This window comes from Shewanella sp. 10N.286.51.B7 (assembly GCF_002873615.1).
Lineage (GTDB): Bacteria > Pseudomonadota > Gammaproteobacteria > Enterobacterales > Shewanellaceae > Shewanella > Shewanella electrodiphila.
Window position 1 is genome coordinate 1 of the sequence record NZ_MCUF01000033.1, and the last position, 46383, is coordinate 46383.

The following is a 46383-nucleotide window of genomic DNA, read 5'->3' on the forward strand; positions in this document are numbered from 1 at the left end:
TCTAATACTAATTAGTATTACAGGTTGTTCAAGCTTTTTAAAGAGTCAAACCAAAGAAACATATAGTTACAATAGTTTAATTTCTAGTTCTCAAGCACAAGCTATCTCAAATAAATATTTCGTTAATACAAGTGAACCAAACAATAAAGATAACCACCAAGAAGAGTGGTTAAATAAAAAAATATTAGATGATTTTGAACAATTAGATGAAACAGAAAAAATGGTATTTAGAAATGACATGATAGATGAACTCATTATTCTTTCTGACTATAGTTTTAATGAGTACAAAACTATTGTTTATACTTCTAAAAAAGCTTTTGACTTTTCTGTTGATACGTACTCTCTGTTATTAACAGGAACGGCAAGTCTAGCTACAGGTGGCAGTACCGCAAATATTCTTTCTGGAGTTGCAACATTAGTGACAGGGGTAAGAAGCAGTTTTAATGAAACTGTCCTTTCAGAAAATACTGTTGATTTAATCGTAACCACAATGGAGGGAAATAGATTAACAGGAAAAGTATTGATTCTGAAAAGTAAGGATTTAGATATCAATAAGTATTCATTAAGAACAGCGCTTAGAGACATACTCGAAATGCATCAACAAGGTAATATTGTGGTCGCTTTAACTTCTTTAAAAAACTATAGTAGTAAACGTCACATAAAAGCTGAAGATGATATACAGAAATTTTACGAAGACAAAGTTAGTACCCCAAATCCCCAATTTGAATAATTTGTATCAATACTGAAAAAGTAGTTACCGGTAATTATCAATTTATAAATATTCTTGATATTAATTTCATTTACTAAAAAGCCCAACAAGGAAATAGATTCTCGTTGGGCAAAATAATCAGGGAAGATGTGAAACTTGTGCTACTTAAAATGCATGATGAGTGCATAGGGGAATTAAATAGCACGGATGAAACAATGTCTTACAAGGTTTGCTATCTCTCTTCATCAACCTCTCGTTGCAATGAGTAAGAGATAGCGTCGAAAGGTTAGCTTTCGATGGTATTGTTTACGTTAGCGCCGTTAATTTTAATCTTACGCGCTTTCAATGCTTCAGGAATTTCACGCACTAATTCAATATTTAATAGGCCATTTTCTAAGCCTGCTCCCACGACATTTACGTGATCAGCTAATTGGAAAGTACGTTCAAATCCGCGTTCAGCAATACCTTGGTGTAAGTATTTACGCTCATCGTTTACGGCTGCAACTTTGCTGCCTTTGACTAATAACTTGTCGCCTTCGCTGGTGATATCAAGTTCGTCCATGGTGAAACCTGCAACTGCCATAGTAATGCTGTAACGATTCTCACCCAGTAATTCGATGTTGTATGGAGGGTAACCAGTGTTACCATTTTGCACTGCAGCGTGCTCAGCCATTTTAGCTAAACGATCGAAACCGATTGCACTGCGGTAAAGTGGAGTTAAATCTGGAGTTAAGTTAAATTTGCGCATGTTCATACCCTTGTCTAAAGCAATATGTGAAAATAAATATGCCATTATTGGCGTTTGTCATTACCCTTACGGCGTAATGGAAGTTAGTACCTCTATTGAGCGTGCCTAACTTATAACTAGATATGAGAACGATATTTTTGTTTTCAAGTAAATATCGGAAATTATTTTTATTTATTTTGAATTTATTTTTTATAACACAACAAATACAGTGGCTTATGCTAAAAATAAATTTTATAAAAATGGCAACAAAAAAGGCAACCTTGCGATTGCCTTTCAGTTTTCTACACTAATTTATTCAAACTAAGCTTTAAAAATTAATAGATACTACAGCCTAAACTACTCTTAGATTGCTTGAATTTAAGCTCTCCATTTGGCGCATAGTCAGCAATATTTATCTGCTCATGCTGTTTAATGTAGTCATACAGTTCAATCGCATCAACATAGCCCGCTTCTAGAATATTAATCTTGGGATAGTTATCACCACCTGCTGCGCTAAAGCTTGGTATTGAGAAAGTATAGTTTTCATTAATGTCAAAAGGCTGATTATTAATTGTGTGTATTTCAACCTGCTGATCGCGGCACATCACCGTCATATCAATGCCATAAAACTGCGCGTAAGCGCCACTGGTCCGAGTATTAGTCGCCACTTTAGATAAATACTTAACTAACTTCTCACCAGACATTTCAGCAAAACCAATCGTATTTGAAAATGGCTGAACGGTTAATACATCACGGTATGCCACATCTCCGGCTTGAATTGATGCTCTAACGCCACCTGAGTTCATAATGCCAAAATCAGCACGCACTTTTTCACTGTGTACTTTCGCAATTAAGCGCCCTAAATTGGTTTGCTGCGCGCGAACCACTTTACGATCGCCTTGCAGTAAGCCATCCACTTTACCAATTATGACATCAAGCTCTGCGCTGCCTTTATCTTGATAAGGCTTAAGCGCCGCTTCAACATCTGCATTACGCTCGATAGGCTCAGCAACTGGCCACGCTAGTTTTTTACCAAATGCCATACGCTTTAAGTTAATTGGGATTAATTGATAATCGACTAAATACAACTTGTCATTCACGTACTCAAAGTCTGCACGACCTACATATCGCCCCCACTCATGAGCTTGCATAATGTAAGTTCCATTTTGCTTGTCAGGACGACACGAATCGCCAGGCATAAAACGCGTATCATACTCACTTTTACGCCCACTCATACACACGGGGTTTTGCGAATGGCCGCCAATAATAGCATCAAGATCACCCTCGTTTAGAGCTCTTGCCATAGTGACATCACCAGGGGCATTACTGCCAAATTCACCATTTTGATAATGGCCCATATGTGTTGCCGCAAACACTAAATCAATACTGTCGTCAGCATTAATTTGCGGTAACAGCTTTTGCATTTCTTCAATAGGGTTAGTAAAGATTAAAGATTCGGTATGAAGCGGATTCGTTAACTTTGGCGTATCGTCGGTGGTTAACCCCACAACAGCAATATTGATGTTACCGAGGTTAAACACTTTATAAGGCTCAAAATAACGCTCATTGGTGTCTTTACGATAAATATTCGCGGCAAGCATTGGGAAGTTTGCTAGTTCAGCTTGCTCATCCAAAACAGACAATGGGTTATCAAATTCGTGGTTACCGACTGCCATCGCATCATAACCAATCATATTCATACCAATAAAGTCTGGTACTGCTTTTTGTAAATCTGACTCTGGTACGCCTGTATTGATGTCACCGCCAGAAAGTACCAATGTATGGCCCCCTTCTGCAGTCACCTGTTTACGGATATTATCAATCACAGTAAAGCGAGCAGCCATACCAGCTTCACCCGCTTTATTTTGCCAAAAACGGCCGTGGTTATCATTGGTATGTAATACGGTAAACTTTGTGCAATTGTTATCTTCACAGGTTGGGCGTTGCTCGCAGCCACTTAAACTGAACAAACTGACACAAGCGACAACTAAACTAAGGCTCTGTGTTAATCGTTTTGTGTGCGGAATTTTTCTTATCATTATTCTATCCGTTTTTAACAGGGCGTAGACAAATTCAATCAATACGCAATAAAACTGTGTCACAAAAATGAGTGGCCATCTTAACAAAATACCAGCATTATATGTCATTTTTTTGAATTCAAAACCTTATAGAACAAGAGTTTATTCAATAATTTTGCAGCAATTGTCCTCATTAAAAAACAAGAGTTTTTTAATGATAGTGATAATGTATAAACAAAAAAGGCTTAGGGTGTAAGTTTATTAAACTTTCACCCTAAGCCTTTTATTTTATGATGGTTATTTAACCGAGCATATATCGTCTAAGCTCGAGTTATTATGCTATTTACAAAACAATTAGCGCATCAATTTAGACGAAATCCATGCACCAATTTCAGTTAACTGCTCAGGAATAACACTATGAGGCATTGGATAGGTTTTCCAAGTCGATGTATAGCCCGCTTTAGTGAGTGCATCAAAAGCCATTTTTCCGGCAAATAGTGGCACGACTTCATCTTGCTCACCATGATGTTGCAATAATTCTGTTTGTGCATTTGCTGAGTGTAAATCATCAGGTAAGCTTTCGCCGGCAGGTAAATAACACGATAACGCCATAATGCCAGCAAGTTTGTGCTCAAAACGTAAGCCACTAAATAAGCTCATGACACCGCCTTGACTAAACCCTGCCAGAATAATGTTTTCAGCGACAATACCTGCTTCTATTTGCTCATTAATCAACGCTTTTACGGCTGTTTCTGATGCGAGTACGCCATTAATGTCAGCACGATCATGTAAATCCATACTTTTAATGTCATACCAAGAACGCATGATATAGCCACCATTAATGGTCACCGCTTGTTCTGGCGCGTGAGGAAATACAAAACGAATACTGTGATTTTGTGGCAAGCCTAATAATGGCACTACAGGGGCAAAGCCTGCTCCAGAGTCACCAAGGCCATGAAGCCAGATAACACATGCGGTTACAGCTGTGGTCGGTTCAATAGTAATACGTTCAAGTGCTGTGCTTGCAGACGGCATAATCTAATCCTTTATTATTTATTGCCGCTATCTTAACTGAAAGAGTTTAACTCGTTAACCTATCAATAGAATTCTGTCCTTTCAGATAATAAAAAAGGTAGCCTAAGCTACCTTTTTTGATTAACAGTGTTACTCAAATTGAATTATTGAGCACAACTCTTAACTTCTGAACCATTACGGTAGAAGTTTAATTGCCCTTCTACAGGCGCGTAATCTTCAGCTGAGATTTCTGGATTCGCTACGAAATACTCACGGAATACAGCAGCATCAGTTAACTGAGTATCAATGTAGTTTTCATGTGTATTGATGACTGGGTAATCATCGCCACCAGCAGCGCTAAAGTGGATCACTGAGAAAGTGTAGTTTTCAGCAACATCAAACGAACGGCCACCTAAGCTAGCAATATCAACAGTGCCTGCATCACAATTAACATCCATTGCAACATCATTTAGTTGTGGGTAACCACCACCAGTTTTAACTGCAATATTAGCAAGATAGTCTTCAACTTCAGCCCCTGTCATTGTGACGTAAGCAACGAAGTTTCCGAAAGGTTGAACAGTTAACACGTCACGGTAAGAGATATCACCTTCAGCAATAGATGCACGCACACCACCTGAGTTCATCACACCGAAATCAGCCGTCACGTTGAAGTTATTAGTAACAAACTCAGAATATGCAGTTGTTAATAAATTACCTAGGTTAGTTTGCTCAACACGAACAACCTCACGGTCACCTTCTAACTTGCCATCTGTGTACGAGATAACCACATCAAGTAGCTCTTGGCCACGTTCTTGGTAAGGCTTAAGCATGTCATACACGGTTTGATTCTTTTCAATTTCTTCAGTAATGAAAACTAAATCACCGTTGTCATCTTTTTCTTTTAAATTGATAGGAATTAGCGAGTAGTTCGCAAGTGTCAACTCACCATCCATGTATTCAAAGTCAGCACGGCCAACATACTTGCCCCATTCGTGGGCTTGCATGATATAAGTGCCGTTTTGTTGATCTGGTTTACATTCTTCACCTGGGGCAAAGTCTGCGTAATCATCGCCTTCCATGCACACTGGATTTTGTGAATGACCACCAATAATCGCGTGTAATTGACCTTCTTCAACTGAGCGAGCCAACATAACATCGCCAGGTGCTTCAGTGCCGTGGTTGCCATCAGCATAGTGACCCATATGCGTGACAGCAAATACCATATCCACTTCTTCGTTAGCTTCGATTTCAGCTAATACTTTTGGTAGCTCAACTTGAGGATCTGTAAACTCTAAGTTTTCAACGTTTTCAGGGTTAACGATTTTAGGAGTATCTACTGTAGTGAAACCAATGATCGCCACTTTAAGACCGTTAATTTCGAATACACGGTATGGCTCAAAGTAACGTTCTTCAGCATTTTTGTCGTAGATATTTGCAGCAAGCATTGGGAAGTTAGCCAATGTAGATTGCATATCTAGCGTGCTTAAAGGGTTATCAAACTCATGGTTACCGACAGCCATTGCGTCATAGCCAAGTAAGTTCATGCCAACAAAGTCAGGAATCGCTTCTTGCATATCAGATTCTGGTACACCCGTGTTGATATCACCGCCTGATAAAAGAATTGTTTCGTCGCCACGACCTTCAACTTCTGCGCGGATTTGGTCAATAACCGTTTTACGTGCAGCCATGCCATACTCACCGTCGCTGTTTTCCCAAAAGCGACCGTGGTTATCATTGGTATGAATAACGGTAAAGCTAGTACAAGCATCACCCGCAGCTTCACATGCTGTTTGGTCTTTATCATCGTCACTGCTACAACCTGATAAGGCTGCAAGTACAGCTGTTGCAACGAGTCCTTTGTATAACGTGTTTTTCATGATCTAACCCCTAATCAATATATTTTTATATTTACGAGCTACCCAGCTCTGCGCCGAATCGTAGCAAACACTGGACTGTTTTTATGTCACTTTAATTACAGTTTGTGATATTTAACCCAATAACAACAATAAGTTACACTACTGATTACAAACCATTTATAAACAATGTTTTTTACGCTACTTATTCGTTATATCGAAAATGGAATCAATAAAAAGATAAGGGTGATAATCTGTTAATTTAAAATGACTTTGTGCAAAACAGTGCTTTGCCTGATTATCTTTTTAGTAAAACACCCCTTTAAATTACTGCTCAACAAGGCCGGGATCACAGTTTGACTTTCAGCCGATTTGATATAGACCCAGTTTTACACGCCATAAAATATCGAAAAAATAGAAAATTAATGACAATTTAATCCGCTTATTTTCGATAAATTAGTAATCTACACTTAATTTTTATTCTGAAGTCATAGGTGTGGGAATGGGATTGTTACAAAACGGACAATGGGTCGACCAATGGTATGCCACCAAAGAAAATGGCGGTAAATTTCAACGAGAAGATGCGCAGCTTCGCAACTGGATCACGCCTGATGGCTGCGCCGGATTATCTGGAAGTGCTGGCTTTAAAGCAGAGTCTGGCCGCTATCATTTATATGTATCATTAGCCTGCCCCTGGGCTCATCGAACCTTGATATTTAGGCAGCTAAAACAATTAACCGCGCATATTGGTGTCACTGTGGTTGAGCCACATATGCTTGCAAACGGTTGGGAATTTAAAGGCCCTAATCAATCAACAGATGCTCATGCTATTGATGGTGCTCAAGTTGATGAACTGTTTAATAAAGACTTTATGTATCAGGTATATCTGCAAGCAAAGCCCGATTATAGCGGCCGAGTGACGGTGCCTGTTTTATGGGATAAGCAGCAAAATACCATTGTGAGTAATGAGTCTTCAGAAATCATTAGAATGTTTAACTCAGCGTTTAATAAAGTAACTGGTAATACAGAAGACTACTATCCGTTAGAACTTCAATCAGAAATAGATTCTTTAAACGAGCTTATTTACCCCTACATCAATAACGGGGTTTACCGCTCAGGCTTTGCTACCACTCAAAAAGCCTATGAAGAAGCTGTAATGCCATTATTTGACACACTTGGTACCTTAGAAGCTATATTGGCTAACAAAAGGTATTTACTGGGTAATCAAATCACTGAAGCTGATTGGCGATTATTTACAACGCTTATCCGTTTTGACTGCGTGTATGTGGGACATTTTAAAACCAACTTACGTACGATTGAATCTTATCCAAACCTGTCGGGATATTTACGAGACTTATATCAACAACCAGGGATTGCCGACACCGTAAATTTTGAGCACATAAAACAGCATTATTACTTTAGCCATCAGCACATTAATCCAACTCAAGTAGTACCAGAAGGGCCGATTATCGATTACATGCGTCCACACAATCGCTCAGAACTTTAGAAACTCGATTTTAGGGGGGATTCTTTTACTCATCAGCATGAGTTATCGGTTATGGCTTGTGGCTTGTGGCTTGTGGCTTGTGGCTTGTGGCTTGTGGCTTGTGGCTTGTGGCTTGTGAGCAATAAATGATTGAGCATGGATATCGCACCAGCAGAGACTTTACTCTGGTGCGATACCCAGAATTTCAATCACTTCATAAAACTGTTGATTATTATCCAACTGCAAACTCCAGCGAACCGCACCAGCATCTGCAATCAGTAATAATCTATCTGCAATACACTTCATATCATCCACCATTGCAGTTAAGACAATACTATTCACGTTAAGGCGGCATTGCACTTCAAATGGTGTCACGACTAACTTGCCTTGTGAAAATTCAATAATCATCAATACATTTCCGATTTAGCCAAACTGAAAACAAAAATCCCAAGTGAGGTTCACTTGGGATTAAACAAAGCTTATAGCACTAAACTATTCACACTTAACAATTGATGTTAATCAATATTAGTGCTGATGACCGCCTTCACCATGTGAATGGCCGTGTGCGATTTCTTCATCAGTTGCTTCACGAACATCAACCACTTCAATATCAAAAGTCAGTTCACGCCCTGATAAAGGATGGTTAGTATCGATAGTTGCCATGAACTTACCAACTTTAACCACTGTCACTTGGCGTTGACCTTGTTCGGTATTAACAATAGCTGGCATACCCGCTTTCCAGACTTTAGCACCTTGCAAATGTTTTACTGAAACGCGCTGCTCAGCCACTTCCATACGTTCGCCATAAGTGTCTGCTGCAGGAGGCGTTACACTGAATTTAGCCCCAGCTTCTTTACCTGTTATTGCATCTTCAATACCTGGCATCATGTTGTCATGACCATGTAAGTAAGCAATTGGCGATCCGCCTTCGTTAGTTTCAATCACTTCGCCTTTCTCATCGCGAAGTGTGTAGTTGAAACGTACAACCATATTATCTTGAGCTGTCATCGAATGTCCTTAATTTACTTCGATTTCTATCATTGCCGCAGCTTAACAAATCGATTACCAAGCTGCCAGCAAAAAGCAGAACCTAATTACGTTCTGCTAATACTGAGTGATGAGCAAAAGGAAATGACACTCTCTTATCCCTACTATGATGTCATCACTCACTTTAAAGCTTATTGACTCAACGTCATACCGAGTGCTTCAAAGGTTTTTTCATCAGGGAAACCGTCGGCGATCAAGTTTTTACTGCGCTGAAATGCTTGTACACCTGCAATGGAGTTACGCCCTAACACGCCGTCAGGTTTACCGACATCAAAGCCTAATTCATTAAGCTTTGCTTGCATGACTTTAATGTCACTGCGATTAAACATGCCATGCTCAGGCGCACTGATTGCAAGCGGCGCAGCGCCATTAATTCGGTCAGCTAAATGGCCGACAGCAATGGCGTAAAACTCTGAACGATTCCAGCGCATAATGACATCAAAATTGTCGTAACCTAAAAATGCAGGCCCAGTGTGACCAGATGGCACATACAAAGATGCTGTCATATCAGGTGTTGATAACGCTTTACCGCTAGTTTGAGTAATATTAAGCTCAGCCCACTGAGTTAACGGTTGAGGGTGTTTACGGCCTAAATATTGATAGTCGTAGTTTTCAGGTAAGCTAACTTCACGTCCCCAACGTTCATTGGCTTTCCAGCCAAGTTGTTGTAAAAAATTAGCCGCTGAAGTTAGCGCATCAGCAGTGCTATTCCATAAATCGACTTTGCCATCGCCGTCGCCATCAACCGCATACTTAGCGTAATTGGTTGGCATAAACTGGGTGTGCCCCATTGCGCCAGCCCATGACCCCACCATAGTGGCATCATCAAAGTTATACTTTTCTTTCAGCTTTAATGCTTGCATTAACTCATTGGTGAAATAGTCACTGCGTCTTGGGTCACACGCCAATGTCGCTAAAGAGTTGAGCACCGACATTTTGCCTTTATAGCCACCAAAGTTGGTTTCTAATCCCCAGAACGAAATAATATATTGGCCAGGTACGCCGTACCTTTTAGTTAACTCGTTAAGCAACTCGCGATTTTCAGCAAGTAAGCGTCGGCCTTCTTTAACGCGCCAATCTGTCACGCGTTTATTAAAATAATTACCAAAAGTTTGACTAAATTCAGGTTGCTGATTATCAAGTTCTATAACCCGAGGAATAAATTTAAGGTTTGCGACGCTGGTATTAATGGTTTGTTCAGACAAACCTTCACTGCGTGCTTTGACTTTAAGGTTGTCAACACATTGAGCAAAATTGTCAGGCGCTGCGGTAGATTGAAGACTAACAAAGCAACTCGAAAGTAAAATCACTGACTTAAAAACAGGAGAAAATTTAAAACGCACCATAAATGAATACTTCTACAAATAATGACTGTTCACATCGTGACTGATAGCGATTCAGGAAACAAGAGCCTTTAAGTCTTAAATATTGAAATTTTGTGTTTATCTGGTTAATTTCAGTTCATCTTGAAATTGATATTGTCACATTCGCGTAATAGTGTTTTGTATTGTTTAGAGTTACCGTATAATCGACCCGTTAATTGAATTCATCAAAGAGACTAATCATGATTGAACAAACCCCTGCTGTTGCAAGCTTTATTGAGAACGTTAAAGAACATCAAGTCCTATGGGGCTTAGCGGATGAAACGGGCGAAGGTTGGGTTGTATGTGACTCTTCTGAATTCGAAGAAACTGATGTTATGCCTTTATGGTCAACAGAATCTGCAGCATCAAGCCATTGCACTGAAGAGTGGGCTGAGTACAAAGCAGTTAAAATTAGCCTAAATGAATTTTTAGAATACTGGGTTGGCGATTTAAACGAAGACGGCGTATTAGTCGGATTAGACTGGATTGCTGATCAAGAATGTATTGAAGTTGACCCAATCGTACTAGCAAAAGAATTAGTTGACGTAGAAGCCGAATAATCGCTGCTCATCAAGTTACGACAATATAACTGCTACAGCATATAGTTGCTACTACATAAAGCTGCTAGAACATTCGTGAAATATAACGAATTTCAGCAGCTTTTTTATTGAACCTCTTCTACCAATAGGTCTGCTGTGAACCATTTACCGCCTTTAGTTGAAATCCCTTTTGATTTACGCCATCAATGTTGGTTTTGTGCTGAACCGTCTAATGACGTTTTTAGTTTTTACGCTAAACCGAGTACACCGCACCCTTCCCTGACGGTTCCCGCTTGCAGTGAATGTGCCCGCTTAGCGAAAAAGAATCCGCTAACATCGATTTGGGATTGCCGCGACGGCGTAAAAGATGAGCTAATGAAGATTTACCATAAAGATTTAGCCATCGGGATTAACTGGACTGAAGAAGAACTAGAAGAGTCAGGCTTTGATTGTCGTATTCTTTCAGGCTTTAAAGAAAGTGCATGGATGATGTACAACATAGCTAAAGGCCGTATTAACGCAAAAGGTTGGCCATTAGTACTCAATGCAGTGGATATCGAACAAGGCTACAGCGGTCAATTTGAATTTGATGGCTTAACCTTTAACTCCCTCACTAAAGCAATAAACCATTATTGCGATACGTTAATGCTTAACAAACATCTATTAAGCGAATTATTAACCATTGTTGGCAAAGACAAGTTTGCCTATGCCATTAGGTTATGCCGAATGAATATTGGCATCACCAAAGAACATCAAAAACTCCTGCTACAGCAAGTGAAAGAAGAGTTTGAACAGTAACTTTGGCAATATTCAACACGTGCAAAGGTATTAAGCTGCAGCTGTTGTTTAACGCTGCATTAAGATGTACGTGGCGCTTGTCTAGACTTTGAGAGAAGCGAAAACGACAAGCGTTACGATTCACTCTTAAATGTTAAGTTACTTTTCCATCCCGAAAACCAGATAATTCACAAGCCTTTTCTAACTCATCAGGTGATGCATTTGAGCCGCTAAACTGAAGTACAATCTTCTTACCCGCTAACTGCTTTCTTAACTTCCATGCTGCCATAATTGTTGAACTCCCCGCGCCTTCCACTAAATTCTTGGTATGGTGAGCAGCTAAGGCTATACCTTGCAAAATTTCTTGCTCTGATAAGAGAACAAAGTCATCTAATTTATCACGATAAATATTAAAAGTAGTTTCGTAGGCTGTACCTGTGGCAAAACCACCTGCAAAAGTTTGATTTGAGCTTGCGACAATTTCCTTGCTAGACCATGATTGATAAGCTGCCGAAGATAATTCTGCTTGGACAGCATAGATACTGATTCGAGGAGATATTGATTTTAGTACAGTAACCGCTGATGCCACTTCGCTACCACCACCTAACGGTAAAATCACAGCATCAATATCTGGAATATCTTCGATTATTTCGAGAAACTCTGTACCAACACCATTTACTACAAGTGGCTCGTTTGCTGGATGAACGTAGTAATAACCTCTAGTTTGGTTAATTTCAGTTACAACTTTAGCCGCTTCGTCAAAATTTTCACCTGACTCAATCACGTCAGCACCTGCATTTTTAATTAATTTAATTTTCACAGGATTAGATCCGACAGGCACTACGACAATTGCAGGAATGCCAAACATCTTCGCTGAAGTGGCAACAGATAAACCATGATTACCTGTAGAGAAAGTAACAACCCCGTTCACGTTAGCTTTTTTGAGGTGTGACATAATGTTTATGCCTCCTCTGATTTTAAAACTGCCGGTTATATTTTGATTCTCATGCTTCACATACACCTCACAACCAAGCAGCTTGGATAAACCATCATACTTAATCAGAGGTGACCGATTTATATAAGCTGAAACAACCTTTTTAGCTTTATATATCTCATGAAGCGAGATGGGATATTTTTTTAAACTTTCCACTGTACCTCCTTGTGACTTAACGCTGTTTAAAGCAGTAAATTGCCGTTGGCTACAATAATTAAGGCACTAATGAAAAGCCAATTATAATTTGTCAGTCTTGTAATTAAACATGCAATATATGGCCATATTATTCGCAGTAAATTTAGCTTCAACGATTACTCGATGTAAGGCCATAAGATCAGTATCTTTGTTTATTTCCATATTGCCAATATTTCCGATATCCCCAATAACCTGATTGAAGTACAACACCCACTTAATCGAACAAAAACAGTTGGTTAAATTATGAATCTAGAGGAAACCTATCCAACTGATGACTAAACAGGGGGAAGAGCATAGTCCTGTTAATTTTCTTGTTTTATGTTTAACTCACGTTGTGCTTTTTTACTTAATGTTGAACAAGCCTTACGATAAGACCAACCAACTAACTCTGTTAAATACGCTGGATCAAATTCGCTAACGTTGACAATTGTAATCCAATGAAACCGATGCATGTAGCGAGCAGGTTTTACACCTGGTTGATCCGTTAGTTCCAAAAACCTTTCAGGGGATACACGGATACTAAAACGCCAACGTTCTGGTTCGCTTGTTTTAAAGTAAGCAAAGTTTCGAGCCCGCACTTTATATGTAAGTACGTTCGAAGGCTCACCTCTTTCTGCTACTGTTGCATCAGTAAGGCTCAAACATAGACTATTTATATCAGATACTTCCACGGTTTCTCCGAAACATACAACGCCCATTAAAGGGGCTAATGACAGTTTGATTACAATAAGTGAGGCACGAACGGAAAGCCAACTGTTATTAGTCCGTTTGAATGCCCTGTTATACGGGAATTACCAACTTACCGACGATACTCGCAAAGCCACCCACTTTCACATTGATTACACCAGAGTTATCAGATTTAACAGATGCTGTAATTATAGAAGTACAACCCATAGATCTACCTTGCTCAAAAACATAGTCACATCCCAAAGCTAGATACTCTGTGAGATAACATGCTAAAGCACCACTAGAGCTGCCCGTAGCTGATTCTTCTGAGATACCAAATAATGGAGCAAAATTACGACAGCTTGCTGTAAGTTTACTTTCAGCGTCACAAAGCTCAAAAACATGAAAACCAACAACTTTATGATTTTCACAAAAGTTAGCGATTAGTTCATCATCTGGTTCTATTACATCTAAATATCCGTTAGGAACAGGAATAATCACATCAGGTAGCCCCGTTGAAATAACTTCAATAGGTAACTTCGTGCTTTCTAAAATATTGCTTTCAATGCCAATAACTTTTGAAATTTCTTGGTATGAGAAGGTATCTAACTTTTGCGGCAATTGCATCTCCATCACTACTTTACCATTTGGCTCGATGATCACTGGTAACATTCCAACTTTCGTGCGTTGAACATAAGAGCCTGCTGCAAGAATACCCTTTTGGTACAGAATATAAAAAGTTGCTAATGTAGCGTGACCGCAAAAGTCAACTTCGCCTGTTGTAGTATAGAAAGAGACTTCACAATCAGCTTCGTCGTCACTGGAAACAAAAGCCGTTTCTGAATATCCTACTGCTTGTGCAATTTTGAGTTTTTTAGCATCCGATAGTTGGTCGGCATTCAAGACAACACCTGCTGGGTTTCCGCCTTTTTCATTTATTGTAAATGAGTTTACCAACGCAACTTCGATATTAACCAACACTCAGCCTCCCGCATAACGCTCTCAATTGTAGTTGCCTAAAATGTGAAGCAGAGCGAAACAAACTAACTGTTATTTGTCCCGTTTTAAACAGCTTACTATAAGTACAACTCACTTAACCCTCTAATTACTTTAACATTATCTGTAGCTGACTCTATATGTTTTGAAGTGAACCAGAATGGTTGAATGCCAGTGGCTATTGCAGGTTTAATATCTTTATCAAAGTTATCACCAACCATAGCCACATTCTCTGAATGGACTTTTAATTTATCCAAAATAGAATTGAGAAATTCAGGGCTTCCTTTAGATAACCCCAAGTTAGCTCTGCAAAAATAACCTGATATGAATTGGCTCAAACCCACACGTTCAAAAGCCTGTTGAATTTCTAACTCAGTTGAATCGGCAGCACCTGTAGCAATATAGATTTGGGCATTTTTAGATAGCACTTCTAAAGCTTCTTTAGCTCCAGTGACAGGCTCAACAATTTCCCAGTTACACATTTTTCCTGTAACACCAGGGAAATCAACCATCAAAGTGTCGCCCCAATCAAAAAGATATACGTTTATCACCAAACCTCCATGTATTTAACGCCTAATAATGGGTAAATTGTAGTTGGTCTAAATACTCGACGAAGGAGCAAAAACCAACCGTAATTTGTTCTTATTTATTAGCTTGTTATGTGCGACTCACCCCTGAACTTGCCAATTCTCAGGCAAATTAACCCAATTACATTTTTTAGAGCTATTCAATGTATGAGTTGGCTCTAAAATTTCAGATTCGGCGAAACACCCACCAGCAACACCAATTAAATGAGGCAATGTTGATATAGTCCAATAAAGCGTTGTGCCACATTTAGTGCAAAAGTGACGATTTTGTTCGTGATTTAGCTCTTTATGCCGTAATTTATAAATTTTAGTATCACCTGATTTTTTTAATACTGCATCAGCTTTAAAATAAGTAGAGATACCAAAAGCGCTTCCAGTACGTTGTTTACAGTTTGTACAATTACAAACAGAGTTCATTTCAGGCTCACCTGAGAGGGATATAGAAATTTGCTTACAACAGCAAGTAGCTTCGAGTGTCACAAAACCTTCCTTTGCATATAGCAACTGTATAGTGAGCATGCACATTTATCACATCAGACCTGTGAAAGTGCGCAACACTAAATAATTTAATTACATTACTCAAAAAAACATCCATATTCCAGCTGTCAAAATGCGCATGGGCATTTATCTTACGCAATAATCCAGACATTAACGATTGATTTTATGATTTTATGAATTTATGAATTTATGATTTTATGATTTTATGATTTTATGATTTTATGATTTTATGATTTTATGAATTAGAAATGTATGACAAAAAATTAAGTGCGCAAATAAAGTTTACAAATTTACTTGAAAAAAGGCCCCCCAATAACACTGTGTAAGCATACAGTTTAGTAATAAAGACAAGGATGTTTATTCATGGCGACTAAAAGTCCATTTATAACTGACATGCGGCAACAGATGAGAATGAAAGGTTATAACATCAGAACGGAAAGGCCTATTTTTGCAGTTAGACTTAATAAATCACTCTACATAAGCGTTAATCGTGTTTCATGCTTTTGGATTCCCATCGAGTGACTCTGTTTCTGCCTTGGTATTTTGATTGATATAACGCCATGTCTGCACGTTCAATTAAGGTTAGGTTGCATTCAACATCAACGCTAAATGAGGCTACACCGAAGCTACAAGTGACTGTAATTGATTCAAATTGACTACTTTCAATGCCTTGTCGCATTTGTTCTGCAATTTGTTCTGCTTCTTTCTCGCTTGAGTCGGGTAATAAGATACAGAACTCTTCGCCCCCGAACCTCGCCACCGTATCCGCTTCACTGGCGTTATTCATCAACACTTTTGCGACGCCTTGTAACACTTTGTCGCCAGAGGTATGACCGTAGGTATCGTTGATGGTCTTAAAGGAGTCTATATCCGCCAGTAGCACAGAGTATTGTATGGGCGTCTTTGACGGCTCGAAGCTTTCGTTAAAGCGCTGGTATAATATACGACGATTATAGCAGTTGGTTAACGGGTCTCTCGACGCTAAGTAATCGAGTTCTCTGTTTATTGCACGGGTATTCTTGTATCGATAGAGGATATAAAAAACCAGGATGACAAAAACCGATAGTGTCGTGATGAGTAAAAATATGGAAAAACGTTTCTTTTTTATCTCTAATTCAGTAATTTTTTGCGACTGAAGCATGAGCGCAATTTGAGTTTGTTGTTGGTCTAATTTAAGAGCACTTAACTCTGCATCTTCACGCAAAGCATCTAATTCAGTTTCTAGCTTGTAAGATGCCAAAATGACTTGGTTTTTTGTGAAATCAAATGCCTCTCGTTCTTTTTGGATAATTTGTGATAATTGATATTTTTCCTCTGAGTACAGCAGAGATTTTGTTAAGTTTCCTTTGATTTTTTCTGCTTCTTTTAACCAATGGTAGGTCATCAATATATTTTCTTTATCATCAACCTCAGAAGACAGTAGCAATGCTTGTTCCAAAAATGAAATCGCTTTCTCGACATCTTTTTCGAGCACAGCTTTGCCTAAGTAATTAAGGGATTGGACTTGAAATTCAGCTTGTTTGTATTCAATTGCTAATGCGAGAGATTGCTTAAAATAACCTGTCGCTATGGCGGCCTTTTCTTGTTTTAGGTAATTGGTTCCTAGCAAAAAATGGATGCGGGTTGTTTTTGAATAACTGTTCATTGATTGATAGAGCTGCAATGCTGTCGTTAGCATATTAATCGATTTTGCTAAGTCATTTTGATAATAATGAATAACCCCTAATTCACGAAATGCCGCTGCGCGCGTTTCAGGTTCCACTTTATCTATTGGCAAAGCAATAGTTTGAGAGTAAAAAGATTTTGCATTATTTAACTGATCTAACTTGGTATAGATTAGGCCGATTTGATTGTCTACTTCAGCTAAGTGGCGTAAATCATTTTCTTGCTCATAAATATGCTTTGCTTGTTGAATATAATCTAAAGATTTCTCGTAATGGCCTATGTTGCGATAAATAATACCTGAAGCCAGTGCGACTTGTGCATAACGCGATGTTGATGGACTGATCGAAGACAGGATGTTTAAACTTCGGCGGGCATGATCAAGTGCTCTGATATAGTTTCTCTGCTTATTTTCAGCCATTGCAATATTTTTTAAGGCAATGGCTACCGCTAGAGCATCCTCTCTACCCTGCTGAATAACTAGTGACTTTTGATAATTAGCAATAGATTCGGGGATATCTTTTAGGTGCTTATAACACTGCGCAATTTCATGATATATGGCTGCTAATTGTTTTTTTGAGTCATCGTCGTTGCCAGTAATCAACGGGATAACTTTTTCGAACTGCACAACGGCATTATTAAACTTTTTCTGTTTATAGTTAAGCTTTCCCGCTGTGGTATAGATATCGACTAACACGCTTGTGTTTTTAGAGCTGAAATCATCTGTAAGCAACTGATTAATAATAACTTCAGCAGCATGGTAATCTTTTTGGGATATAAGTGATTTTGCCTTGCTTAGCGCATTGTTAATTTGCTCACTCAGGGGGATTGTGGCTTCTGATGACAATTCTGTTTCGTTGCTTTTCGCTTGAATGTTAGATGCAATCATAGTGAGTGCCAGCGCCACAATAAGAATACTTAAGAACATCCGGTTGGTATTGATATTGGTATTGATATCAAACATATAAGAGTATCTAAAATAAAGTGAACGTAGCACTGATTGTAGTCCTTTTCACTTAAATATAATATTCACTTCATCGTTTTTTTGTAGCGTTTAGATTTTCATGAAAAATAAGAAAATATCATAACCCCCGTTTATCATATGTTGCCTGATTGAATATCATTTTCTAAGCGTGCAGTGACAAGCTTATCTCTATAAATATATGGTTAATCTACTAAAGATTTATCGTGGCAATATGTGTTCTCGCCCTCAACTAGGTGCATCTGTCACTATGATGGATATCTTTGTCGGTGTCCTATTCATGAAACATCTTTTAGGGAACAATTAAGAAAGCGCTGCTAATCAGTAAACTACCGAAACAAGTAAATCACACTTTTCGGCATACCTTTACAACGCAATAATGACAAAAGGCAGCGGATATTCAACTAGTGCAGGAATTGCTAGGCATTGAGATTTAAAAAACACTAAGCTTTAAACTCATGATATTGGCCGTCATTTCAGACATACCTTAAGCCCTGTAGACAGGTAATTATTCAGACAGCTAGTGTTTTTAAAAGATAGTGTTTTAGACAGATAATAATTTGACTCAGTTAAACGCTGTAAAAAAGACACTAACATTAACTTACTTAATGTAAGCGTCTTAATCAGCGAGTATAGATTCGTGTCACTTAATTAGTCTACGACTCCAATACAGTCTTTAATCGTTTCTGCACCACACCCACTAATAAATCAGGTTGAAACTTTGAGATAAACTCATCACAACCGACCTTTTCGACCATAGCATGGTTAAAACTACCGCTAAGTGATGTGTTTAGCGTGATAAATAAGGATGACATCCGCTTATCGGCGCGTATCTCAGAGGTGAGTTTATAGCCATCCATCTCTGGCATTTCAGCATCCGTTATCATCATTAATAACTCAGTTGATACGTCTTTACCTTCATCTGCCCAGCGCTGTAGTAATTGTAGCGCTTGTAATCCATCCGAGGCTTCAATAATCTCAATGCCCAGCTGACTTAGGGTATCTCTAACCTGCTTTCTTGCGGTTGAAGAGTCATCCACAATCAGTATTTTCTTGCCTGGCATTTGGGATGCAAGTTGTTCATCTAACACACCTTCTGAAAGGGTAATGTCATAGTCAATAATTTCGGCAAGTACCTTTTCCACATCAATAATAGATACTAAACGTTCGACATCATTATCCTGCAACTTGGTAATTGCTGTTAGGTAATTATTAGGGCCTGCTGACTTTGGTGGCGGCATAATGTCGCTCCATGTCATATTAACAATGTGCTCTACTTTACCGACTAAAAAACCCTGCACGCTGCGGTTATATTCTGTGATAATTAAATTACAATCATCAGACACTGGCATTGGGCTAAACCCAATCGCCCCTCTAAGATTGATCACCGGAATCGACAGTCCGCGAATATTGGCCACACCACTTATATTGGATTTGCTACCGGGAATCGCACTTAACGCGGGTAACTTAACCACTTCTTTTACTTTGAAAACATTAATCGCAAATAATTGAGTTGCATTTATTTTGAACAGTAGTAATTCCAACCGGTTTTCGCCCACTAATTGGGTGCGTTGATCTACAGTATCAAGAACTTTCTTCATTATGGTGTCTCAGTTAACTCAACATCGATTTGGTTAAATTATAATTGATTTAGATAAAAAAACTGTAAAGTTCATCGTAATAAAACAGTCTCGTTCCAAAATTATTTCTATTTAGTGTAAATTTACAACAATCATAATTTTATTAAGATCTTATCGGCACGAAACGCCGTATCATTAGCTATAAATCAACAAGCCGCAGTCAAGGCTTTGAATCATCAGAAAAACATCCCTATAAAGGAAATAAGATGCGCAAAAAAACAGTAAAAATAATCGCTTCTACTTTATTACTTTTATCTACCAGCGCCTGCACTATGCTTGACACCAAAGTGGCTGTTATTGATGACTTTAATCTAGATAATTATCTTGGTACTTGGCATGAAATTGCCAGGTTAGACCATTCGTTTGAAAGAGGCTTAAGCCAAGTTACCGCAACCTACTCTTTAGAAGGCGACAAAGTTGTGGTCATTAATAAAGGGTTTTCTGAACAAAAATCTCGTTGGAAAGAAGCTGAAGGTAAAGCTTACTTTATGGAATCGAATGATATCGCCCGTTTAAAAGTGTCCTTTTTTGGCCCTTTCTATGGCGCTTATCAAGTGCATGACATTACGACTGATGAGCAAGGAAATTACCAAGCCTCACTCGTTATTGGGCCCAATAATGAATATGCCTGGATTTTAGCCCGTAGCACCAGTATTTCTGCCGAAGTAAAGCAACGCTTTGTTGAAAAAATGAATACTTTAGGTATTAAAGAACAAGAATTAATTTGGGTTAAGCAAAACGAGCAATAAATAGTGATCATCACGTGGGACAAGGTCGTATACATACCTGATTTAACAATAAACCTTGTCTCTCACATTGAGTCAATCATCATATAGGTGCAGTTATGATTTTACCCTTGTTTCCACTGTCAATTTGTCTACTGCCACAAGGCTTTACGCAACTAAGAATTTTTGAGCCTCGCTACAAGCGTTTGGTCGCCGAATCTTTAAAGTCTGGTGAAGGATTTGGCTTATGTATGCTCAACAGTAGCAACGAACTGATGCCCATTGGCACTTGGGTACACATCATTGACTTTGAAACATTAGATGATGGCTTGCTAGGGATCAGCATTGAAGGTCGACAACGTTTTAAAGTCAATCAGTTTGACGTTGAAACTGATGGACTTAAGCGCGGTGATGTTACTTTACTCCCTGATTGGCCAAGCAGTGATTTAATCCCTAATCAGCAATTCCTGAGTGAGTCACTGCTGCAAATTCTTGAGCAATACCCGACTCACTTGTCTCATTATAACAAAGACGACTTTGAAAACATTTCTTGGGTTTGTCAGCGTTGGTTAGAGATTATGCCGATTACGGCTGAAGAAAAGTATCAATGCATCAATAGCCATAACCATGAAATGACCCAAGAGTTGATTACAAGCATCATTAAGTAATGATGCTTGGTTTATTCATCATGCCATGAGTACGACATTGACTCATTACTTCACTCCCTTTTTTCACCTTCCAAAACCCGATTAAGCTCATAACAAAACAAGTTCAACAAAGTTTAATAAATTTATGATCTTTTCTATTCTGGTTTGCGTATCAATATTCAAGTCGCATGTTCACCGTTTTAATCATCTCAAAAGAAAAGTGAACATCTGTATTTTTCGAAGTTTATTTATAAGACTTCATTTGTAGACGCGAGTGAAAATAAATGGAAAATTTTCAATCACAAACGCCACAAAATCGTTATGATAAAGGTATGTTATCTAAAAATAATAGTGCCATGACCACAAACGATTCTAGTGACAACGAAGCGCAGTACCTTGCAGAGCTTATGATGCAAGTCGCTAATGATCGCAGCAAAGCTGCATTTGCAAAATTGTTTGCACACTTTTCTCCTAAGATCCGTGCATTCGGTATGCAGAGGTTAAGTCAACAAGGTCTAGCAATGGACTTGGTTCAAGAAACCATGACTCGTGTGTGGACCAAAGCACATCTATACAATGCAGACAAAGCAGCCGTAAGCACCTGGGTGTTTACTGTAATGAGAAATCAGTGCTTTGATATGCTGCGTAAAGTGCAAAATAACCGTGAAGATGCTTATGGTGATGACATTTGGCCTTTATTCGAATCAGATGAAAGCGATGAAACAGATAACGACTTTAAACTTTCAGCGACATTACTCAAACACGTTGATGACTTGCCACCACTTCAAAAACAAGTGGTACAAGGGATCTATATGCAAGAGCTGACTCAACAAGAGCTTGCAGACAAACTTAAAGTGCCCATTGGTACGGTAAAATCAAGATTAAGACTCGGTTTAGAAAAGTTAAAAGGCTTCATGGAGAAACATTATGATTAAGTATCACCCCAATCAGGACTTGTTAACACTCCATGCAAAAGGCGAGCTTCCTTTATCTCTTTCAATTGCTGTTTCAGCCCACTGTGAACTTTGTGCTGAATGTACTGAAAAAGTCACTGCACTAACATTAGCGGCGTCTGATGAAAATTTTGCGATGTCACAAGTATCAACTGATAACACTCAAATGAACGCGGCATTAGATGCAGATCTTGAAGCATTGCTAGCTGATATGATGTCAGACGATAGCGTACTTGATAACGCTCCAGCAGCGACTATAGGTGCTTCAGAAAACATAAGCGCTTCGGCAAATATCAGTACCAATGTTAAAGGGCAGGATTACACCTTACCCCGCGCATTCAGGCAGCAAGTGGTTAATCACTGGCAAGGAATTGGCAAAGTCAGTCGTTTACGCTTAGACACTGGTGAAAATCAAGCTCGTGCTAGTTTGCTACACATTGCTGAAAATGGCGAGATACCACAACACAGCCATAAAGGTGAAGAGTTAACCTTGTTGTTAGCTGGCGAGTTTAGTGATGAATACAACACTTACACTGCAGGCGATTTCATTTTACTTAATGGCGAACATGAACACAGCCCTAAAACAGTAGAAGGTTGTTTATGTTATACCGTTGTAGATGCACCTTTGTATTTCACCAAAGGCATTAGCAAGTTGCTCAACCCTATCGGTGAGTTGATTTACTAAAGCGAGATAGATCCAGTAATTTGCTTAAATGAATTAAGCACTGTGAGTTATTTACACCAAATCATTTACAGTAAAAGCGCAGCGATAGTTACCGACACATATAGTGTTTGGTAACTATTGCTGTTGTTTTACATTTTTCGGTGAATTTATCCCCGAAAAAACACTGATTAGTTCACCTTTTAGTCTGAAACTGTTCTATTTTGAAAAAAATGTATTGCTATATAAAAAATATACGCATATTATCCGTTATGTTATTAAGTTAACTTGTATTTATTCGTTTACCCTTCTGTTAGTCATATAACTGCACCAGTAAACCCACACTACAAGTCATTTTGCAAAGTTCAACATTGTCGATAATTGTCATTAGTTTGTCATATGGCTATGTTCAACTATTCAAAGCAAGTATGTTGGCGATTAAAAAAATTAATCAATTTAAGCCTACTTGTAAGTGTAATGAACACAATTAACTTAAGCAGACAAAACTAAACCAATACACAAAGAAACTTACGCAACACAACTGCTTAAGGATATTTATTGTTATTACTTACTCACCATTAGGTGAAATTTTAAACAAGGAGTGTGGCACATGTCATACAACATTAATGGTCATGAAATTACAGTTAACTTCCCTGTAAACTCAATATCATCAAACAAAAACTCAATAGCTTTTACTGACAGCCAAGGTAAAACTAAAACAACTTTTTCAAAGCGCACTGAAGCGTTAAAATTTATGAAATGGTTGATTACGGCTAACAAGTAACACTTTCTATAACGCTTGCGTTATTCATTTGCTCAGTTACTCAATAAACATCGCTTCTCGGTATTTCCTCTCACACATTACCGGACGTTTATTAGAACTGAGCAATATGAAAAGACCCCTCTCTCGAATCACTAACCGATTCTCAGTATCACTGACCTATTCACAAAATCACTGGCCAAGTTTGTCAATTTCCGTTTTACGCACAATACCCCACCAAAATATAAATAACGATAAATACAAAACCTAAACTGACATACTTCCTCATCAGTCTTATTTGAGTGTTACTTTGCCTGATACTTGCGATGTTACTTTGCCTGATACTTGCGATGATACCTGGCTAACATGCTTGGATTACCTAACACGCCACCTTGATGCAAATACATTAGCGGCGCAGTGTTATCTATATTATCCACGGTACTTGATTGCGTTAAAAAATGTTCAAGCATAATAAAACCCACTGGATCGTATAACAGCTCAAATTCAATGCCACTTGCACACACGCGCTGCCACATCTCATAACACTCACGTTTTAACTTTCCAAAGTGATATTTATTGCCATTAGAGATAATACGTGGATGATGAAGCGCATTTTCGCTTAACTGATTGAACTGCAACTTTAGGTAATCATCACCACCAACGCAGCTACAAGTCAGTACATTCACTTCTGGTAAAGCTTCATGCTCAAGTCGCTTTATCTTAAAGAAGCGTTGTAAGAATAATGCTGTGGTGCCAGTGCCTGATGGTAAAAATAGGTTTAGGGTTGAATAGTGTTTTTCATGCATCCAGTCGAGAATTTGTTGACCTAGTTGTTCAAGGCCAATAGCGGCATACTCACAGCGACCGCCCTCTGGAATATACAATTCATTGTCTAACGCTGATCTGGCAAGCTCTGTCACATAGCTATCAAGGCTTTCAGTGACATGCTCAGGCTTTTCGATGATATTGGCACCATTATCAAGTGCCGCCAAATAATTACCTTGTGGGTTTTGCTGTAAGTAATGGGCGATATGGTCAACATAATAATCCAACTGCCAGCCGCGCATTTTTGCCAACACAGCAAGCGAATGCAAAGAGTTGGCTTGCGCAGAACCATAACCCACCAGCTTAGTGATTTCAGGACATTCTTTTTCAAGAAAATACTGAAACTTGCGGGCTTTGTTGCCACTAAAGTCTGGATGGATCAGGTCGTCACGTTTAACAAATATTTCTCGCTGCGCAAATGTCATGGTCTCGACGGGCGTGGGCGCAAACATAATGATTCACTTATTCAATGATTAAAAACCTTAATGACTATTTTACCTAAAAATTAGTGAGAACCGCTATCTCGAACTTATCCTAGAATGTATTCAATAACATTCCATGAGCCTTGTTGGATATATTTGTTTGATAAGGTCAAGCTGCATAAATGAATAAAATCGATATAAAACAGAAGCTAAGATGAGTCCTACTTTAAAATATAAGCAATGAAAAATTATTGGCACATTTCTAGCTATCTAAGCATAAGACTTAAAAAAGACTTAACAATTTTATTCATTCGAAACTAAGGGATTATCAATGTCAGTGTTGAGATTAATATTTAATATTGCGTGGTTCATCATGGGCGGGTTTGTAATGGGACTTGCGTGGTGGTTAGCAGGGCTATTATGTTTTGTCAGTATTGTTGGTATTCCTTTTGGACGTGCTTGCTTTGTGATTGGCGAAATGGCTTTTTGGCCTTTTGGACAAGAAAATGTCAATCGCAAACATTTATCAGGAATTGAAGACTTTGGTACGGGCCCATTAGGTATGGTCGGTAATGTTATTTGGTTCTTATTCTGTGGTATTTGGTTAGCTATTGGTCACCTAACCCATGCTCTGGCTTGTTTTGTGACTATCATCGGTATTCCGTTTGCGATACAACATGTCAAATTAGCACTATTAAGCCTCACGCCTATCGGCCAAACAATTGTAGCTAAAGAAAGTTACTAATCTAGCTAAAACAAGTGACTAATCTAGCTAAAAAGAGTGACTAACTGAAACAACACAATGCGGATAGCATCAAGCGTATAGATAGGGCCTGTTGATCTTTCGAGGTTGTTTTTGCAGCGAATTGTTGATCATTTGTACAAGGCAGAGACTTTGTGGTTTAGTTCTTCATAAAAAGCTTATTCTACATAAAAAGTCGATAACGCAGTAAAAATGATCAACAGGCCCTAGACACTTACCAAAAAGGAACTCAATTGAATTCCTTTTTGGTATCCACTTTTATAACTGATATTAATAATCGGAGTCGCAATATTAAGACCTTTACTCAAGGGACAATATGTAATCAAACTCTTGCTGAGTGACAGGTTGTACACTAAGTCTTGCTCCCTTGCTGACTAATACCATTTTAGCCAGATTAAGATCTGCTTTTAATTCAGCCAGCGTAATAATACGTTTAAATTTTGATTTAAAGGTTAAATCTACTGCTACCCAGCGTGGATTATCAATGGAAGATTTAGCATCAAAGTAGGCTGAAGTTTGATCAAAAGCACTTTGGTCAATATAAGGCTCTGATGATACTGTTGCTAAACCCACTATGCCTGGCACTTTACAACTTGAATGATAAAAAAAGACTGTATCGCCGAGCTTTACTTTATCCCGTAAAAAATTACGGGCTTGATAGTTTCTGATCCCATCCCAAGTTTCTGTTTTATTTTTGCATTGCTGTAAATCATCAATACTGAACTCATCAGGTTCAGATTTCATTAACCAATAAGCCATATCTCGTTCCTATTTTTCTAGCTTTCATCAAACAAAGCGAATTCTTCTAAAATTAAATCTGTGAATAACTGCCCTGCTCGGCCTAATGGTCGCTCAAGTGTCGACACTAACTTCGGGGTGAAACGAAAACGATGACCACCAACAAAATCAACAATCGCTAGCTGAGTGCTGTCGAGCTCTTCAGCAATTAAATATTCTGGCATCCAGCCAAAGCCTAATCCTTTTAGTAAGGCATTTTTTTTCATGATAAAGCCTGATAAATAAAACACTTTATCGCCACCAAATTGTAACTCATCTCGCTGTTTTGTCGGTGCAGAATCTTCGATGGTCAGTTCAACATGTTGCTGCAATTCAGATAAACTCACCGATGACATGGTGGCTAAAGGATGCTGCGCTGAACACACTAAAATGCTGGTCACTGTGGGTAATTGTTTTGCAGAGAAATATGGCGCAGCAACATAATCTTTGACCAACATTAAATCAGCTTTATCACGCTCAAATCGATGCTGAACCCCGCCTAAGAACTCCATATTCAGCTGCACTTTAGTAGGAACATTATTCTCAGACATACGCTTAAGCGCGGTCATGATGGGCTCCATCGGTAAAGCGCCATCAATGACCAACTCAAGCTTTGGCTCCCAGCCTTCACTAAATCGGCTGGCCAAATGTTCAATATTCGATAAATGCTGCAGTAATCGCTGTCCTTCAACCAAAATGACTTTGCCTTCAGGGGTTAACTCAGCACGGTATTGATCTCGATTAAATAATTGCACCCCTAAATGCTGCTCAAGCTTTTTAACTTGATAGCTTACCGCAGACTGTGCTTTGTGTAATCGCTCTGACGCTTTAGAAAAACTTCCTTCTTCAACAAGCACTTGCAGAACATTAAAGGCTTCTACATCAATTTTCATTTTTTACCCTCTCGCAAGCTCTGTCCAATTGCTGTGACACTATTGTAAACAAATCAATACCATCTAAAAAATTGATTAAGTTACGTGGTTTATTATTCTTTTTTTTGTCCATTCTAGCAACTAAATTGATAACTAGATCACAAAGTGTTTGATTTTATTGCGCTAGAAAACACCAACAAAAACAGCGCCAGTATCAAATTAAATACCATTTAAAGAGTAAATTAGATTAAGGAGTCAGTATGCCTGTATATGTTCAGCAAGGTCAGATACCTGCTAAACGTCATATCGCTTTCGAAAAAGAATCGGGCGAGTTATATCGTGAGGAATTATTTTCAACTCACGGTTTTTCTAATATTTACTCCAACAAATATCATCACAACATGCCAACTAAAGCACTGGCTGTTGCACCTTACTCAGTTGATCATGGTGAAACTTGGCAGGATTCATTAATCCAAAACTACAAGCTGGACTCACGCCAAGCTGATTGTGAAGGCAACTTTTTTAGTGCCCGTAATAAAATATTCTTTAATAGCGATGTCGCTATGTACACCGCAAAAGTCTCTGAAGATACCGCTGAGTTTTATCGTAATGCTTATGCAGACGAAATTATCTTTATTCACAATGGTTCGGGTAAATTGCTCAGTGAGTATGGCGAACTTGAAGTTAAGCAATGGGACTATTTAATTATCCCACGCGGCACGACTTATCAGCTTAAGTTTGATGATTACGCCAACGTTCGCTTGTTTGTCATTGAGTCATTCTCAATGGTTGAAGTGCCTAAGCATTTTAGAAATGAATACGGACAAATGCTTGAGTCTGCCCCTTATTGCGAGCGCGACTTTAGAACACCTGTATTAGCTGAAGCCGTTGTTGAACAAGGTGAATTTCCGCTAGTGAGTAAGTTTGGTGATAAATATCAAGTGACAACACTAGAGTGGCACCCATTTGATCTTGTTGGCTGGGACGGTTGTGTTTACCCGTGGGCATTTAACATCACCGAGTATGCTCCTAAGGTCGGCAAAATTCATTTACCGCCTTCTGACCATATCGTATTCACAGCTAACAACTTTGTAGTATGCAACTTTGTGCCACGTCTTTATGACTTCCACCCTCAATCTATTCCAGCGCCTTATTACCACAACAATATCGATAGTGACGAAGTCCTATATTACGTTGATGGCGATTTCATGAGCCGTAAAGGGATTGAAGCCGGTTATATGACCCTGCATCAAAAAGGTGTGCCTCATGGGCCGCAACCAGGAAAAACCGAAGCATCAATCGGCAAAACAGAAACCTACGAATATGCGGTAATGGTAGATACCTTTGCACCACTTAAATTAACCGCTCATGTAAAAAACTGCATGAGTGATGATTACAACCGTTCATGGATTGAATCATAACAACAAAATTTGATTCACCTGTACTCAGTTTAAACGTCACCAAAGAGTGACGCTCAAAGCAAATAAAATTAAGGAAAACACAATGGCGAGCGAAACAAACCCACTTGGTCTTTTAGGCATTGAATTTACAGAATTTGCCAGCCCTGACACTGATTTTATGCATCAAGTGTTTATTGACTTCGGTTTTTCTATGCTTAAAAAAGCAAAAGCGAACGATATTGTTTATTACAAACAAAACGATATTAATTTCTTACTGAACAAATCTAAGCAAGGTTTCTCTGCTGATTTTGCTAAGTCTCATGGACCTGCAATTTGTTCTATGGGCTGGCGTGTTGAAGATGCTGAGTTTGCCTTTAACGAAGCCGTTGCTCGTGGTGCAAAACCTGCTGATGATGCAGCAAAAGACATGGCATACCCTGCAATTTACGGCATCGGTGACAGCTTAATTTATTTCATCGACGTATTCGGTGAAGCGCAAAATATCTACATCAATGATTTTGAAGACTTAGCAGAGCCAATGATTGTTGAAGAGAAAGGCTTTATGGAAGTCGATCACTTAACCAACAACGTTTACAAAGGCACCATGGAAAAATGGGCTAACTTTTATAAAGACATTTTTGCCTTTACTGAAGTGCGCTACTTTGACATCAGCGGCGCACAAACCGCATTGGTATCTTATGCGCTTCGCTCTCCAGATGGCAGTTTCTGCATTCCAATCAATGAAGGTAAAGGCAACAATAACAACCAAATTGATGAATACTTAGGCGAGTATAACGGCCCAGGTGTACAACATTTAGCATTTAGAAGCCGCGATATCGTAGGTTCTTTAGATGCAATGGAAGGCACTGCAATTAAGACGCTAGATATTATTCCTGAATATTACGACACCATTTTCGATAAGTTGCCACAAGTGACTGAAGATCATGACCGTATTAAGCATCACCAAATCTTAGTCGATGGTGATGACGATGGTTACTTATTACAAATTTTCACTAAAAACTTATTTGGTCCTATTTTCATTGAAATTATTCAACGTAAGAATAACTTAGGATTTGGTGAAGGTAACTTCAAAGCGTTATTTGAGTCTATTGAACGTGACCAAATGAAACGTGGTGTGCTTTAACGAATACGGCTAATGAAGCCTTATTCTTGGTAAATAAAAAAGCCCGCTGTTTTTAACAGCGGGCTTTTTACGTTCTGAACTTATTCCGTTTTTTTAAAAATGCACGTCCCTTTAAAAAGGTGCTTTTTTCAATAGGGTTTCTTAAAATAGCGTTTCTTAAAATAGTGTTTCTAAAAAAGGCGCTTATTAAAACGGAATATCGCAGTCTATTTCAAATCGAATCCCTATCACTGGGTGAGTGAAGCTTAAATAACTGGCATGCAGTAATAGCCTTGATGCTAGAGTTTCTGATATTGCATTGCGGTATAAATCGCACCCCAGAATCGGGTGACCAATATGTTGACTATGGATCCTTAGTTGGTGTGTACGACCGGTAATCGGCGTGAATTTTACCCGCGTCACTGGCACTTTTTGCTCGGATTTTTCGGCATTAACATTGACGCTGATATTGGCATAGACATTAATACTGGCGCCAACATTAGCATTAGCATTGGCGTTAACAAAGCTCTCCTCAATCACCTCAAACTCTGTTAGCGCTTGTTTACCTGTATCGCTACAGATTTTCATGTAAGGAAAATTATCGAGATCCTTCGCGATTGCAGCGTTAATCGCACCCAAGCTTTGTAACTCATCTGATAAATGACCATGCAGCACTGCGTGATAACGCTTATTAATGGTTTTATCTTGAAACTGCTTGGTTAGTTGGCCATTGATCGTTTTATTTAATGCCACCAGCATAATGCCAGAGGTGCCAAAATCGAGACGATGAACCAGTGTTGCCGTCGGGAAATCTTGCACTAAACGATAATGAACAGAGTCTTTATTAAGTGGGTTCTTACCCGATAAACTCAGTAAACCACTGGGTTTATTGATCAACAATAAATGCTCATCTTGATATAGGATGGAAATCTGTTCAGCGCATGGTGGGGCAATAAATTCTGTCATCACAGCCTTAGGTATTTATTAAGGCAAGAATGGTAATAAAAAGGTGGCAATTAAGCCACCTTTGTTGTGTTTACTCATGATAAATTTTATCTAAATCAAAGCAGTCTTTTGCTTTAACTCTGAGATAGATTTCAGATACTTAAAACTGCAATGACGCTGTATCTGTCGCATCTTCATTATCAGTCACGGTTAACTGTACCTCATTCGCTTGCCCTGCACGTTTAAGTACAATACGGCGATTCGACTGATGGCCATCATTAAACAACCATGATTGCGATGCAATTCGACCATCCTCATCGACACTTCGTGAAACAAATACCTCTAAAAACCACAAGTTTATGTACTGAATCACAGCTGTTGGAGCGGCATTTTCAGGAATATCAGTCACCTCGACTGTTTGCGTCAAACTATCTGACTCACCTTCTGCATCTGTTACCGTTAAGGTCACTTGGTAAACGCCATTACTTGTAAACGCATGGTTTGCTGACGAACCTGTGGCAGTGCTTTCATCACCGAACTGCCATTGGTGTGTTAACCCATCTTGATTGTCATCAGTAGAAGTAGAAACAACTTCTAACTGCGCACCATTTATTGCCCATGTAAAGCTTGCGACAGGAACTTGATTTGCAGGAGTGAATTGTAACTCGACAACCATAGGGTCGTGATCTGAAGAGCGATAAGCATCCGCAGCATAGTAATTAACAAGCTGGGTATCCGATTTATATTCTTCGTTATAATCCAAAATTGATGGTTCATCAGCATTAATATGCCAATCAGTCACATTCAACACATTATCAAGTAATGCATTATTCACTAATGCATGGTCTAACTGACCAGCTTTACCTGAGTAAACATAAGAATAAGCATCCGAAATACCAAAGTGGTTAAACAACTCAGTAAAACCATTCTCGGTTAATGCAGTCACGGGGTCTTCTTTGGCGTAAGCATTTAAATCACCAATAACCAGTACTTTTGCTTGTTCACCATTAACATCATATTGCGCTGCCAGCCAAGGCATCATAGCTTGAACTGCCCTAGTACGAGTGAGGTTACAGTTACCTTGACCATCACCGACATCAGGATCCCCTACGCTATTACAGTTACTGCCTTTCGATTTTAGATGATTAACAGCAACAACAAATTCTTCCCCAGTAGCAGCATCAGCAAATAATTGAGTCACCATTGGGCGGTTTTTACTGTCATCAAATAATGGTAAACCTTGTTCATCTAAATGTGAGTTACTCGTGTTTAGCACTTTGGCTTCACCTACAGGTAAAACGCGGTCAACTTGGTAGATTAACCCTACGGCTATTTCATCTGTGCCGACAGTGGTTTCACTTGCAGCAATATAATCATAACGGTTGGCAACCGTTGCATCATTTAAAGCACTGACTAAGTTTGCAATAGCTGACAGGTCTGAATAGCCATCATTTTCGATTTCCATTAAACCGACTACATCAGCATTCATGGCAGCTAATGCATTTACAATCTTGGCTTGTTGACGTTCAAACTCACTGAGGGAATCTGCTCCCCGTGATGTTGGAAAACCGTTACCCTGTCCATCACCGTTAAAGTAATTTAGTACATTGAAACTTGCCACTGTGACATCGCCGGTGCCCACAAGCTCTGGTGTCGTTGTACGAGAGTTGCTAGCAATAACATTGACAGTTTGAGTTGGCATCACTCGATATTCATTAAAGCTGTAATGCAAAACCCCAGTGATAGATGAGATAGAATCACCTGCACGAAGACTGTTATTAGCATATAATTGCGGCGCAGGATAAGGCACGACATCTGGGTTTTGAATGGTTGCGCCATCATCTAGGATGATGCGGTCTAAGTCATAACTTGCTTCTAGTGCTAACGCATCAGCACCAGGATTTGCAACTTGTGTCCCTGTATAATGACGTTCGCTACCTAATTCTGCCTCACCATATCGACCTAAGTTGGCGACAGTATTCACCACTAAAGCTTGCTCAAAACCGATTAACATTCCCTCGTAAGCTTCAAGTGAAAGTGTGCTTTGTACGGGTAAACTTATTAAAGATACTTGAGGTAATACTTGCTGAGTATCACACACGATACTGCCACTAATATCAGCGAGTTCTGTGAGATTGTTATACTCTTTTACTGTCGCTTGTAATCTGACTCTATCGCCCATATTGACAGCGATTGGTTGTGAATCTGTATAAACAAATATGCCTTCAGAAGTGTTCGGGTCGGCATCAATCTCATTATCAGCCATTTGTAAGTAAAAACCTTTTAGACCCGCTTGCATATCACTGGTAACTATACCTTCTACAATGACCGTCTCGCTTACTAATGGACTGATATCACTGCTACCTTGAATGGTATGAATTGCAGTAAATGAATCACCACAAATCAGCTCAACTGGCTCAGTTGGGTCAGTTGGGTCAGTTGGGTCAGTTGGGTCAGTTGGGTCAGTTGGGTCAGTTGGGTCAGTCACGGAACCATTGAAGCTGCCAAGATCACTAAAGTCATCTTTTGCAAATCCAAACCAATTATCTAAAGAAACTGCATCATCAGGATTTATGTCAGCAATGATGCCATCGTGATTGCGTCTTAAAGTATTATCTTTCGTCGACAATTCACCTGAGCCCCACTCAGAGCCAGGATCTACGCCTACTTGACCCAGTGAGTCGACAATCGTTGTTTGATTAAAGAGTACAATGGCATCATCACCATTAAAAAAGCTCGTTGTAGATATCTGTTGAGCTTTAGCTAGTATCTCAGAAGAAGCATCATCATCCGCGACGACAAAAGTCGCACCCGCATCAACCTCACCAGTTAAACTAATAGTGCCGCCACTGTTACTATTACCATTGAAGAAGAACTGTAGTTGATAACCAGAAAGATCGACTGCTTCATTAGTGGGATTGTATAGTTCAATCGCCTTATTGTTGCTGCTTCCTTCAATGTATTCAGAGATGATTAAATCATCCGCATAGCTTTTGGCTGCTAAAGTCGCCATAGATACAGCAGATATGGATAAAGCTAATAACGAAAAATTGAACTTATTCAGTTTGCAAAACATGTGTAACCCCTAGATTTATTAATCTATCTTTATGTGTTTATAGTATTTTTATCATTTTGGTTTAATCCAAAACCAACCAAGACTATAAACAGCAAGGGTTGCACATTTGTTAAGATTCAATTACATATCGATACAGTGCTCTCGAATAAGTCTTTCGTATTAATGAAGAAAACAAGTCAAATTAAGGCACAAAAAAACCGCTCAAATGAGCGGCTTTTAATGTTGGAGTGCCTTACATATTAACATCAACAATATAGTGGCCTTGCAGCCAGTTACGGCCAATCAGTAGCTTGTACGTCATCTTACTGCGATCACGTAGGTTAACATCAACTTTGAATTCTTCACCGGGTTCGCCGATTGTTAATGTCACCATGTAGCGGATCTCACTCCCCTGTGCATTACGAATTAAAGAAGTGCTATGAATACGGGCTGTGACATCTACCGTTTCATTTTTTTCATTCATTGTTGTAAATGTCACATCTTTACCAACATTATTATCCATGTTGGTTTTATCTTCATCTTTAATTCTTAAATTTACGGCATGCAGTGAGTTTTCTACTGCACCAGTATCGATACGAGTATCAAATATCAAACCAGACTCGACAATACTGATCCCAGCAGTTGGCCCGATAAATTTCTTTTCTGATACGTCAACCACATAGCGGCTCTTTAACCAATTGCGGCCAATCAGTAATTTATAGTCCATTGTGGTTCTATTTTTTAAATTTACTTTGACCTTACGGGTGCTTTCGCCAAAGGTAATAGGTAATTTAACCGCATAACGGGTTTCAGTGCCTTGAGAGTTACTCACCGTTGACACGCCAACAATTTCAGCAGTAATTTTTTCTTGCTCGCCTTTCTCATTGAAAGTCGTGAAAGACACATTTTTACCTATGTTGTCTTTCATTTTTTTCGCACTGCCACCTTCGACGTTAATATCTAGAGCATGCAATGACGAGTTAACTGCGCCTGTATCCATTCGTGCTTCAAATACAACTCCATTTTGACTAACTGACATCATTTCAGTTTGGCCTAGTACTTCTTTCTCAGCCGCCATACTTGAAAATGAAATACAACAAATGAAGGTAGCATTAATGATTGTTTTGAACATGCAAAAGTCCTGCAAGTAAGATGAGTTAAAGTTTTATAATGAAATTATCTAAGGATTTGTTCGATTTCTTTATCAAACAAGTTTTTGATCAAACCAGAAAACTCTGTGATAAACACACTTTGATCTGGCGTTGCATTATGGGTTGCTACACTGGCTAAAATCTCTTCAAGATCATAGACAATAGCATCAATTTCACGAATGACTTTATTGCGCTGAGCAAATGATAGGTTTGGATTTTGGCCACAAACCATAATGATTTGGGCTGATAGTTGGTCTTCGAATAATTCCATTATTGTTTGGCTATTTATACTGTTATCTTCTGACGCTTCAAACAGCCCTAAATGCTCAGTTAAATATTGAATTAAATGAATGTAACCATCTTTATCAGTGACCATTATGTCCCCTGTTTACGTGGCTTTTGAACTGCAAAAGCCACTCGTTAATTTTCTAAATAAGCAACATCGTCAGTTATTGGGATAGAGTCAAAACAAAAGAGACTGGAACAGCTAAACTAATGCTGCTTAATCCTGCTACTTCACGGAGCTTATTGACCCCTTCAACAAGATCAAAATCATTTGCTTGAATAATGACAGGAGCCATACTGCTCACCACCATTTTTTTATCCGATAACTTAGCGACTAAAACATCAAATGTTATTTGACGACTTTTACCGTGTAACTCTATTGTGCCATCAATTTGTGTAACTAATGTTGAACCTACGCTCAAATCAGCCAATAATTTAGGATTAACGACTGCTGATAACCCAAGTTCTGGAAATTTAGCCACTTCAAATAACATGGTTTGCATTCGTTCATCACGAATTTCAACACCCGTGTCAACGCTGACCAAATCAATCGATAAATTAAACGCACCCTCTGGCGTTAGACTACCACTTACTTTTTTAAAGTCATGAACTTCAGCAATATCGCCTTTCTTAATTGAGATAAAACTGACTTTCGAGTGTCCCTGTTTAACTTGCCAGTCGGCTGCAAAGCTCGCCGCAGACATCAAAGAAGTAGACAGTAACGCAATGGGTAACACTTTGAGCCATTTTTTCATCATTAATCCCTTTTGTGAATAAAAACAGTTAAATTATAGATTAAAATTAATTAACTCGTAGGCTATCCAAACGTTGAGTTAATTCAATCTTGCTACATTAGCAGCTAAAAGTCATAAATACATAGATAACACTGACTATAAACGACTTAGCCATTTATCAAGTGCCTGTGCAAAAGCATGTTTGTCTGCTTGCGAAAAGCTATTTGGCCCAGCAGTATGCACACCACTACTTCTTAGCTCTTCCATAAAATCACGCATGGTTAAGCGCTGCTTTATATTATCAACGGTATAGATATCGCCACGAGGGTTAAACACCATCGCACCTTTTTCAATCGCATCTGAAGCCAGCGGAATATCCCCAGTAATCACTAAGTCACCGTCTTTTAATTGCTCAACAATATAATTGTCAGCTTCATCAAAACCTGAGCTCACTCTGACAACGGAAATATTAGGTGAAGCAGGCACTCTAATAAGCTGATTGGCCACCAAAATTAACGGCACCGATTTTCTATCGGCTGCACGAAAAAGCATTTCTTTAACTGGGTTGGGACATGCATCGGCATCGACCCAGATTGTTTTACTCATTACATTATCTCAGCAAATTAAATTTGTTACGTCATTAACGCCACTTACGGCGCTAATCGATCAATATTCCAGCCCGAGGGATTCTTTTGATAAACAAAGCGGTCATGTAACCTACGCTCTCCGCCTTGCCAAAACTCAATACTTTCAGGTTTGATGCGGTAGCCACCCCAGAATTTAGGCAGTGGTACTTCGCCCTTGGCAAATTTATTTTTCATCTCATTAAATTTGCCTTCTAGTGCTTGGCGAGCACTGATTTTACTAGATTGTTTTGACACCCACGCGGCTATTTGGCTGTCTTTGGGGCGACTCATAAAGTACTTAGTCACTTCCATCATAGATAATGGTTCTGCTTCACCCGTTACCGCCACTTGTCTTTCTAGCGGATGCCATGGAAACAGTAGGCTGGTCTTGGCATTTTGCGCTAGGTGTATCGCTTTGCGGCTTTCTAAATTAGTGAAGAAAACAAAGCCATCATCATCAAACTTTTTGAGTAACACGATACGCTGAAAAGGTTGCCCATGTTCATCTACTGTTGCAACACACATTGCAGTAGGGTCGGTCAACTCTGCTTGTTTCGCTTGCTCAATCCATTGGGTAAACAAATCCATTGGGTTTTCAGGCAAATCGTTACGGCGTAATCCACCTTGAGTATATTCTCGGCGGATATCAGTTAAATCATTCATTTAGATACCTCTTTAATTACTGTCATTATACTCACAGTTGCTGATATATGATCATGACATTGCTGATAATTATGCTTATAAGCATTAATTGCAAAAAGTAGGCATAAAAAAACCAACGATAACCGTTGGTTTTCAAATAAGGTCAGTAAGTAAACTTACTTTTTAACTAAACCTTTGCCTTCTGCCCACACATGAAGCAACTCAAGACCTAAGGTCGCACCAGCAAGCGCCGTAATATCTGCTGAATCATAAGCTGGGGCGACTTCGACAACATCCATACCCACGATATTCATGCCACGAAGACCACGGATGATTTTCATGGCTTTGTCACTGGTTAAGCCACCACAAACTGGCGTACCAGTACCTGGTGCATAGGCTGGATCGAGACAATCAATATCAAACGTAACGTAAAGAGGCATATCACCAACACGCTGCTTAATTTGTTCTACAATTTGCGCCGCAGTTAGATCGTTGGCTGTGGCTGCGTCAATCACTTTAAAAGCATGGTCAGCGGTATTGTATTCAGTTCGAATACCAACTTGAATTGAATTTTCAGGTGCAATTAAGCCTTCATTCGGCGCATGAAAAAACATCGTACCATGATCATACTTGCTACCTTGGCTATAAGTATCTGTGTGCGCATCAAAGTGCAACAAAGCCATTTTGCCGTACTTTTTATAATGCGCGCGCAATAAAGGTAAAGTAACAAAATGATCGCCACCAAAGCTTAATAATGCTTTGTCACTATCAAGTATACGGGTTGCAAACCCTTCAAGCCGTGTAGTGAAATCTTCTTGATCACCACAATCAAACACTAAATCACCCGCATCAACGATATTGATAGTCTCGCTGATTGAAAAATCCCAAGGCCAACGTGTTTCTTCCCATGCAAGGTTTACTGATGCACGACGAATAGCATCAGGCCCCATACGACCGCCTGAGCGTCCCGTTGTTGCCATATCAAACGGTAGTCCAATAACAACGACATCTGCATCCGTTTCAGTCGGCTTAAAGTTAAGCGGCTGACGTAAGTAACCAAACGCATTGGAATACAATGAATAATCTGCTTTTTCAGCAAAAGTGCTCATACAACTCTCCGTAAAGGCGAAACGCCAATAACTACAAATATTCTGGTATCAGCACTTCATGACAAAGTTGCTGATAGTGACTAAAGTTAACTTCGTACCCTTGCTCAGTCGCAAGTGAGCAACTCCCCAAACACAAATGTGCAGGGAACCCGTCAGTATTTTTAGCCGAATTAAAACCAATCACATCCCAGCTACCAGGATTAAGACTGCTCAATAGCCTTGCGTAAATATCAACCGGATGCTCCGATAGGTTTACATTGGTTTCTAAACTCACATAGGAGCTTTTTTCCTGAGGGGTAATATGAATCGTGAAATACTCTTGGCCTTTAATGCCATTAATTGAATAACCAAAAGGTTCAAACAAAAAGTCATCCACGATGAAATCAGGAAACAATTCCGCCAATTGCAATAATTCACGAATGCCTTGTGCTGATTGATTCATGCCACGCAAATAATCAGCTGCATCGCCGTTAATATGGTACATCAACAATTCATTGGTCGTATCAGCAGCTGGCGCAATAAACGGCTTCTTGGTACTAAACATATAATGATGATGTGAATCTAAGTGGCCAATTCGGTATGCATTACCTGCTATCGTTTGACGGATTTTTTTCAAATCATCTTGAAATGAACTTGACTGCAAGTGCGACAAATATTCATTTTTACGTTGATAACTGGCAAAACCAATCGCCTCTTCACCCACACTCTCAATAAATGACATCACAGCGTCAGCAAGTGTCGTTGTGCCACAAGTCAGCATCACAAAGCGGTCATCCCACACGAACAAGCTGGACTCACTTAATAAGTAGGCATCACAAAACTCATTACTGACTGAGGATAATATTTCAGCATTAGCGCAGGCGACAATGTCAGCCCAAAATGGCTGTCCAAAGCTGCGCAATTTTTGAGATGAGTCAGCTAATATGACTTCAATCTTTTTTTCAGAACCTTCAAAAAACATATTTTAAACCTAAAAACGCAGAGTAATGTGCATTACTCTGCTGACACTCTTTTTACGAAAAATCTTCTAAATAGGTGTAACCCTTTAGACCTAACTGTAACTCTTCCAATATTGAGGTTCTTTCTTCTTCTGCAATATGCTGGTTGACTAACTCTTCGTAGGTGCGCATAAACGCAACGGCATCCAAGTTAACGTATCGCAGCACATCAGCAACGGTGTCACCCGCTAATACTGATTCAATATTCGGTAAACCATTTTCTTCAACACGAACCACTGCCGAATTAGTATCACCAAATAAGTTGTGCATATCGCCTAGGATCTCTTGATAAGCACCAACCATGAAAAAGCCAATTAAATAAGGGCTTTCTGGCGTCCATGCAGGTACTGGCAAGGTAGTTTCGATGCCTTGTCCATCAACGTACTGATCGACAATACCATCTGAATCACAGGTGATATCTAACATTACCGCACGTCTTTCTGGTGGCTTATCAAGGCCGCTTAACGGCAATACAGGGAACACTTGATCAATACCCCATGCATCAGGAATTGATTGGAATAATGAGAAGTTAACGAAAAACTTATCCGCAAGTTTCTCATTTAATTCATCAATAATCGGTCGATGGAATCGATTGTTATTACTTAATAAGCTTTTTAATGCATGACAAACTCGCAAGTTTGTTTGCTCAGCCCATGCGCGCTGCATTAGAGTCAGCTGGCCTACAGAAAACAATGAATGCGCTTCAGCAATATCGCTTTGAGTATCATGATAGATTTCAATGATAGCGCGATTATCTGGGCGCTCACTCATATCCGTCCACGACATCCACATATTGTGTAATAGCTGTGGCGCGTCTTCTTCTGGCGGCTGAATATCTTCTGGGTAATAGGACTCAGTACCAATCACATCGGTAATTAATACCGCATGATGCGCTGTTAAATGACGGCCAGACTCTGAAATAATACGTGGCATTGGCTGTTCGTATTCATTACAAATATCACCAAGCACACTGACGATGTTATTAGCATATTCAGTTAAGCCGTAGTTCATCGAGTTGTTACTTTGACTTCGAGTACCGTCATAATCAACTGCGAGTCCACCACCGACATCAAAGGTATCGATTAACGCGCCTAACTTTCGTAATTCACAGTAAAAACGCCCTGCTTCGCTCACACCTTGGCGGATATCGCGAATGTTGGCGATTTGCGAGCCTAAATGGAAGTGAATCAATTGCAAAGAACTCATCATATCGAGCTCTTTTAATTCATTCAGTACTTTCAAGACTTGCGCAGCTGATAAACCAAATTTTGATTTTTCACCGCCACTGGCTTGCCATTTTCCTTTGCCCTGGAAGGCTAAACGAGTACGTAAACCCAGTCTTGGGGTCACGCCAAGCTCTTTAGACTCTTGCAAAATTAGCTTAAGTTCAGAAATTTTTTCGATAACGATATAAACTTTATGACCCAGTTTTTCACCAATCAGTGCTAACCGAACATATTCTTTATCTTTATAGCCGTTACATACAATCACTGAACTGGCTTTTTGCGCCATAGCCAGTACTGCCATTAATTCAGGTTTACTGCCTGCTTCTAAGCCTAACTGAGGTACTTCTTTAGACTTTTGACTGGCTAATATCTCTTCAACAACGGTCTGCTGCTGGTTAACCTTAATAGGATAAACCAACAAATAATCATTCTGATATTCGTACTTTTGAATAGCTTCATTGAATGCATCACATAAGTTTTCGACTCTGCGATGTAAAATCTGCGGGAAACGCACAAGCACTGGTAATGCAACACCAGCTTTCACCATATCTTTGGCAAGTTCATTCAAACCAATCGTACAGTCAGGTTTACTTGGGTCTGGTGTCACTGTGACTTCACCCGTGTCATCAATACCAAAATATTGCTGACTCCAATGGGTTACGTTATAGCTTGAACGTGCGTTTTCGATAGACCAATCTTTCATATTCTTCATTCCGTCTATTCAGCAGATTATGCAGTCACGCTTTGGGCGTTTTTCACTGCAACTTCTACAAATGCGGGCAATGCAAAGCTTGCCATGTGTAAAGCAGGCGTATAGTAACGAGTGCTGATATTAGCCTGTTCAAAACGTTGCTTTAATGTCGTTATATCAATTTCACGGGCTGTTTCATCATTGGTTGCCCATGCAAACGCCATCGTGCCACCAATGTAAGTAGGTACTGCAGCATTATAAAACCAACAGTCCTTCACATATGGCGTCATACGACGCACTGTATCTTGTAACTCTTCAGGCTGCATAAATGCCACGCCATTTTGGGCAACAAAAATACCTTTTTCAGTTAAGCAGCGAATGCAATTTTCATAAAATGCAGAACTGAATAATACTTCACCAGGTCCGACTGGATCCGTACAGTCAGAAATAATCACATCAAACTGCTGCTGGCAATGTTCAATAAAGTGCATTCCATCATCGATAACCAAATTCACACGAGCATCTTCAAATGCGCCTTGTGAATGTTGTGGGAAATAGGTTTTACACATTTCGACCACATTAGCATCGATTTCAACCATAGTAACCTGCTCTATAGATTGATGTTTTAATACCTGTCTTAACATTCCGCCATCACCGCCTCCAATGATAAGTACCTTTTTAGTACTGCCATGGGCAAGGATCGGAACGTGAGTCATCATTTCATGATAAACAAATTCATCTTTTTCTGTTGTTTGAATAGCACCATTTAATGCCATTACTCGGCCAAAATTAGTATTTTCAAAAATACTTAAATGCCATTGCTCTGTTTTTTGTTCAAACAAAACTTGTTCAACTTCAAAGTACTGGCCATAACCAGCATGTAAAGTTTCGTAATAAATATTTGATTTGTTTAGCATGTTAAAAGTCCAACACTGCCACAAAATTCGATGACCTTCGCAGCGTAGATATAAGTTAAAAAGGTGAACAAATAATGGGTAACCCTTATCATGAGCCTAGGTTCATGAATGAGTGAAATTCAATTTCGAAGGATTATAATTAACGCATTTATTGTTCGCACTACCTTGATAAATGAAGATAAGTCTCAAGCTTATCGCACGTCAAGATAATCTGCTGTTTTTTCAACCTCAACAAACCTTTATAAAAAGCACTTGGTTCAATTAAAAAAGCGGCGCAATTAAACCCTGCAAACAATGATAATGCAAGGGTGAAAAAGCAATTTTAGTATAAATTTAATTCATTATTTTAGTGCAACAGAAAAGTTATGTTTTTTTTGTTAAAAACCAAATAGTTCCCTCAAAGAAATTATGCCTATTTTGTGCATATCATTAACTTAAAATTTCTAATCTGTGTTTTATTGAGTTTAGTTTATGAACGCAAGTTACAACTACAGCTATTACGTATATAATTATCCTGTTTTCTCCTTATCTTTAGTTAAATAGAGCCGCAAATGATACAAATCGGAAAGAATCACTCCCTAGAAGTCGTAAAACAAGTCAGTTTTGGCGTTTATGTGAATGCGCAAGAATTAGGACAAGTACTATTACCTAATAAGTTTGTCCCTAAAAACTGCCAAGTTGGCGATATGGTTGATGTATTTCTTTATCTTGATTCTGAAGATATTGTGATTGCCACCACCCAAAAGCCCTATGCTCAAGTGGGTGAGTTTGCTTACCTTAAAGCCATCGCAACCGGTCCATTTGGTGCCTTTTTAGATTGGGGCTTAGACAAAGACTTGCTATTACCTTTCGGCGAACAGCACAGAAGCATTGAAGAAGGTAAATCTTACTTGGTTTATGTTCATCCTAACCATGTTGATGAACGTATTATGGCTTCATCTAAAGTCGATAAGTTTTTAGATAAAACACCTCCTGAGTATGAAGCTGGACAAGAAGTCGATTTAATCATCGGCGGCAGTACAGACTTAGGCTTTAAAGCCATTATCAACAATGCCCATTGGGGTGTTTTGTTCCAAAATGAAGTATTCCAGCGTTTAAGTTTTGGCCAATCAATTAAAGGCTATATTAAACAAGTGCGTGAAGACGGCAAAGTTGATTTGATTTTACAAAAAGCTGGTCAACAAAACTTAGATAAAAATGCTGAAACAATCATTAATAAATTACATCGTGCGGGTGGCTTTTTACCATTAAATGATAAGACTGATTCAGCGATCATTTATGACCAATTAGCCATGAGCAAAAAAGCGTTTAAGCGCAGTATTGGTGGTTTATTTAAAGGTGGCCAAATCAGTATCGAAGATGATGGCATTAGATTGCTTAAATAAGCTACAGATAAACTGAATTATTTGATAAAAAGCATGGTTCTGTTATAACAAACCATGCTTTTTTATTTGGAGTAATTTATGGAACTTAGCAATCAAGAAGCCCGCATCATCGGCTGTTTATTAGAAAAAGAAATTACTACCCCCGAACAGTATCCCCTTTCCATTAACTCCCTGACCATGGCATGTAATCAAAAAAGCAGCCGTGAACCTGTGATGAGCTTATCTGAACAAGAAACACAATCGCTCATAGATGACCTCACCAAGAAAAGACTGATCAGCGAGCAAACAGGCTTCGGCAGCCGCGTGGTTAAATACAAGCACCGCTTTTGTAATACCGAATTTAGTGACCTTCAATTTTCAAATGAACAACTTGCCATTATCATTGTATTACTGCTTCGCGGACCTCAAACTCCTGGTGAGCTTAAAACCCGCTGCAATCGATTACATGAATTTGATGGGCCGCAGCAAGTAGAAGCGGCACTGCAATCTTTAGCATCAAGAGATGAGCCACTAGTCGTACAATTGCCGCGTGAAGCCAATCGCCGAGATTGCCGTTATGCTCAATTATTTTCTGATAAACAGTATCTTGAGCAAGGCAGTACTTCATTTGACGTAACTGCTGCTCCAGTAGTTAAACCTGCGAGTAATGAAGCAACACATGCCCTACTTGAAAGAGTTGATGCATTAGAATCTCAAGTGAGTGATTTAACCCAGCGTTTAGCCGAACTTGAACAACTGCTAGATTAATCATTAAAGTCAGAGTTAACACTGACTTAACAAAAATTAATCTTCATCTGGTTCGCTATCAAGTATGATGGCGAACACATCACCGTTTTCTCAAGGATATTTTTTACTTATGGACGCATCTCCTCGGTCTTCCTCACTTCGTCAAACTTGGCTTATTGCCAGTTATGAACTGAGTAAGCGATTCACTAATACCAAAGGTATTGCCGCGTTAATCGCCTTCTCATTACTCTGGGCAATTATTTTGTTATACCCAGTGCAAAGTGCCTCAGTCTATATGTTAGAACCTGGCTTTAAAGAACTTGTACAAAGTATCTATGGCCCAGATGCACTCAGCCAACTCTTTAGCTGGAAGGTCGCTGAGTTTGCCGTTTTTTGGTGTATTGCACTGTATGTGTTCCCAATGTTCAGCATTTTTATCACTGCAGATCAATTCAGTTCTGATAAACAACGTGGCTCATTTAGATTTCTTACCTTAAGAGTCAGTCGTGATAGTATTTTCTTCGGTCGCTTTTTAGGTCAAATGCTCATACAAGGGTGTTTGCTGTTATTAACTATTATTGCCACCATCTTGATGGTACTCACTAGAGATACTGGATTATTTACCGATGCCTTATTAAGTGGTTTTTCAGTATTTATCAATGTCTTTATCGCACTGCTACCTTATACCGCAGTTATGGCTGTTTTATCTTGGTATGCAAATAGCGCACGACAAGCGAGTATTTACGCCGTGATCTTATGGGCGGTGAGTGGCATTTTAATCATGATCATTAATAGCCAATTACCTGCTATGTCATTTTTAAGTTGGGTACTACCTGGTTCGCAATTATCATTAATGATAAATACGCAAGGGTTAAGCTCATTGATGTATGCACCCATTCCTCTCATTCAAACACTTGCTGTATTAATAGCAGGTCGCATTTACATGCAACGGAGTGCACTATGAAGCTAATTACATGTGAAGGTGTATCTAAGCAATACGGTACTAAAGCGGCCCTTTCTAATATCAATCTGTCATTAGATACCGGCGCGCCTATCGCCCTTGTCGGCCCTAATGGCGCAGGTAAAACCACGTTATTTAGCTTGCTATGTGGCTTTATTCACCCGAGTTCTGGTGAGATCTCTATTTTAGGTGAAAAACCTGGCAGCCAGAAATTACAAAACGTAGTCTCTGCTTTACCTCAAGATGCGGCGCTAGATCCTAACTTTACTATCGTGTCGCAACTGACATTTTTTGGAAAGTTACAGGGCATGAACGGCAAACAGGCAAAACAAGAAGCCCTACGAGTGCTGGAATTAGTGGATTTATCCGCCTCAGCTTTAATGTTACCTAAAAGCTTAAGCCATGGCATGAGTAAACGTGTTTCTATCGCTCAAGCGCTCATGGGATCGCCTAAATTAGTCTTGTTAGATGAACCCACAGCGGGACTTGATCCTGCTAATGCCAAAAAAATCCGTCAAATCGTAAAGGATTTATCAGCAACCACCACATTCGTCATCAGTTCACACAATTTAGAAGAACTAGAAAAACTCTGTGATCAGGTGCTTTATTTAGAACAAGGGCAATTGCAGCAATCAGTTTCAATGAAAGCTGATGCAGAAACAGCCTTTTTGACTCTGACGATGCAGCAATCTGATATCGCACTATTGAGTGATAAAGTAAGAAGCATGCCTAACATCATCAATGTCAAAGTCAGTGATGACGAACAAATCATTATCGAGCATCATTTTGATACTAGCTTTAACCTTGAAACGGCATTACTCACACTATTTAGTGAACATGGCTGGCAATATAAAGCCATCATGAAAGGGAGAAGCTTGGAAGAAACTCTTTTTTCTAGCTAGATAAACTCTGCATCAAGTCAGTAAGCCCAGTATTAAGTACTGGGCTTTTTGTTTACAGGCTAGTTATTTTCAGGCTAGTTATTTTAAAGCTGGTTATTTTCAGATTGGTTTGGATCAGACTAGCTATCACCTGGCTATTTGTTGACACAACATCCAACTTAAACCACAAAGTAAAAAGTCACCTACTCATTATTCATATCGTATACATTCCCTACTTAGGCAAAACTGCAGCCAAAACGCCATCGCTATTCTAAACGCTCAAGTCATAGGCATAAGTCTTAGTCATTTCTAAACAGCCATTGGCACATCTCATAGCGCACAGTTCACCGCTCATAGCTCATAGCTCAT

Annotated in this window: 44 protein-coding genes; 16 read left to right on the top strand and 28 right to left on the bottom strand. The window is 39.2% G+C overall.

Going from position 1 to position 46383, the window contains the following annotated elements:
• A partial coding sequence (locus tag BCU84_RS20720; protein ID WP_157936215.1) for a hypothetical protein occupies positions 1 to 730 on the top strand: 730 nt, incomplete at its 5' end.
• Positions 731 to 995: 265 nt separating this feature from the next.
• Here BCU84_RS20720 and BCU84_RS09885 read toward each other — a convergent pair.
• The 4 genes from BCU84_RS09885 to ushA (BCU84_RS09900) form a co-directional block, all read right to left on the bottom strand.
• On the bottom strand, positions 996 to 1457 hold the full coding sequence (locus BCU84_RS09885; RefSeq protein ID WP_102527971.1) for an Hsp20 family protein: 462 nt from the start codon (positions 1455 to 1457) through the stop codon (positions 996 to 998).
• A gap of 314 nt (positions 1458 to 1771) precedes the next feature.
• Positions 1772 to 3475 (bottom strand): bifunctional UDP-sugar hydrolase/5'-nucleotidase UshA, encoded by a 1704-nt coding sequence (gene ushA / locus BCU84_RS09890; RefSeq protein WP_102527931.1) that lies wholly within the window; start codon positions 3473 to 3475, stop codon positions 1772 to 1774.
• A gap of 333 nt (positions 3476 to 3808) precedes the next feature.
• A complete protein-coding gene (locus BCU84_RS09895; protein ID WP_102527932.1) occupies positions 3809 to 4489 on the bottom strand; it encodes a carboxylesterase in 681 nt (226 codons plus the stop codon).
• A 143-nt stretch (positions 4490 to 4632) separates the two neighbouring features.
• Positions 4633 to 6345 (bottom strand): bifunctional UDP-sugar hydrolase/5'-nucleotidase UshA, encoded by a 1713-nt coding sequence (ushA, locus tag BCU84_RS09900; protein ID WP_102527933.1) that lies wholly within the window; start codon positions 6343 to 6345, stop codon positions 4633 to 4635.
• A gap of 478 nt (positions 6346 to 6823) precedes the next feature.
• On the opposite strand from ushA (BCU84_RS09900), the gene BCU84_RS09905 reads away from it, so the two are divergent.
• Complete coding sequence (locus BCU84_RS09905) at positions 6824 to 7828, top strand: glutathione S-transferase family protein (protein WP_102527934.1); 1005 nt, start codon at positions 6824 to 6826, stop codon at positions 7826 to 7828.
• 159 nt (positions 7829 to 7987) lie between these two features.
• On the opposite strand, the gene BCU84_RS09910 is transcribed toward BCU84_RS09905, so the two are convergent.
• The 3 genes from BCU84_RS09910 to BCU84_RS09920 form a co-directional block, all read right to left on the bottom strand.
• On the bottom strand, positions 7988 to 8215 hold the full coding sequence (locus BCU84_RS09910; RefSeq protein WP_102527935.1) for a DUF3389 family protein: 228 nt from the start codon (positions 8213 to 8215) through the stop codon (positions 7988 to 7990).
• Positions 8216 to 8332: 117 nt separating this feature from the next.
• Positions 8333 to 8815: a peptidylprolyl isomerase gene (locus BCU84_RS09915; RefSeq protein WP_102527936.1), complete on the bottom strand. Its 483-nt coding sequence runs from the start codon at positions 8813 to 8815 to the stop codon at positions 8333 to 8335.
• Positions 8816 to 8985: 170 nt separating this feature from the next.
• A complete protein-coding gene (locus BCU84_RS09920; RefSeq protein ID WP_102527937.1) occupies positions 8986 to 10200 on the bottom strand; it encodes a lytic murein transglycosylase in 1215 nt (404 codons plus the stop codon).
• Positions 10201 to 10418: 218 nt separating this feature from the next.
• Between BCU84_RS09920 and BCU84_RS09925 the strand changes: the two genes are divergently transcribed.
• Both BCU84_RS09925 and BCU84_RS09930 read left to right on the top strand, forming a co-directional pair.
• Positions 10419 to 10778 carry a DUF2750 domain-containing protein gene (locus BCU84_RS09925; RefSeq protein ID WP_102527938.1) on the top strand — a complete coding sequence of 120 codons (360 nt, stop codon included), beginning with the start codon at positions 10419 to 10421 and terminating at the stop codon, positions 10776 to 10778.
• A gap of 135 nt (positions 10779 to 10913) precedes the next feature.
• The gene (locus BCU84_RS09930; RefSeq protein ID WP_102527939.1) at positions 10914 to 11555 is read left to right on the top strand and encodes a hypothetical protein; all 642 of its coding nucleotides are present in this window, start codon (positions 10914 to 10916) and stop codon (positions 11553 to 11555) included.
• A gap of 133 nt (positions 11556 to 11688) precedes the next feature.
• Here BCU84_RS09930 and BCU84_RS09935 read toward each other — a convergent pair whose 3' ends face one another.
• From BCU84_RS09935 to BCU84_RS09965, 7 genes are all read right to left on the bottom strand, one after another.
• Positions 11689 to 12684 (bottom strand): threonine/serine dehydratase, encoded by a 996-nt coding sequence (locus tag BCU84_RS09935; protein WP_102527940.1) that lies wholly within the window; start codon positions 12682 to 12684, stop codon positions 11689 to 11691.
• A 341-nt stretch (positions 12685 to 13025) separates the two neighbouring features.
• Positions 13026 to 13394 (bottom strand): MmcQ/YjbR family DNA-binding protein, encoded by a 369-nt coding sequence (locus tag BCU84_RS09940; RefSeq protein ID WP_198589558.1) that lies wholly within the window; start codon positions 13392 to 13394, stop codon positions 13026 to 13028.
• Between the two features lie 109 nt (positions 13395 to 13503).
• Positions 13504 to 14370 (bottom strand): PhzF family phenazine biosynthesis protein, encoded by an 867-nt coding sequence (locus BCU84_RS09945; RefSeq protein WP_241906407.1) that lies wholly within the window; start codon positions 14368 to 14370, stop codon positions 13504 to 13506.
• 95 nt (positions 14371 to 14465) lie between these two features.
• Positions 14466 to 14936, bottom strand: a complete 471-nt coding sequence (locus BCU84_RS09950) for an HAD hydrolase-like protein (RefSeq protein WP_198589559.1) — start codon at positions 14934 to 14936, stop codon at positions 14466 to 14468.
• Positions 14937 to 15053: 117 nt separating this feature from the next.
• Entirely contained in the window at positions 15054 to 15452 is a 399-nt protein-coding gene (locus BCU84_RS09955; protein ID WP_157936216.1) for a GFA family protein, read from the bottom strand.
• 502 nt (positions 15453 to 15954) lie between these two features.
• Positions 15955 to 18129 carry a diguanylate cyclase gene (locus tag BCU84_RS09960; protein ID WP_133146635.1) on the bottom strand — a complete coding sequence of 725 codons (2175 nt, stop codon included), beginning with the start codon at positions 18127 to 18129 and terminating at the stop codon, positions 15955 to 15957.
• A 641-nt stretch (positions 18130 to 18770) separates the two neighbouring features.
• Entirely contained in the window at positions 18771 to 19715 is a 945-nt protein-coding gene (locus BCU84_RS09965) for a chemotaxis protein CheV (RefSeq protein ID WP_102527944.1), read from the bottom strand.
• A 245-nt stretch (positions 19716 to 19960) separates the two neighbouring features.
• On the opposite strand from BCU84_RS09965, the gene BCU84_RS09970 reads away from it, so the two are divergent.
• From BCU84_RS09970 to BCU84_RS09990, 5 genes are all read left to right on the top strand, one after another.
• Complete coding sequence (locus BCU84_RS09970; protein WP_102527945.1) at positions 19961 to 20503, top strand: lipocalin family protein; 543 nt, start codon at positions 19961 to 19963, stop codon at positions 20501 to 20503.
• A gap of 95 nt (positions 20504 to 20598) precedes the next feature.
• Positions 20599 to 21147 (top strand): LON peptidase substrate-binding domain-containing protein, encoded by a 549-nt coding sequence (locus BCU84_RS09975; protein WP_102527946.1) that lies wholly within the window; start codon positions 20599 to 20601, stop codon positions 21145 to 21147.
• Between the two features lie 263 nt (positions 21148 to 21410).
• The gene (locus tag BCU84_RS09980; RefSeq protein WP_102527947.1) at positions 21411 to 22061 is read left to right on the top strand and encodes a sigma-70 family RNA polymerase sigma factor; all 651 of its coding nucleotides are present in this window, start codon (positions 21411 to 21413) and stop codon (positions 22059 to 22061) included.
• Positions 22054 to 22764, top strand: a complete 711-nt coding sequence (locus tag BCU84_RS09985) for a ChrR family anti-sigma-E factor (RefSeq protein ID WP_102527948.1) — start codon at positions 22054 to 22056, stop codon at positions 22762 to 22764. The genes BCU84_RS09980 and BCU84_RS09985 overlap by 8 nt, the downstream gene beginning before the upstream one ends.
• Positions 22765 to 23350: 586 nt before the next feature.
• Positions 23351 to 23524: a hypothetical protein gene (locus tag BCU84_RS09990; protein ID WP_102527949.1), complete on the top strand. Its 174-nt coding sequence runs from the start codon at positions 23351 to 23353 to the stop codon at positions 23522 to 23524.
• A gap of 305 nt (positions 23525 to 23829) precedes the next feature.
• Here the strand turns inward: BCU84_RS09990 and BCU84_RS09995 are convergent, their stop codons facing one another.
• The gene (locus BCU84_RS09995; protein ID WP_102527950.1) at positions 23830 to 24777 is read right to left on the bottom strand and encodes a 1-aminocyclopropane-1-carboxylate deaminase; all 948 of its coding nucleotides are present in this window, start codon (positions 24775 to 24777) and stop codon (positions 23830 to 23832) included.
• Positions 24778 to 25078: 301 nt separating this feature from the next.
• On the opposite strand from BCU84_RS09995, the gene BCU84_RS10000 reads away from it, so the two are divergent.
• Positions 25079 to 25492: a YccF domain-containing protein gene (locus BCU84_RS10000; RefSeq protein WP_102527951.1), complete on the top strand. Its 414-nt coding sequence runs from the start codon at positions 25079 to 25081 to the stop codon at positions 25490 to 25492.
• Between the two features lie 318 nt (positions 25493 to 25810).
• Here the strand turns inward: BCU84_RS10000 and BCU84_RS10005 are convergent, their stop codons facing one another.
• Both BCU84_RS10005 and BCU84_RS10010 read right to left on the bottom strand, forming a co-directional pair.
• A complete protein-coding gene (locus tag BCU84_RS10005) occupies positions 25811 to 26269 on the bottom strand; it encodes an EVE domain-containing protein (protein WP_102527952.1) in 459 nt (152 codons plus the stop codon).
• Between the two features lie 17 nt (positions 26270 to 26286).
• Positions 26287 to 27180 (bottom strand): LysR family transcriptional regulator, encoded by an 894-nt coding sequence (locus tag BCU84_RS10010; RefSeq protein ID WP_102527953.1) that lies wholly within the window; start codon positions 27178 to 27180, stop codon positions 26287 to 26289.
• 239 nt (positions 27181 to 27419) lie between these two features.
• Between BCU84_RS10010 and BCU84_RS10015 the strand changes: the two genes are divergently transcribed.
• A complete protein-coding gene (locus tag BCU84_RS10015; protein ID WP_102527954.1) occupies positions 27420 to 28580 on the top strand; it encodes a homogentisate 1,2-dioxygenase in 1161 nt (386 codons plus the stop codon).
• An 82-nt stretch (positions 28581 to 28662) separates the two neighbouring features.
• A complete protein-coding gene (gene hppD, locus BCU84_RS10020) occupies positions 28663 to 29703 on the top strand; it encodes a 4-hydroxyphenylpyruvate dioxygenase (RefSeq protein WP_102527955.1) in 1041 nt (346 codons plus the stop codon).
• A 186-nt stretch (positions 29704 to 29889) separates the two neighbouring features.
• Here hppD and BCU84_RS10025 read toward each other — a convergent pair whose 3' ends face one another.
• The 11 genes from BCU84_RS10025 to speE all read right to left on the bottom strand — a co-directional run bounded on the left by BCU84_RS10025 (position 29890) and on the right by speE (position 42061).
• A complete protein-coding gene (locus BCU84_RS10025; RefSeq protein WP_102527956.1) occupies positions 29890 to 30648 on the bottom strand; it encodes a pseudouridine synthase in 759 nt (252 codons plus the stop codon).
• A 139-nt stretch (positions 30649 to 30787) separates the two neighbouring features.
• Positions 30788 to 33703, bottom strand: coding sequence for an ExeM/NucH family extracellular endonuclease (locus BCU84_RS10030; protein ID WP_102527957.1), 2916 nt, complete (start codon positions 33701 to 33703; stop codon positions 30788 to 30790).
• A gap of 232 nt (positions 33704 to 33935) precedes the next feature.
• Positions 33936 to 34814: a RimK/LysX family protein gene (locus BCU84_RS10035; protein ID WP_102527958.1), complete on the bottom strand. Its 879-nt coding sequence runs from the start codon at positions 34812 to 34814 to the stop codon at positions 33936 to 33938.
• A gap of 44 nt (positions 34815 to 34858) precedes the next feature.
• Positions 34859 to 35209: a DUF3802 family protein gene (locus BCU84_RS10040; RefSeq protein WP_102527959.1), complete on the bottom strand. Its 351-nt coding sequence runs from the start codon at positions 35207 to 35209 to the stop codon at positions 34859 to 34861.
• Between the two features lie 73 nt (positions 35210 to 35282).
• Positions 35283 to 35873 (bottom strand): YceI family protein, encoded by a 591-nt coding sequence (locus BCU84_RS10045; RefSeq protein WP_198589560.1) that lies wholly within the window; start codon positions 35871 to 35873, stop codon positions 35283 to 35285.
• Between the two features lie 135 nt (positions 35874 to 36008).
• Positions 36009 to 36458: a YaiI/YqxD family protein gene (locus tag BCU84_RS10050; RefSeq protein WP_102527961.1), complete on the bottom strand. Its 450-nt coding sequence runs from the start codon at positions 36456 to 36458 to the stop codon at positions 36009 to 36011.
• A 44-nt stretch (positions 36459 to 36502) separates the two neighbouring features.
• Positions 36503 to 37141 carry a pyridoxamine 5'-phosphate oxidase gene (gene pdxH / locus BCU84_RS10055; protein WP_102527962.1) on the bottom strand — a complete coding sequence of 213 codons (639 nt, stop codon included), beginning with the start codon at positions 37139 to 37141 and terminating at the stop codon, positions 36503 to 36505.
• A gap of 155 nt (positions 37142 to 37296) precedes the next feature.
• Positions 37297 to 38229, bottom strand: a complete 933-nt coding sequence (gene speB, locus BCU84_RS10060) for an agmatinase (RefSeq protein WP_102527963.1) — start codon at positions 38227 to 38229, stop codon at positions 37297 to 37299.
• 31 nt (positions 38230 to 38260) lie between these two features.
• The gene (locus tag BCU84_RS10065) at positions 38261 to 39190 is read right to left on the bottom strand and encodes an adenosylmethionine decarboxylase (protein WP_102527964.1); all 930 of its coding nucleotides are present in this window, start codon (positions 39188 to 39190) and stop codon (positions 38261 to 38263) included.
• A gap of 52 nt (positions 39191 to 39242) precedes the next feature.
• Positions 39243 to 41156, bottom strand: coding sequence for a biosynthetic arginine decarboxylase (gene speA, locus BCU84_RS10070; protein ID WP_102527965.1), 1914 nt, complete (start codon positions 41154 to 41156; stop codon positions 39243 to 39245).
• Positions 41157 to 41182: 26 nt separating this feature from the next.
• Positions 41183 to 42061, bottom strand: a complete 879-nt coding sequence (gene speE / locus BCU84_RS10075; protein WP_102527966.1) for a polyamine aminopropyltransferase — start codon at positions 42059 to 42061, stop codon at positions 41183 to 41185.
• A gap of 551 nt (positions 42062 to 42612) precedes the next feature.
• Between speE and BCU84_RS10080 the strand changes: the two genes are divergently transcribed.
• From BCU84_RS10080 to BCU84_RS10095, 4 genes are all read left to right on the top strand, one after another.
• On the top strand, positions 42613 to 43446 hold the full coding sequence (locus tag BCU84_RS10080; RefSeq protein ID WP_102527967.1) for a S1-like domain-containing RNA-binding protein: 834 nt from the start codon (positions 42613 to 42615) through the stop codon (positions 43444 to 43446).
• A 78-nt stretch (positions 43447 to 43524) separates the two neighbouring features.
• Positions 43525 to 44193: a DUF480 domain-containing protein gene (locus tag BCU84_RS10085; protein WP_102527968.1), complete on the top strand. Its 669-nt coding sequence runs from the start codon at positions 43525 to 43527 to the stop codon at positions 44191 to 44193.
• 109 nt (positions 44194 to 44302) lie between these two features.
• Positions 44303 to 45136 carry an ABC transporter permease subunit gene (locus BCU84_RS10090; protein ID WP_102527969.1) on the top strand — a complete coding sequence of 278 codons (834 nt, stop codon included), beginning with the start codon at positions 44303 to 44305 and terminating at the stop codon, positions 45134 to 45136.
• Entirely contained in the window at positions 45133 to 46035 is a 903-nt protein-coding gene (locus BCU84_RS10095) for an ABC transporter ATP-binding protein (RefSeq protein ID WP_102527970.1), read from the top strand. The genes BCU84_RS10090 and BCU84_RS10095 overlap by 4 nt, the downstream gene beginning before the upstream one ends.
• The last annotated feature ends 348 nt before the right edge of the window (positions 46036 to 46383 follow it).

Bases quoted from the DNA above. Each gene is read 5' to 3' on its own strand.
- BCU84_RS09975 (WP_102527946.1), top strand. From the start codon at position 20,599: ATGATTTTACCCTTGTTTCCACTGTCAATTTGTCTACTGCCACAAGGC.
- speE (WP_102527966.1), bottom strand. From the start codon at position 42,061: ATGCTAAACAAATCAAATATTTATTACGAAACTTTACATGCTGGTTAT.
- ushA (WP_102527933.1), bottom strand. From the start codon at position 6,345: ATGAAAAACACGTTATACAAAGGACTCGTTGCAACAGCTGTACTTGCA.
- BCU84_RS10065 (WP_102527964.1), bottom strand. From the start codon at position 39,190: ATGTTTTTTGAAGGTTCTGAAAAAAAGATTGAAGTCATATTAGCTGAC.
- hppD (WP_102527955.1), top strand. From the start codon at position 28,663: ATGGCGAGCGAAACAAACCCACTTGGTCTTTTAGGCATTGAATTTACA.
- BCU84_RS09995 (WP_102527950.1), bottom strand. From the start codon at position 24,777: ATGTTTGCGCCCACGCCCGTCGAGACCATGACATTTGCGCAGCGAGAA.
- BCU84_RS10030 (WP_102527957.1), bottom strand. From the start codon at position 33,703: ATGTTTTGCAAACTGAATAAGTTCAATTTTTCGTTATTAGCTTTATCC.
- BCU84_RS09925 (WP_102527938.1), top strand. From the start codon at position 10,419: ATGATTGAACAAACCCCTGCTGTTGCAAGCTTTATTGAGAACGTTAAA.
- BCU84_RS10015 (WP_102527954.1), top strand. From the start codon at position 27,420: ATGCCTGTATATGTTCAGCAAGGTCAGATACCTGCTAAACGTCATATC.
- BCU84_RS10050 (WP_102527961.1), bottom strand. From the start codon at position 36,458: ATGAGTAAAACAATCTGGGTCGATGCCGATGCATGTCCCAACCCAGTT.
- BCU84_RS10040 (WP_102527959.1), bottom strand. From the start codon at position 35,209: ATGGTCACTGATAAAGATGGTTACATTCATTTAATTCAATATTTAACT.
- BCU84_RS09885 (WP_102527971.1), bottom strand. From the start codon at position 1,457: ATGCGCAAATTTAACTTAACTCCAGATTTAACTCCACTTTACCGCAGT.
- BCU84_RS09985 (WP_102527948.1), top strand. From the start codon at position 22,054: ATGATTAAGTATCACCCCAATCAGGACTTGTTAACACTCCATGCAAAA.
- BCU84_RS09910 (WP_102527935.1), bottom strand. From the start codon at position 8,215: ATGATTATTGAATTTTCACAAGGCAAGTTAGTCGTGACACCATTTGAA.
- pdxH (WP_102527962.1), bottom strand. From the start codon at position 37,141: ATGAATGATTTAACTGATATCCGCCGAGAATATACTCAAGGTGGATTA.
- BCU84_RS10080 (WP_102527967.1), top strand. From the start codon at position 42,613: ATGATACAAATCGGAAAGAATCACTCCCTAGAAGTCGTAAAACAAGTC.
- BCU84_RS09980 (WP_102527947.1), top strand. From the start codon at position 21,411: ATGGAAAATTTTCAATCACAAACGCCACAAAATCGTTATGATAAAGGT.
- speB (WP_102527963.1), bottom strand. From the start codon at position 38,229: ATGAGCACTTTTGCTGAAAAAGCAGATTATTCATTGTATTCCAATGCG.
- BCU84_RS09990 (WP_102527949.1), top strand. From the start codon at position 23,351: ATGTCATACAACATTAATGGTCATGAAATTACAGTTAACTTCCCTGTA.
- BCU84_RS09895 (WP_102527932.1), bottom strand. From the start codon at position 4,489: ATGCCGTCTGCAAGCACAGCACTTGAACGTATTACTATTGAACCGACC.
- BCU84_RS10085 (WP_102527968.1), top strand. From the start codon at position 43,525: ATGGAACTTAGCAATCAAGAAGCCCGCATCATCGGCTGTTTATTAGAA.
- BCU84_RS10090 (WP_102527969.1), top strand. From the start codon at position 44,303: ATGGACGCATCTCCTCGGTCTTCCTCACTTCGTCAAACTTGGCTTATT.
- BCU84_RS10045 (WP_198589560.1), bottom strand. From the start codon at position 35,873: ATGAAAAAATGGCTCAAAGTGTTACCCATTGCGTTACTGTCTACTTCT.
- BCU84_RS09915 (WP_102527936.1), bottom strand. From the start codon at position 8,815: ATGACAGCTCAAGATAATATGGTTGTACGTTTCAACTACACACTTCGC.
- BCU84_RS10010 (WP_102527953.1), bottom strand. From the start codon at position 27,180: ATGAAAATTGATGTAGAAGCCTTTAATGTTCTGCAAGTGCTTGTTGAA.
- BCU84_RS10000 (WP_102527951.1), top strand. From the start codon at position 25,079: ATGTCAGTGTTGAGATTAATATTTAATATTGCGTGGTTCATCATGGGC.
- BCU84_RS09920 (WP_102527937.1), bottom strand. From the start codon at position 10,200: ATGGTGCGTTTTAAATTTTCTCCTGTTTTTAAGTCAGTGATTTTACTT.
- speA (WP_102527965.1), bottom strand. From the start codon at position 41,156: ATGAAAGATTGGTCTATCGAAAACGCACGTTCAAGCTATAACGTAACC.
- BCU84_RS09970 (WP_102527945.1), top strand. From the start codon at position 19,961: ATGCGCAAAAAAACAGTAAAAATAATCGCTTCTACTTTATTACTTTTA.
- ushA (WP_102527931.1), bottom strand. From the start codon at position 3,475: ATGATAAGAAAAATTCCGCACACAAAACGATTAACACAGAGCCTTAGT.
- BCU84_RS10025 (WP_102527956.1), bottom strand. From the start codon at position 30,648: ATGACAGAATTTATTGCCCCACCATGCGCTGAACAGATTTCCATCCTA.
- BCU84_RS10035 (WP_102527958.1), bottom strand. From the start codon at position 34,814: ATGTTCAAAACAATCATTAATGCTACCTTCATTTGTTGTATTTCATTT.
- BCU84_RS10005 (WP_102527952.1), bottom strand. From the start codon at position 26,269: ATGGCTTATTGGTTAATGAAATCTGAACCTGATGAGTTCAGTATTGAT.
- BCU84_RS10095 (WP_102527970.1), top strand. From the start codon at position 45,133: ATGAAGCTAATTACATGTGAAGGTGTATCTAAGCAATACGGTACTAAA.
- BCU84_RS09965 (WP_102527944.1), bottom strand. From the start codon at position 19,715: ATGAAGAAAGTTCTTGATACTGTAGATCAACGCACCCAATTAGTGGGC.
- BCU84_RS09905 (WP_102527934.1), top strand. From the start codon at position 6,824: ATGGGATTGTTACAAAACGGACAATGGGTCGACCAATGGTATGCCACC.